Source organism: Marinobacter sp. G11, from assembly GCF_021282325.1.
Lineage (GTDB): Bacteria > Pseudomonadota > Gammaproteobacteria > Pseudomonadales > Oleiphilaceae > Marinobacter > Marinobacter vinifirmus.
This window is the reverse complement of record NZ_JAJSPB010000003.1, coordinates 114195-171179: the sequence shown is the minus strand read 5'-3', so window position 1 is coordinate 171179 and position 56985 is coordinate 114195. Positions and strand designations below refer to the sequence as shown.

Annotated in this window: 54 protein-coding genes (2 of these 54 running past the window's edge); 27 read left to right on the top strand and 27 right to left on the bottom strand. The window is 60.2% G+C overall.

Annotation, left to right across the window (positions count from 1 at the left end):
* Together LWH94_RS03355 and LWH94_RS03350 are read right to left on the bottom strand one after the other, a co-directional pair.
* Positions 1 to 2026: the 5' portion of an efflux RND transporter permease subunit gene (locus LWH94_RS03355; protein WP_232901243.1), read on the bottom strand. It extends 1085 nt beyond the left edge of the window; the window shows 2026 of its 3111 coding nt (coding positions 1-2026); it begins with the start codon at positions 2024 to 2026; its stop codon lies off the left edge, out of view.
* Positions 2026 to 3198, bottom strand: coding sequence for an efflux RND transporter periplasmic adaptor subunit (locus tag LWH94_RS03350; protein WP_232901242.1), 1173 nt, complete (start codon positions 3196 to 3198; stop codon positions 2026 to 2028). Before LWH94_RS03350 ends, LWH94_RS03355 begins: the two co-directional genes overlap by 1 nt.
* Positions 3199 to 3324: 126 nt before the next feature.
* On the opposite strand from LWH94_RS03350, the gene LWH94_RS03345 reads away from it, so the two are divergent.
* Positions 3325 to 3924, top strand: a complete 600-nt coding sequence (locus tag LWH94_RS03345) for a TetR family transcriptional regulator (protein WP_058341886.1) — start codon at positions 3325 to 3327, stop codon at positions 3922 to 3924.
* Here the strand turns inward: LWH94_RS03345 and LWH94_RS03340 are convergent, their stop codons facing one another.
* Positions 3925 to 5763, bottom strand: coding sequence for an SLC13 family permease (locus LWH94_RS03340; protein WP_232901241.1), 1839 nt, complete (start codon positions 5761 to 5763; stop codon positions 3925 to 3927).
* Positions 5764 to 6033: 270 nt separating this feature from the next.
* On the opposite strand from LWH94_RS03340, the gene LWH94_RS03335 reads away from it, so the two are divergent.
* Entirely contained in the window at positions 6034 to 7422 is a 1389-nt protein-coding gene (locus tag LWH94_RS03335; RefSeq protein ID WP_058341888.1) for a sigma-54-dependent transcriptional regulator, read from the top strand.
* Positions 7419 to 8522, top strand: a complete 1104-nt coding sequence (locus LWH94_RS03330) for a transporter (protein ID WP_232901240.1) — start codon at positions 7419 to 7421, stop codon at positions 8520 to 8522. Before LWH94_RS03335 ends, LWH94_RS03330 begins: the two co-directional genes overlap by 4 nt.
* Positions 8523 to 8529: 7 nt before the next feature.
* Here the strand turns inward: LWH94_RS03330 and LWH94_RS03325 are convergent, their stop codons facing one another.
* The 5 genes from LWH94_RS03325 to LWH94_RS03305 form a co-directional block, all read right to left on the bottom strand.
* A complete protein-coding gene (locus tag LWH94_RS03325) occupies positions 8530 to 9003 on the bottom strand; it encodes a hypothetical protein (RefSeq protein ID WP_232901239.1) in 474 nt (157 codons plus the stop codon).
* Positions 9004 to 9007: 4 nt separating this feature from the next.
* Positions 9008 to 9700, bottom strand: coding sequence for a C39 family peptidase (locus LWH94_RS03320; protein ID WP_094625405.1), 693 nt, complete (start codon positions 9698 to 9700; stop codon positions 9008 to 9010).
* A gap of 14 nt (positions 9701 to 9714) precedes the next feature.
* Complete coding sequence (locus LWH94_RS03315) at positions 9715 to 10053, bottom strand: hypothetical protein (protein WP_199458185.1); 339 nt, start codon at positions 10051 to 10053, stop codon at positions 9715 to 9717.
* Between the two features lie 52 nt (positions 10054 to 10105).
* Complete coding sequence (locus LWH94_RS03310) at positions 10106 to 11134, bottom strand: hypothetical protein (protein WP_232901238.1); 1029 nt, start codon at positions 11132 to 11134, stop codon at positions 10106 to 10108.
* A gap of 384 nt (positions 11135 to 11518) precedes the next feature.
* Positions 11519 to 13111, bottom strand: a complete 1593-nt coding sequence (locus tag LWH94_RS03305; RefSeq protein ID WP_232901237.1) for an isocitrate lyase — start codon at positions 13109 to 13111, stop codon at positions 11519 to 11521.
* Positions 13112 to 13454: 343 nt separating this feature from the next.
* Between LWH94_RS03305 and LWH94_RS03300 the strand changes: the two genes are divergently transcribed.
* The 3 genes from LWH94_RS03300 to LWH94_RS03290 are packed head-to-tail and all read left to right on the top strand — an operon-like array spanning position 13455 to position 15677.
* Entirely contained in the window at positions 13455 to 14927 is a 1473-nt protein-coding gene (locus tag LWH94_RS03300; RefSeq protein ID WP_206768901.1) for a DUF1538 domain-containing protein, read from the top strand.
* On the top strand, positions 14924 to 15274 hold the full coding sequence (locus LWH94_RS03295) for a P-II family nitrogen regulator (protein ID WP_022988389.1): 351 nt from the start codon (positions 14924 to 14926) through the stop codon (positions 15272 to 15274). The genes LWH94_RS03300 and LWH94_RS03295 overlap by 4 nt, the downstream gene beginning before the upstream one ends.
* A 13-nt stretch (positions 15275 to 15287) precedes the next feature.
* Positions 15288 to 15677 carry a CBS domain-containing protein gene (locus LWH94_RS03290; RefSeq protein WP_199458188.1) on the top strand — a complete coding sequence of 130 codons (390 nt, stop codon included), beginning with the start codon at positions 15288 to 15290 and terminating at the stop codon, positions 15675 to 15677.
* A 12-nt stretch (positions 15678 to 15689) separates the two neighbouring features.
* On the opposite strand, the gene LWH94_RS03285 is transcribed toward LWH94_RS03290, so the two are convergent.
* A complete protein-coding gene (locus tag LWH94_RS03285) occupies positions 15690 to 17636 on the bottom strand; it encodes a CASTOR/POLLUX-related putative ion channel (RefSeq protein ID WP_199458189.1) in 1947 nt (648 codons plus the stop codon).
* A gap of 44 nt (positions 17637 to 17680) precedes the next feature.
* Entirely contained in the window at positions 17681 to 19411 is a 1731-nt protein-coding gene (dauA, locus tag LWH94_RS03280) for a C4-dicarboxylic acid transporter DauA (RefSeq protein WP_199458190.1), read from the bottom strand.
* A gap of 100 nt (positions 19412 to 19511) precedes the next feature.
* Here dauA and LWH94_RS03275 point away from each other — a divergent pair, with 100 nt between their 5' ends.
* Genes LWH94_RS03275 through LWH94_RS03265 form a run of 3 tightly spaced genes read left to right on the top strand, consistent with a single transcriptional unit; the run spans position 19512 to position 21444 of the window.
* Positions 19512 to 19700, top strand: a complete 189-nt coding sequence (locus LWH94_RS03275) for a hypothetical protein (protein ID WP_022988393.1) — start codon at positions 19512 to 19514, stop codon at positions 19698 to 19700.
* Between the two features lie 22 nt (positions 19701 to 19722).
* Positions 19723 to 20718 carry a ChaN family lipoprotein gene (locus tag LWH94_RS03270; RefSeq protein ID WP_206768902.1) on the top strand — a complete coding sequence of 332 codons (996 nt, stop codon included), beginning with the start codon at positions 19723 to 19725 and terminating at the stop codon, positions 20716 to 20718.
* Between the two features lie 15 nt (positions 20719 to 20733).
* Positions 20734 to 21444, top strand: coding sequence for an SIMPL domain-containing protein (locus LWH94_RS03265; protein ID WP_058341897.1), 711 nt, complete (start codon positions 20734 to 20736; stop codon positions 21442 to 21444).
* A gap of 5 nt (positions 21445 to 21449) precedes the next feature.
* Here the strand turns inward: LWH94_RS03265 and LWH94_RS03260 are convergent, their stop codons facing one another.
* Together LWH94_RS03260 and LWH94_RS03255 are read right to left on the bottom strand one after the other, a co-directional pair.
* The gene (locus LWH94_RS03260) at positions 21450 to 22517 is read right to left on the bottom strand and encodes a beta-N-acetylglucosaminidase domain-containing protein (protein ID WP_232901236.1); all 1068 of its coding nucleotides are present in this window, start codon (positions 22515 to 22517) and stop codon (positions 21450 to 21452) included.
* A 103-nt stretch (positions 22518 to 22620) separates the two neighbouring features.
* Positions 22621 to 23328: an SLC13 family permease gene (locus LWH94_RS03255; RefSeq protein ID WP_232901235.1), complete on the bottom strand. Its 708-nt coding sequence runs from the start codon at positions 23326 to 23328 to the stop codon at positions 22621 to 22623.
* 110 nt (positions 23329 to 23438) lie between these two features.
* Here LWH94_RS03255 and LWH94_RS03250 point away from each other — a divergent pair, with 110 nt between their 5' ends.
* From LWH94_RS03250 to LWH94_RS03225, 6 genes are all read left to right on the top strand, one after another.
* The gene (locus tag LWH94_RS03250) at positions 23439 to 23897 is read left to right on the top strand and encodes a hypothetical protein (protein WP_058341900.1); all 459 of its coding nucleotides are present in this window, start codon (positions 23439 to 23441) and stop codon (positions 23895 to 23897) included.
* A 167-nt stretch (positions 23898 to 24064) separates the two neighbouring features.
* Positions 24065 to 25141: a TRAP transporter substrate-binding protein gene (locus tag LWH94_RS03245; protein WP_022988398.1), complete on the top strand. Its 1077-nt coding sequence runs from the start codon at positions 24065 to 24067 to the stop codon at positions 25139 to 25141.
* Between the two features lie 105 nt (positions 25142 to 25246).
* Positions 25247 to 25792, top strand: coding sequence for a TRAP transporter small permease subunit (locus LWH94_RS03240; RefSeq protein ID WP_022988399.1), 546 nt, complete (start codon positions 25247 to 25249; stop codon positions 25790 to 25792).
* A complete protein-coding gene (locus tag LWH94_RS03235; protein ID WP_199458192.1) occupies positions 25789 to 27084 on the top strand; it encodes a TRAP transporter large permease in 1296 nt (431 codons plus the stop codon). Before LWH94_RS03240 ends, LWH94_RS03235 begins: the two co-directional genes overlap by 4 nt.
* Positions 27085 to 27260: 176 nt before the next feature.
* On the top strand, positions 27261 to 28580 hold the full coding sequence (locus LWH94_RS03230) for an SAM-dependent methyltransferase (RefSeq protein ID WP_232901234.1): 1320 nt from the start codon (positions 27261 to 27263) through the stop codon (positions 28578 to 28580).
* A complete protein-coding gene (locus LWH94_RS03225; protein WP_199458194.1) occupies positions 28580 to 29704 on the top strand; it encodes an NAD(P)/FAD-dependent oxidoreductase in 1125 nt (374 codons plus the stop codon). Before LWH94_RS03230 ends, LWH94_RS03225 begins: the two co-directional genes overlap by 1 nt.
* Here LWH94_RS03225 and LWH94_RS03220 read toward each other — a convergent pair.
* On the bottom strand, positions 29666 to 30235 hold the full coding sequence (locus tag LWH94_RS03220; protein WP_228285793.1) for a choice-of-anchor I domain-containing protein: 570 nt from the start codon (positions 30233 to 30235) through the stop codon (positions 29666 to 29668). The genes LWH94_RS03225 and LWH94_RS03220 overlap by 39 nt on opposite strands.
* Positions 30236 to 30389: 154 nt before the next feature.
* The gene (locus tag LWH94_RS03215; protein ID WP_022988406.1) at positions 30390 to 30863 is read right to left on the bottom strand and encodes a Dps family protein; all 474 of its coding nucleotides are present in this window, start codon (positions 30861 to 30863) and stop codon (positions 30390 to 30392) included.
* Between the two features lie 224 nt (positions 30864 to 31087).
* Here LWH94_RS03215 and LWH94_RS03210 point away from each other — a divergent pair, with 224 nt between their 5' ends.
* The gene (locus tag LWH94_RS03210; protein ID WP_199458195.1) at positions 31088 to 31363 is read left to right on the top strand and encodes a DUF2061 domain-containing protein; all 276 of its coding nucleotides are present in this window, start codon (positions 31088 to 31090) and stop codon (positions 31361 to 31363) included.
* Between the two features lie 36 nt (positions 31364 to 31399).
* Here the strand turns inward: LWH94_RS03210 and LWH94_RS03205 are convergent, their stop codons facing one another.
* Positions 31400 to 32839, bottom strand: coding sequence for a dihydrolipoyl dehydrogenase (locus LWH94_RS03205; protein ID WP_232901233.1), 1440 nt, complete (start codon positions 32837 to 32839; stop codon positions 31400 to 31402).
* Positions 32840 to 33021: 182 nt separating this feature from the next.
* Between LWH94_RS03205 and LWH94_RS03200 the strand changes: the two genes are divergently transcribed.
* Positions 33022 to 33693, top strand: coding sequence for a LysE family translocator (locus LWH94_RS03200; protein WP_232901232.1), 672 nt, complete (start codon positions 33022 to 33024; stop codon positions 33691 to 33693).
* On the opposite strand, the gene LWH94_RS03195 is transcribed toward LWH94_RS03200, so the two are convergent.
* Positions 33638 to 34690, bottom strand: a complete 1053-nt coding sequence (locus LWH94_RS03195; RefSeq protein ID WP_232901231.1) for a 3-deoxy-7-phosphoheptulonate synthase — start codon at positions 34688 to 34690, stop codon at positions 33638 to 33640. The genes LWH94_RS03200 and LWH94_RS03195 overlap by 56 nt on opposite strands.
* Before the next feature lie 367 nt (positions 34691 to 35057).
* Here LWH94_RS03195 and LWH94_RS03190 point away from each other — a divergent pair, with 367 nt between their 5' ends.
* Entirely contained in the window at positions 35058 to 35852 is a 795-nt protein-coding gene (locus tag LWH94_RS03190; protein WP_232901230.1) for a secretin N-terminal domain-containing protein, read from the top strand.
* On the opposite strand, the gene LWH94_RS03185 is transcribed toward LWH94_RS03190, so the two are convergent.
* A complete protein-coding gene (locus tag LWH94_RS03185; protein ID WP_058341927.1) occupies positions 35853 to 36356 on the bottom strand; it encodes a DnaJ domain-containing protein in 504 nt (167 codons plus the stop codon). It abuts the gene before it with no gap.
* A 292-nt stretch (positions 36357 to 36648) separates the two neighbouring features.
* Here LWH94_RS03185 and LWH94_RS03180 point away from each other — a divergent pair, with 292 nt between their 5' ends.
* Entirely contained in the window at positions 36649 to 37746 is a 1098-nt protein-coding gene (locus tag LWH94_RS03180; protein ID WP_199458200.1) for an efflux RND transporter periplasmic adaptor subunit, read from the top strand.
* A complete protein-coding gene (locus tag LWH94_RS03175) occupies positions 37746 to 40826 on the top strand; it encodes an efflux RND transporter permease subunit (protein WP_199458201.1) in 3081 nt (1026 codons plus the stop codon). Before LWH94_RS03180 ends, LWH94_RS03175 begins: the two co-directional genes overlap by 1 nt.
* Here LWH94_RS03175 and LWH94_RS03170 read toward each other — a convergent pair.
* Positions 40796 to 41797, bottom strand: a complete 1002-nt coding sequence (locus LWH94_RS03170; protein WP_228285794.1) for an AraC family transcriptional regulator — start codon at positions 41795 to 41797, stop codon at positions 40796 to 40798. The two genes, LWH94_RS03175 and LWH94_RS03170, sit on opposite strands and share 31 nt — an antisense overlap.
* 110 nt (positions 41798 to 41907) lie before the next feature.
* On the opposite strand from LWH94_RS03170, the gene LWH94_RS03165 reads away from it, so the two are divergent.
* The 4 genes from LWH94_RS03165 (at position 41908) to LWH94_RS03150 (ending at position 45888) form a co-directional block, all read left to right on the top strand.
* Positions 41908 to 42219 (top strand): DUF3301 domain-containing protein, encoded by a 312-nt coding sequence (locus LWH94_RS03165; RefSeq protein ID WP_232901229.1) that lies wholly within the window; start codon positions 41908 to 41910, stop codon positions 42217 to 42219.
* A gap of 135 nt (positions 42220 to 42354) precedes the next feature.
* Entirely contained in the window at positions 42355 to 43674 is a 1320-nt protein-coding gene (locus tag LWH94_RS03160) for a substrate-binding domain-containing protein (protein ID WP_232901228.1), read from the top strand.
* Positions 43675 to 43719: 45 nt separating this feature from the next.
* The gene (locus LWH94_RS03155) at positions 43720 to 45015 is read left to right on the top strand and encodes a pyridoxal phosphate-dependent aminotransferase (RefSeq protein ID WP_232901227.1); all 1296 of its coding nucleotides are present in this window, start codon (positions 43720 to 43722) and stop codon (positions 45013 to 45015) included.
* Positions 45016 to 45063: 48 nt separating this feature from the next.
* Positions 45064 to 45888 carry an inositol monophosphatase family protein gene (locus LWH94_RS03150; protein ID WP_232901226.1) on the top strand — a complete coding sequence of 275 codons (825 nt, stop codon included), beginning with the start codon at positions 45064 to 45066 and terminating at the stop codon, positions 45886 to 45888.
* A 457-nt stretch (positions 45889 to 46345) separates the two neighbouring features.
* Here LWH94_RS03150 and slmA read toward each other — a convergent pair whose 3' ends face one another.
* The 9 genes from slmA to LWH94_RS03105 all read right to left on the bottom strand — a co-directional run bounded on the left by slmA (position 46346) and on the right by LWH94_RS03105 (position 54889).
* Positions 46346 to 46933 (bottom strand): nucleoid occlusion factor SlmA, encoded by a 588-nt coding sequence (slmA, locus tag LWH94_RS03145; protein WP_232901225.1) that lies wholly within the window; start codon positions 46931 to 46933, stop codon positions 46346 to 46348.
* A gap of 120 nt (positions 46934 to 47053) precedes the next feature.
* Complete coding sequence (locus tag LWH94_RS03140) at positions 47054 to 47863, bottom strand: thiazole synthase (RefSeq protein ID WP_022988423.1); 810 nt, start codon at positions 47861 to 47863, stop codon at positions 47054 to 47056.
* Positions 47864 to 47921: 58 nt separating this feature from the next.
* Positions 47922 to 48122, bottom strand: a complete 201-nt coding sequence (gene thiS, locus LWH94_RS03135) for a sulfur carrier protein ThiS (protein WP_232901224.1) — start codon at positions 48120 to 48122, stop codon at positions 47922 to 47924.
* A 17-nt stretch (positions 48123 to 48139) separates the two neighbouring features.
* Complete coding sequence (locus tag LWH94_RS03130) at positions 48140 to 48538, bottom strand: DUF423 domain-containing protein (protein ID WP_094625827.1); 399 nt, start codon at positions 48536 to 48538, stop codon at positions 48140 to 48142.
* A complete protein-coding gene (locus tag LWH94_RS03125) occupies positions 48525 to 49328 on the bottom strand; it encodes a symmetrical bis(5'-nucleosyl)-tetraphosphatase (RefSeq protein WP_232901223.1) in 804 nt (267 codons plus the stop codon). The genes LWH94_RS03130 and LWH94_RS03125 overlap by 14 nt, the downstream gene beginning before the upstream one ends.
* Complete coding sequence (rsmA, locus tag LWH94_RS03120) at positions 49321 to 50151, bottom strand: 16S rRNA (adenine(1518)-N(6)/adenine(1519)-N(6))-dimethyltransferase RsmA (RefSeq protein ID WP_232901222.1); 831 nt, start codon at positions 50149 to 50151, stop codon at positions 49321 to 49323. Before rsmA ends, LWH94_RS03125 begins: the two co-directional genes overlap by 8 nt.
* On the bottom strand, positions 50148 to 51158 hold the full coding sequence (pdxA, locus tag LWH94_RS03115; protein WP_232901221.1) for a 4-hydroxythreonine-4-phosphate dehydrogenase PdxA: 1011 nt from the start codon (positions 51156 to 51158) through the stop codon (positions 50148 to 50150). The genes rsmA and pdxA overlap by 4 nt, the downstream gene beginning before the upstream one ends.
* Positions 51155 to 52498, bottom strand: a complete 1344-nt coding sequence (locus tag LWH94_RS03110) for a peptidylprolyl isomerase (RefSeq protein WP_232901220.1) — start codon at positions 52496 to 52498, stop codon at positions 51155 to 51157. The genes pdxA and LWH94_RS03110 overlap by 4 nt, the downstream gene beginning before the upstream one ends.
* A gap of 69 nt (positions 52499 to 52567) precedes the next feature.
* The gene (locus LWH94_RS03105) at positions 52568 to 54889 is read right to left on the bottom strand and encodes an LPS-assembly protein LptD (protein ID WP_232901264.1); all 2322 of its coding nucleotides are present in this window, start codon (positions 54887 to 54889) and stop codon (positions 52568 to 52570) included.
* 240 nt (positions 54890 to 55129) lie between these two features.
* On the opposite strand from LWH94_RS03105, the gene LWH94_RS03100 reads away from it, so the two are divergent.
* From LWH94_RS03100 to rpe, 3 genes are all read left to right on the top strand, one after another.
* Complete coding sequence (locus LWH94_RS03100) at positions 55130 to 56176, top strand: aminoglycoside phosphotransferase family protein (RefSeq protein WP_232901219.1); 1047 nt, start codon at positions 55130 to 55132, stop codon at positions 56174 to 56176.
* Positions 56173 to 56847, top strand: a complete 675-nt coding sequence (gene murU / locus LWH94_RS03095; protein ID WP_232901218.1) for an N-acetylmuramate alpha-1-phosphate uridylyltransferase MurU — start codon at positions 56173 to 56175, stop codon at positions 56845 to 56847. Before LWH94_RS03100 ends, murU begins: the two co-directional genes overlap by 4 nt.
* Before the next feature lie 94 nt (positions 56848 to 56941).
* A protein-coding gene (rpe, locus tag LWH94_RS03090) for a ribulose-phosphate 3-epimerase (protein ID WP_022988433.1) crosses the window boundary here: on the top strand, positions 56942 to 56985 show its start. Its footprint extends 643 nt past the window's final position; only the first 44 of its 687 coding nucleotides appear in the window; the start codon lies at positions 56942 to 56944; its stop codon lies beyond the right edge, outside the window.

Here is a 56985-nt window from a genome sequence, read left to right as displayed (position 1 = left end):
CCACACCACCGGTGGTAGACAAGCCCTGAATGGGTGGCGGGGTAAAGGCAATCACGAAAGCTTCCGGCATGCCGAAGCCGATGCCCATCACCTTCTTGGCAATGTCCGCCGCCGCCTGGCCTTCGCCTTCCCGTTCAGCCCAGTCTTCCAGGGTCACAAACGCCACACCGCTGTTGGTGCGCAGGGCGCTGGAGATGATGTCAAAACCGGCGAAGGCGACCACGTCTTTCACTTCCGGCATGGCTATCATCTTCTGCACCAGCTCGTCCCGGGTCTGCTCGGTCCGGCTCAGGGAGGACGTGGGCGGCAATGAATAGGCGGTCAGCACAAAGCCCTGGTCTTCCTGGGGCACCAGCCCGGAGGGCATCGCCTTCATCAGGAAGACCGTACCGCCCAGCATGGCGGCAAACAGCAGTACGCCGACAACCGCGTGCCTTAACAGCCAGTCCACCACGGCAGAGAAGCCGGCGGTGAGCTTGTCGAAGCCGGCATCAAACCAGCGGAACACCGTCAGCTGCTTGCCCTCATGGCCCAGTAACAGGGCACACATGGCCGGAGTCAGGGTCAGCGCCACGATACCCGAGATCACCACCGACACCGCAATCGTTATCGCAAACTGCCGGTACAGCTCGCCACTCAGGCCACCCAGGAAGGCCACCGGCGCGAAGACCGCCACCAGCACCAGGGTAGACGACACCACCGCCCCGGAAACCTGGCCGATGGTAGCCACGGCGGCGTTGTAGGCCGACATGCCCTCTTCCTTCATCAGGCGCTCGGCGTTTTCCATGATGATGATGGCGTTATCCACCACCACCCCGATGGCCAGTATCAACCCGAACAGGGTCAGCAGGTTGACCGAGAAGCCCAGCGCCTGCATGCCCGCAAAGGTTCCGACAAGCGAGACCGGAATCGCAATCAGCGGGATCAGGGTCGCGTTGATATGCTGCAGGAACAGGAAGGTGACCAGTACCACCAGCAACACCGCCACAATGAAGGTATTGATCACTTCCTGGATGGAAATGTCGATAAAGCGGGTGGTGTCGTAGGGAACGTTGTATTCCAGCCCCGCCGGGAAACGGTCAGCGATTTCCTTCATCGCTTCGTCGACCGCCTCGGCGGCATCCAGGGCGTTGGCACCGGGCTGCAGGTAAACCCCCATGGGTACGGTAGCGCCACCGTTGTAGACCGCCGCAAAGTCGTAGTTCTGGGCTCCCAGCTCAATGCGGGCAACATCCTTCAGGCGCAGGGAGGCACCCTGCTCGTCACTGCGCAGGATCACTTCACCGAATTCTTCCGGGCTGGCCAGCCGGCCGGGTGCAGACACACTGAAGGTGAAGGCCTGGCCTTCCGGGGCCGGTTCGGCACCGATACGGCCGGCGGCAAACTGGGCGTTCTGGCCCCGCAGGGAGTTGGCCACATCACCGGGGGTCAGTTCGTACTGGGCCAGCTTGTCGGGCCGCAGCCAGATCCGCATGGAATAGTCCTGGGCACCAAACAACGAGGCATCACCAATACCCGGCAGGCGCACCAGCTCGTCCAGCACGTTGAGCAGGGCATAGTTGGAGATTTCCACCACATCCATGGAGTTGTCCGGAGACGACAGGGTAATCACCTGCAGGATGGAGGTAGAGCGGGCTTCCACCTTCAGGCCCTGGTCCCGCACCGACTGGGGCAGCCGTGCCAATGCCTGCTGCACCCGGTTGTTGACGTTGATGGTGGCCTGGTCCGGATCGGTGCCGATTTCAAACGACACGGTTACCCGGAAGCTGCCGGAGTCGGTGGCGCTGGATTCCAGGTAGATCATGTCGTCTACGCCGTTGATCTCCTGTTCCAGTGGGGCCACCACGGAATCGGCGATAACATCGGCACTGGCGCCGGGGAAGCGGCCGTCGACCACCACCTGGGGTGGCACCACGTTGGGGTACTGTTCCACCGGCAGGCCAAGCAGTGCCAGGGCACCACCCAGGGTAATAATAATGGAGACGACCGTCGCGAAAATCGGGCGGTCTATGAAGGTGCGTAGCATCAGTCAGCACCCTCCCCGTCTTCGGCATTGGTCACATTCACCTGTGCGCCGTCGCGGAGGTTGGTCAGGCCACTGACAATAAAGCGGTCACCGGCTTCCAGCCCTTCAAGCAAAATCTGCCGGCCCTGGGATACCGGGCCAAGCTCAACCGCCTTTGCGCGGGCCTTGCCTTCGTCGTCCACCACATACACCACCGGGCCTTGCGGGCCCTGGGCGACCGCTTTTTCCGGCACGGTGATGATGTCGTCAAACGACTGCAACTCCACCCTTACCCGGACAAACTGGCCAGGCACAACCATCTGCTCCGGGTTCGGGAACACGGCCCGGGCCGACACCGAACCGGTGCGCGGGTCGAGGGTCGAGGCGGTGAAGTCGATGCGGCCATCCAGCGGGTATTCGCTGCCGTCCGCCAGCACCAGGCGGGCGTTCACGTTCTGCTCTTCGCCGGCACTGGCCATGCCTTCACGGGCAACCCGGCGAATGGTGGCGTCGTTTTCCGGCAGCGCGAAGCGCACATGAATCGGGTCCAGCTGCACGATGGTGGTCAGCAGGGTGCCGGTATCAATCAAGCTGCCTTCCGGGAAGTCTTCCAGGCTGGTAACCCCGCTGATCGGTGCGGTCACCTCGGTATAGCCCACGTCCAGCTCGGCCTGGGTCATGCCGGCATTCGCCACGGCCATATTGGCCTGGGCCAGCTCCAGGGCAGACTGCGCCGAGTCACGGTCGCGCTCGCTAACCGCATTGCGCTCGTAAAGCGAGGAAATCCGGTTCCACTCCCGCTCGGCCTGGCGCAGGTTGGCTTCCGCTACCTGGCGCTGGGCTCGGGCACGCTGAAGCGCCGCCTCGGCCGGCTTGCGATCAATCCGGAACAGGGCATCGCCCTCACTCACCATCTGCCCTTCGTCGTACAGGCGCTGCTCCAGAATACCGCTGATCCGGGCGCGCACTTCGACTTCCCGGGCACCACGGGCACGGCCAGCGTAGTCCTGGCGCACACTGGCGTCTGTCAGTTCAGCGGTTTCCACCACCACGGCTGCCGGTGGCATGCCGCCCCCACCCTGCTGTGCCGGCTGATCGTCGTTACTGCAGCCCGCCAGCACTAACAGGGCAGACAAACCTGCAAGGATCAGCCGGTTACGGGCCAACGGTCGATGAGAGCTTTCGAAGGGCATGTGCGTTCTCCTGAACACCGGATCGGAAAAATTAAGAGCGCAATAACATACATTCATTCGTGTATGTATGTAAACTGTTCTCGTTTATACTCCTTTGCCAAACACACAGACCACCACACGAGAACCATGGCACGAAAAACAAAAGCAGAAGCGGAAGCCACCCGGGAAGCCATCATGGACTGCGCCGAGCAGGTGTTCATGGACAAGGGCGTAGCCCGCGCCTCACTGGAAGAAATCGCCCGGGCAGCCGGCGTTACCCGGGGCGCCGTTTACTGGCACTTCCGCAACAAGCAGGACATCCTTCATGCCATGCTGGAGCGAGTACGGGCACCACTGGGTGAAATGATAGACGATGCCAGCCGGGGCGGGCACAGCCTGGAGAACCTGAAAGAACTGTGTGTCGTGGCCCTGCGCAAACTGGCGGAAGATGCCCGGTACTTCCGAGTGTATTACATTCTGTTCCACCGGAATGAATCCGACCAGGCCCTGAACAAGCACCGGGAACTGGCGGATGAAGGTCTTGCCTTTGTCAGCAGTATTTTCAGTATCCCGGAAATCCGCAAACAACTGCGCCCGGGCCTCACCCCCGAGCAGGCGGCCTACCTGCTCCACACCCAGATGCTGGGCCTGTTCTTTGACTGGCTGGCGACACCGGAACGCTGGCGCCTGGCCGAAATCGCTCCGGCGCTGGTGGATACCTTCTTCAAAGGCCTGTTACAGGACTGATCAGTTCCACACCCACAGAATCATCGGCACTGCGGTGGCCGTCACCACCGCAGAGAGTGGCAAACCCAGCCGCCAGTAATCCCCGAAACGGTAACCACCCGGCTCCATGACCAGGGCATTGGACTGATGCCCGATAGGCGTCAGGAAGGCACAGGAAGTACCCACCGCAACCGCCATCAGGGCAGCATCCGGCGACAAACCAAGCTGGGCCGAGATACCGAGGGCAATAGGCGCCACCAACACCGCTGCCGCCGCATTGTTAACCACGTTAGACAGCAGCATGGAACCCACCAGGATAATCGTGAGTGCCACCCAGGGTGCCTGCCCGGCGGCCACATCCAGGATCTGGCCGGCAATGAGCGCGGCACCTCCGGTGCTTTCCAGGGCCTGCCCCACCGGGATCATTGCCGCCAGCAACACAATCACCGACCAGTCGATGGCCCGGTAGGCTTCTGAGGTGTCCAGCAAGCGGGTGAGCACCATGGCCACGGCACAGGCCACCAGGGCCACCGGTGGTGTCAGCCAGCCGGACAGGATGACGGCAATCGCTGCCAGGAACAGCCCGCCAGCCAGCCAGAGATTGCTTTGCCGCCCCAGACTCAACTCCCTTTCCGCCAGTGGCAGGCAACCCAGCTGCTGCAGGGTGCCCATCAGGGTGTCTTGGTAGCCCTGAACCAGCAGGATGTCCCCGGAACGAAAACGGATATCGGCCAGGCGCTTTTTCAGGCGATGCCCCTGCCGGGCAACCGCCACCACGTTCAAACCGTACCGCTCCCGCAGGTTCAGCCGGTTGGTGGTGCGGCCCACCAGCTGCGACGAAGGCGTAATAATGGCCTCGGTCAGGCGAACGTCACCGGTAGCAATCTGCGTTTCCGCGGACTCGCCGGCAGGTCTCGCCTTGCCAGGGTCTTCCGCCGCCTGTTCGTCCGAATCTTCGCTTTCCTCTTCCCCGACCACATTGGCGAGGGCGAGCCCGGTGAAATCCACAAACTCCTGCAGGCTTTCCGTATCCGCCTCAACCAGCAGCAGATCCCCTTCCCGCAACACGCTGTAGGTGGACGGTGCCGGAGAGGTTTTGTCACCCCGGATCAGGGCCAGTACCACCACACTCTTGTCGCCCTCTCCGGCTGTCAGCAGGTTGTGCAAGGTACTGCCGGCATAGTCGGAACCCTCAGGCACCCGCAGTTCGGTCACGTAGTCCCCCACACTGAACAGCTTGTCGCCGGCAGCAGGATCGTCCCGCTTCGGCGTCAGGCGCCAGCCAATCAGCCCGATAAACAGGATACCGGCCACAGTGATGGCCAGGCCCACCGGGGCGAAATCCACCAGGCCGAACGAACCTGCCTCCCGGTAGCTGGCAATGATGATGTTCGGCGGTGTACCAATCAGGGTGATGGCGCCACCCAGCAGTGAGCCGAACGCCAGGGGCATAAGCAGCAAGGAGGGCGACCGGCCGGATTTACGGGACATCCAGATAGCCACCGGCATCAACAGCGCAAGGGCCCCTACGTTATTGATAAACGCAGAGCACAGGGCCACCACCAACGTCAGGGTAATCACCTGCAACACGGCGTTACGGCCTACCTTGCCGAGTAGCCGTGCCACGGCATCGACCACCCCGCCGTTGACCAGCCCCTGACTGATGACCAGCACCGCCGCCACGGTAATCACCGCCGGGTGACCGAAGCCCGCAAACAACTGGTCAGACGGCACCAGCCCGGCCATAGCCACTGCCAGCAAGGCCAGCATGGACACCACATCAAAGCGCAGCCGGTTCCAGACAAACAGCCCGAGGGTGATGCCGAGCACCAGAAACACAATCCATTGGTCAGACAACATCAAATCACTGCTCCACTTCGATGTCCGTGTCGACAATATTTACAAACCGGACGGGCAGGTTAAGGGGCCATACCGGCAAGCCTCTGAAACACGGGAAGGTTCCAGAACTGGTTCGAAACCTGCTTGTAACCTGCTCGAGGATTCAGCCGCCCTGAACCCGGGCAGGCCACAGGGCCGTGGACGACTATAGCAGTTCCCGCAGCAGTACCCGAAAGATCCCCTGATCATAAAAGCCGTCGATTGTTCAGCCACTTTGCCGGAGCAAAGACCATGGAACAGAAGCGACCGCTTGTCTGGCTGTCAGCGGATTCCCGTCAGGATACAACCGGCCTGCCTGTCGAAAAACACTGGCAGGTCACTTTTGTGAACGCCGCCAGCCCACCGGTTGCCCTGCACCCCGGGTGGGTTGGCAAGCCTGTCGGCGTATGTAACCTGGCCGGGCTGTCACCGGAACAGGCAGAGGGTGTGCGGCACTGGCTGGAGCTGTTGCCGGTGCGCTGCTGGCTGGCGCTGGTTCAGCCCTCCCAGAAGGAGCAGCCCGAAATACAGCGGCTGATCCGGGATTATTGCCAGGACTACCACACCCTGCCCGCCGACTGGCCGCGCCTGAACAACAGCCTGGGCCATATGTGGGGTATGAGCCGGCTGAACCAGGCCGACAACAGCGCAGGACACCTCGGCTACCAGGACGTTGTGCTGGAAGGCCCGTCTGAAACCATCCGCCGCACCCGGAGCCTGCTGCGCCGGTTTGCCGCCACCGGTGAGCCGGTGCTGATCTACGGTGAAAGCGGAACCGGCAAAGAAGCCGCAGCGGAATTTGTTCACCGGCATTCGGATCGCCAGCACCAGCCGCTGGTCAAGGTTAACTGCGCGGCACTCCCGCCGTCGCTGACCCAGAGTGAACTGTTCGGCCATGAGCGTGGCGCTTTCACCCACGCCCTAAAGGCCCGCAAAGGCCGGATTGAAGCCGCCGATGGTGGCACCCTGGTACTGGCCGGTGCCGACGAACTGACCCCGGAACAGCAGTCCGCCATTCTCCGTTTTCTCCAGGAAGGCCAGATTGAACCCGTAGGTTCTAACCGGGTTATTACCGTTGATACACGGGTTATTGCCATCTGCAATACGCCGCTTGACCAACTGGTCCGGCAACACCAGTTCCGGGAAGACGTGTTCTACCGGCTGGGCAACCTGACCGTCACCCTGCCGCCTTTACGGCAACGGCTGGAAGACCTGCCCTACCTGGTGGACCGAATACTGGAAACCGGAGGCGGGAAAAGCTACCGGATCGGCAATGCCACGCTGATTGCCATGGCGCGGCACAGCTGGCCTGGAAACCTGCGAGAACTTCAGAACCGCCTTAGCCAGGCGATGTTGCTGGCAAGGAGCCTGCGTTTGGAGCCCGAAGACCTGGGCCTGCTGGGCGCACCGCTGGCCAGCCACCCCGACCGGCTCTCGCTGGAGGCCTACCGCGCCAAGGCCGACCAGGAAGCCATCAGCACCAGTCTTTCCCTGACGCACCAGAACATCTCGGCGGCCGCCCGGCTGCTGAAGATTTCACGGGTGTCCCTGTACCGGTTGCTGGAGAAACACCAACTTCAGCATCTGTCCAACCACAGCTCCCACCAAAACCCTGACCGGGGTAACGGAGAAGGATCATGAACACAAAACTGTCCGCTCTGGCACTCGCCGCCGCACTGATACCCCTTGCTCACGCAGAACCACCAACGCCGGAATTCACCTCTGGTGGCATCAGCAGAACCAGCCCGCAGCAACCCGCTGACTCAACAGCTAAAGCAGAGGCAGAAGCCCGGGCCCAGGATGCAGCCACGGATATCGCTTCAATCACCGCAGACCGGGGCATTGTTACCCGGCCGGGGCGGTTTACCATTGAGCCGTCATTCTCCCACGCCCACAGCAACGCGACCCGGGTCGCCATTGAGGGCTATACCGTGATTCCTGCCTTGGTGATCGGGCTGATCAACATCTCGGAAGTGCAGCGGGATATCTTCGTGGGTGCAGTCTCCCTGAAGTACGGTTTTACCAGCCGGTTTGAGGCCGGTTTTCGGGTGCCATACCTGAGCATCAACGAAGACTTGCGGGAGCGGGAGGTTTTCGACGGGACTCCGGTCGATTTTGTCCGGGAATCCTCCGGTGACGGACTCGGAGATGTCGAGCTTTCCCTGCGTTACCAGCTGAACGATGGCCTGGATGGCTGGCCCTACCTGATCGGCACCTTCCGGGCCAAGGCCCCGACCGGGGACGGCCCTTATGATGTCGAGCAGAAAGTCCTCACCGACAACAAAGGCAACCCGATTGGTTTCGAACTGGCTGAGCGCCCAACCGGCTCCGGCTTCTGGTCCGTAGAACCCGGAATATCCTTCATCTACCCGTCAGACCCTGCCGTGCTGTTCGGCAATCTGAGCTACGTGTGGACCATCGAGGAAGACCAGGGCTTCGAGAACGGCGGCACGGTCGACCCCGGCGATGTGGTGCGCTTCGGTTTCGGCATGGGCTTCGCGTTCAACGAACGCACCTCGTTCAGCCTGGGCTATGACCACTCAGTGATCCGCAAGACCACCCTGGAGTTCGGCAACGACCTGTTTGCCGCCAACTTTGACCGCATCCAGGTGGGCTCACTGGCCTTCGGACTGTCCCACCGGGTATCAGACTCCACAACCCTGAGCCTGACCGTGGCGGTGGGGGTAACAGACAGCGCGCCGAACAGTGAAATCACCCTGAAACTGCCGATCAACCTGTAAGGCAGACTCAGGGCAACAGGGGCAAGCCGGAATCCCTCGGGAACCGGTAAGCCCCGCCCAGATTGTTCAGCTCGATATTGAGGGTGCGGATGTGCTGGATGGTGGTGCTGTCCAGGCTGTTCTGCAGCACCGTCATCCAGCCGCCATTACCCACCGGGGCAGAAGTCAGCGACATCCCGGCAGCACCGGCGGCCTGAACGTTCATAACAGTTTCCATCTGTTGCATCTGTTGGGTTAACCGGTCGCTGCTCATGGCCTGGTTCAGGTCCGGAATATTCAGCCGGTTCACCACCAGGGTTTCACCGTTCACAGCCACCAGCTGTTCCAGGCCGATGGCAATCTCCAGGCCATCCAGCACGAAACCGCCACGCAGCATCGCCAGTTCGGCATCCGGCAGGGCTTGTACGGGCAGCTTCAGCTCCGCCCCTGCCGTGCCGGCAAGTATCAAGAAGGCAACCAGAAAGCACGCTTTGCGTTTCATAGCCTCACCAATCCTGTGTGCTGGGCCAGTACGGCAGGGTATGGCCCAAAGCCGGGCTTCCCAGCCCCTTGAACAACGGCGCCCGGGCCAGCCCCGGCCAGTCATTTTTTGCCAGGAAGCCCGCACGTCCCTGATCCAGGTGGCTGCGGATTACAAACGCCGAGCCATCCCAGTGTTGTTCGAACTCCGCCACGCTGTATGCTTTCAGGCCCCGGGCCGGATCGCCCACCAACACCTCTGTATCACTGATGCCCTTGATCACCACAAAGTGCCGGTAACCGCCCAGGGTCACCAACGCAATCACCGGAACCCGTACCTGCTCGCGGATACCCGCCAGCGGCATTCTGAAGCCATCGGCCTGATAGCCCTCAGCCTCCAGGTAACGCTTCATATCCAGCATCGAGAAGCCTTGCTGGCGCACCTTGTCCTGATCCGCCAGGGCCAGCATATCGGCAAACACTTCCTGCTCGGTAACCGGGCGGTCGTAGTGGAACGACAGTAAAGACGCCAGCGCCGCCGAGCCACAACTGAAATCGTATTGCTGCCGCATCACGTCAGTGAAACGCCGGTCCTGAAAACTGCTGACCGATACGGGAATATCACCACCGGTTCCGGGTACCAGAATCGTACCGGCAAAAACGGTGGACCAGAGCGCACAGCCCAAGGCACCAGCCAGCACCTTTGCCTGAATCGCCATAGCCCACCTCCGGATTACTGGTTAAGAAGAATGTTGATCTGGGTGCTGTCCTGGATCACCACCTGGTTACCGGTGTTCTGGATAACCGTGGCCACACCGCTCATGTTCTGGAACGCCTGGTCAGAAATCCGGTTATCACCGGTCAGAATATTTCCCGACAATACGTTGTCGCTGACCATGGCATTCTGCTCAGTCTCGTTCAGCTGCCACTGGATGGGGATGCCCTGCCGGCCGCTGGCCGCTTCGAGCTGTCCCGAATCCATGGGTTCAAAGCCTGCCCAGTCCTGGGCAACGGCCAGTGACGGCAATCCTGCCAGCACAAGCACCAGTACCCTTTTGATCATTCTGGCCATGACACATCTCCTGTCATGTATGGGCTGCCCGCAAGGGGCAGCCCACATGGCCTTAGTTGCCACCTGCGCTCAGGTTAGACATCACGCTCACGTTGGCCTGGGTCACACTGCCAACGCCGGCGTTCTGGGCAATGGCGCCCACACCGGTGAAGTTGGCAGATCCACCGGAGATCTCGTTGGAGGTCCGGGTATCAACGTAGGAGCCTCCACCATTGGCATCGCCATAGGTGACGTTGCTACCGGTGACCGAACCACTCAGCTCGGCGTCGTTCATGAACACTTCCATCGACAGGTTCAGCGTAGTGGTGCTGTTGTCAGAGTTGTCACTGCTGTCGCTGTTGTTGGAGTCAGTGTTGGTGGTGGAGTTGTCCGAACTGTCACTGGCGATCTTGAACGAATCATTCACGCTGGTGCTGTTGTCGGAACTATCGGAGTTGTCTGAGTTATCAGAGTTATCCGAATTGTCTGAGTTATCGGAATTATCCGAATTGTCCGAGTTGCCGCTGTCAGCAACCTTGAACGAGTCGTTCACGCTGGTGCTGTTGTCGGAGTTATCGGAGTTATCGGAGTTATCCGAGTTGTCTGAGTTATCAGAGTTGTCAGAATTATCGGAGTTGTCAGACATGTTGTTGCCGGTGTCCGCGATCTTGAACGAATCTGAGACACTGGAACTGTTGTCGGAGTTATCCGAGTTATCCGAATTATCGGAGTTATCGCTGTTATCGGAATTATCCGACATGTTGTTGCCGGTATCGGCAATCTTGAACGAGTCAGCAACACTGGAGCTGTTGTCGCTATTGTCGCTGTTATCGGAGTTATCCGAGTTGTCCGACATGTTGTTACCCGCGTCGGAAATCTTGAAGGCATCATTCAGACTGCTGCTGTTGTCTGAATTATCGGTGTTGTCAGTGGTTGTGGTTGTATTGGTGGTTGAGTTGTCGTTACCGGAATTGGTGTTTCCGGATCCCTCATCAGCATTCACGTTCGGGCTACCATCACCACCGAGGTCGGCGTATGCGCCTGCGGAAAGACCCAGGCCCAGAGCGATAGCAGCTGCCAGCAGAGTTTTTTTAGTTTTCATGATGTCATGTCCTTTTGATGGGATTGGCTTAACGGGATCCGCCCCAGTCCCTCAGGTAGTCGGGTAAGCCAAGGTCCAGATCCGTACAACGGTAAGAGCGATTACCGTGCCAACTCCAGGTCAAGCCCCATAACATACTGAATAAAAAGCCACTTTCGGCACTCAGTACAATCCCCGGATTTCCAGCCGACCTCCAACCTGTTGCAGTGCTGAAACAGCCTGTCGCCTCTGTATCACTGCAGAAAGTCTCTTGGCACCAGAAATCAGTCACATAGACCGAAACGCCGGTGTCAAAAAACAAAAACCCCGCAGGGCGCAAGCCATGCGGGGTTTTCTGTGGTCGGTGAGGGCTGCGCCCTCACCGGAACATCATGGACCGGTCGATTAACCGAACTGGTTCATGGTGTTGTCTTTACCACCGGCCTTCAGAGCCGCTTCACCAGCGAAGAACTCTTTGTGGTCATCACCGATGTTGGAACCGGCCATGTCCTGGTGCTTCACAGTAGCGATGCCCTGACGGATTTCCTGACGCTGTACACCAGCAACGTAGGCCAGCATGCCTTCGTCACCGAAGTAGCCCTTGGCCAGGTTGTCGGTAGACAGAGCCGCAGTGTGGTACGTCGGCAGAGTGATCAGGTGGTGGAATACACCTGCTTCACGGGACGCATCACGCTGGAAGTTACGGCACCACTCGTCAGCCAGCTGACCCAGCTCGGTGTTGTCGTACTCGGCGCTCATCAGATTGGCGCGGTCGTAGGCAGAAACGTCCTTGCCTTCTTCCTTCCATGCGTCGAATACCTGCTGACGGAAGTTCAGAGTCCAGTTGAAGGACGGGCTGTTGTTGTAAACCAGCTTGGCGTCGGGTACCACTTCCTTGATGCGGTTAACCATGCCAGCGATCTGACCAACGTGCGGCTTCTCGGTTTCGATCCACAGCATGTCTGCGCCGTTCTGCAGGCTGGTGATGCAGTCCAGAACAACACGGTCTTCGCCAGAACCCGGCTTGAAGCAGAACAGGCCAGAGGCCAGACGCTTCGGCTTCAGCAGCTTGCCGTTGGACTTGATCACAACGTCGCCGTTCTCGATCTGGGAAGCGTCGTCGATGTACTCGCCGTCCAGGAAGCTGTTGTACTGGTCGCCCAGGTCACCCGGCTCATTGGTAACAGCGATCTGCTTGGTCAGGCCAGCACCCAGGGAGTCAGTACGGGCAACGATAACACCGTCGTCTACACCCAGCTCCAGGAACGCCAGGCGAACCGCGTTGATCTTGGACAGGAAGTCGGCGTGCGGAACAGTTACTTTACCGTCCTGGTGGCCACACTGCTTCTCGTCAGATACCTGGTTTTCGATCTGGATACAGCAAGCACCGGCTTCGATCATCTGCTTGGCCAGCAGGTAAGTAGCTTCAGCGTTACCGAAACCAGCGTCGATGTCGGCAATGATCGGTACAACGTGAGTTTCGTGGTTGTCGATCTGCTTGATCAGCTCAGCAGCCTTGGCGCTGTCGCCAGCTTCTTCAGCTTCGTCCAGGGCGCGGAACAGGTGGTTCAGTTCCCATGCGTCAGCCTGGCGCAGGAAGGTGTACAGCTCTTCGATCAGGCCGGAAACAGCAGTCTTCTCGTGCATGGACTGGTCAGGCAGCGGACCGAACTCGGAGCGCAGGGCGGCAACCATCCAGCCAGACAGGTACAGGTAACGACGCTTGGTGGTGCCGAAGTGCTTCTTGATGGAGATCATCTTCTGCTGGCCGATGAAACCGTGCCAGCAACCCAGGGACTGGGTGTACTGGGAAGAGTCAGCATCGTACGCAGCCATGTCTTCACGCATGATCTTGGCGGTGTACTTGGCGATGTCCAGACCAGTCTTGAATTTGTTCTGGGCGCGCATGCGGGCAGCGTGCTTCGGGTTGATGGCGTTCCAGGTCGGGTTCTGCTTCAGGATGGAAGCGATTTGGTCGACGTCTTGTGCGTAGGGCATGATCTCTATCCTTTCTACGTTTATGTTCAAAAGGTTCGGAACGCTGCGGCCAGCAGCTTCCGAGGCCAACCACCTGTCTGACAAACCCGGCAGGTGATGACGTTGGGCGTAACTTTAGTGCTTTCGAATTTATAATTGAAATTTATATGGTGTATTTTCGGCATTTTTTCTGTGAATACCCATCAGCAGGTCTAAATGCCTGAAAAATACCCCCTGCACGCGGGCTGAACTCTTTGATTGCCCCCAGCATATCCCATGTTAGGATTAACCGGGCTGACCTGGATCAGCCACAGCGTCCACCTGGCACCTACAAGGGCTCTCCGTGTTTTATATCCGGTCCTTTTTGCATTCGTTGTTACACGCTCTGAAAAATCTGTTACCCATCGTCGTGGTGGTCGGTTTCTTCCAGCTGGTTATTCTGCAGCAGGTGCCGGATGACCTCGGCAGCATGGCCATCGGCCTGTTAATTGTTGCCGTGGGCGTGGCATTGTTCTTACAGGGACTGGAGCTGAGCATTTTCCCGGTGGGCAAAAGCCTGTCGAACCAGTTCGCCCGCAAGGGCTCCCTGGCCATACTGCTATCGTTCGGCTTTGCCATGGGATTTTCAGCGGTTATTGCCGAGCCCGCGCTGATTGCAGTGGCAGAGCAGGCCCAGACCATCAGTGAGGGGCGAATTGACGGCCTCACCCTGAGGATACTGGTGGCTGTCTCTGTGGGGTTCGTCGTTGCCCTGGGGGTTTTCCGCACCATTTTCGGCTACCCGCTGCACTGGTTCATGATCACCGGCTACGTCATCGTGGTGATTGTTACCTGGTTTGCGCCGGAGGAAATTGTCGGGCTGGCCTATGACTCCGGCGGGGTGACAACCAATGTGGTGACGGTGCCCCTGATCGCCGCTCTCGGCATCGGCCTGGCGGCCTCGATCCGGGGCCGGAACCCGTTGATTGATGGCTTTGGCCTGGTGGCACTGTCCGTCATGGTGCCCATGATCACCGTGCAGGTGTACGGCATGGTGGTTTACTCCGGCGGCACCGGGGCCGCAGCCATGGAGGCCATCACAGCGCAGGTTACGGAAGCCCCGGCGAAGTCCGGCATAATTGCGGCCCTGCTCGACCTGGCCGGCATGTTGAGGGATGTGCTGCCGATCATCATCACCGTTCTGTTCTTCCAGTACCTGGTGTTACGCCGGAAGCTGAGCAATCCGAAGAAGATTGCCTTCGGCTTTGCGCTGGTGATCCTCGGCCTGTATGCCTTTGTTGTCGGCCTGAAACTGGGCTTGTTCCCCATCGGCACCAGCATGGCCGAGCAACTGATGGCCATGGACAGCTATGCGCCCGTGTACCTTTTCGCCCTGATGATCGGGTTTGCCACAACCATGGCAGAACCGGCACTGATCGCCATCGGCAAGCAGGCGGAAGAAGCCGCCGCGGGTGCCCTCAACGGCAATGCCATTCGCCTGTTGGTAGCTGTGGGGGTGGCCGTTGGCATCACCATTGGTGTGCACCGGATCATTACCGGAGATTCCATTCACTATTACATTATGGGCGGCTATATTCTGGTGATTCTGCTCACCCTGCTCGCCCCCCGATACATCGTGGCACTGGCCTATGACCTTGGCGGCGTGACCACCTCGGAAGTCACGGTACCGCTGGTAACGGCCCTGGGGATTGGACTGGCCAGCAGCATAGAAGGCCGTAATGTCCTGATCGACGGTTTTGGCCTGATTGCCTTTGCCTCGATCTTCCCGATCGTTACTGTGATGACCTATGCCATCGTGTCCCAATACCGATCTGAACGCAGGAAGGAAACCCAATGAAGTTCTCTGCACTGGTAGCAATTGTCCCTGAAGACCTGGAACAGGACTGCATCGATGCAGCCCGCGAACTCGGCGCCGGCGGCATTACCGTCATGACCGGCCGCGGCATCAGCAACACCGCCAAGAAGACGTTCTTCGGCCTGACCTACGACGGCAGCCAGAGCGTGCTCCTGATGGTGCTGGAAAAAGGCCTGTCGCTGGAGATTCTCAAAGCCCTGCAGAAGGTGATCATGCCGGACCCGGCAGACTCCCAGGGCCTGATCTTTACCGTTCCGCTGGAGCACCTGGGTGGCATCGACATGGCCCAGGTGGAAAAATTCGAACAACACCTGAAAGACTCAATCTGATCGGAGAGCGCTCATGAAACTGGTCAAAGATGTGATGGTCAAAGACATCATCAAGATCTCGCCCTTCGCAACCCTGCGGGAGGCACTGACGCTGATGAAGCACCACAACGTGAAATCCCTCGTGGTCGAGCGCCAGAGCGAACACGATGCCTGGGGGCTGATCACCTATACCAACGTACTCAAATCGGTGATTGCAGAGGATGGCGATATCGATCTGCTGAATGTCTACGATGTCTGCGCCAGACCGGTGATCAGCGTGGGCGAAAACCTCGCCCTCAAGCACGCCGCCACCCTGATGTCCGATTACCGGGTCAAGCGACTGCTGGTACTGAAAGACAACGAAATGTGCGGCTTTGTAGTGATGGACGACATCATGGCTGCCCTTCTCGATACCATCGACTGAACCGGGCCAACCTCAGGTCTTGCACATCACCAGCAACTGGTCGCCCTCCTGCAGGTCCAGGTACTGTTTACGGGGCGGATTCATGACCAGGTGGCGCCCACGCTCATCGGCCCGGGCCCTGAATACACCCAGCGCAATCTCGCCCCGGGCCGCGACTGTTTTCTCCAGTAACTGGAAGGTCGCGCTGGCCGGCAGCGGGTAGTCGTGGGGATCACGGAACTGGATCTCGGCGCCGCCGGCCGTGAACAGCTCGTCGAGCACCACCCGCAATTCCCTTCGTAAAGCCACCTGGGCCAGGACGTGGCTCAGAATCATCGGGCTGATCAGCATTTCACTTTGATGGCCATACAACAGGTGGCGGTTGTCCGGATCACTCAGCTCCATAATAACCTGGGGCCGGCGGGTGGATTCCGACAGAATATCTTCCAGTTGCAGGTAACCCACCATGGCACGGGCATCGGCCTCTTCCCCGGAGCCTATCCGGTCGCTGCTCAGCAACATCACGGTGTCGTAACTGGCCGGCGCCAGCTTGCGCAGGTCTTCTTCCACCATGTAATCGGCTTCCAGTAGGCGGCCATTGATCCGTTCAAGGTCCACGCCATAGCGGGACATCTCACGCTGACGCTCTTCCAGCGGTGTTGCCGATACCATGTCCAGCTGGAACTGTCGCCCGGCGTAGCTGCCAAACTCCGCCGCCAGGCTCGGCACCCGTCGGTTCCAGCCGAGAACCAGCACCCGGTGAGGCCCCTGCTGGCGGCTTGGCTGCACAGAGCCGCTGATGCGTTCCACTGCCGCCAGGGAGTCCACCTTGGCATCCGGCCCCGTGTGTTCATAGTCGCTGGCCATCAGCACTACCCGGTCTTCATTCCGGATCACCGTATCTGACGGCGCCAGCAGATTAACCTGCCAGCCTTTGGCTGCCGGCTGCAGCAAGCCCAGCACGACGGCATGGGGCCGCTGCGTTGCCAGCTCGCTCAGGGTCAGGCCCTCGGCGGTTTCGCCTCCCCGCACAAAGATCTCGTTGCCTTCACCGGCGGTCAGCAATTCGTTGTAGACCTCGGACAGGTTCGGGTGCAGTACGTTCTGTACCATCAGGCGGCTGATGGTGGCATCGCCGGCCACCACCTCGACCGAGCCGGGATAGGCCCGCTCGACCACCGGGAGCTTTCGCATGTCCTGGATTTCTGCCACCACAAACGGCAACGGAGAACTGAAATGGCGGGCCTGGGCGGCGATAGACAACAGGGCTTTGACGGTTTCGATATCGGAGGTCACCAGGCTGCCGGCATCATGGCCCTGGCTGGGCACAATCACTGCCGCAGCGTCCAGGCAGGCGACCCGGTGCAGGGCTTCGGGCTGAATAGCCGAGCCGCTTCGCAGGATCACTTCCCTGGCCCGGCGGCCCACGCCCGGCTCGTTGATCAGTTCATGCAGCTGTTCGGCACTGGCTTCTTCCGCCAGCACCACCAGCCGAAGTTTCTGGGTATCGTGCTTTTCCAGAAAACGTTGCATACGGCCGGATGAACCAAACAACTCAGCCACCAGCGGCGGGGTCTGGGCTGTCCAGCCCAGCACCACCACATGGTTTTTCAGGGTAACCGGGGTCAGGCCCCGCTCCAGGTCTTCCATCTTGGCAATCAGCCAGCGGGTGAGGATGGCCACCAGGGTGCCCATAAACACCACATAGCCGGAGATGGTCAGCAGGGTAGACACAATGCGCTGCCAGGTGCCGACATCGTCCCCCAGGTAGCCGGGGTCGGTCAGGCGAAGGAAGGCCCACCAGACTGCGGAGCCGGTATCCTTGAACTCACCGGCCGGCGGCAACACCACCAGCAGGCCGCCAATCAGCGAAATCAGGCCGATAAAACCGCCCACCACCAGTAACTGGAAGCCGGCACCTTTGACCAGCTGGCGCTCAACAACAAACTTGATTCGATCAACAATCCGGAACGGAAGCATGGCTGCCCCTTGCATCAACTATGCGGGGCAGTTTATCGCAGTTTTCAGGCTTCGCCAGAAACAACGCCATTCAGGGCCACTTCCAGTGTGGGATAAAAGCGGCTGATACCGGGCTCCGGCTTTACGCCAGCCCTCGCCAGCGTGCGCAAAGGCTGGAACTGCAAGTCCGCAATCACTATTTCCGTGCCGGTATTCCGGCAGCTGGAAATCAGCTTGTTCAGGGCCGACAAACCGCCCGCATCCAGTATGGTGACACCGTCCATATACAGCACCAGGCCCCTGGCCTGCCGGGACAGGCCTGCCAGCTCGCCAAACACCCGGTCTGCCGCCGCAAAGAACAGCGGGCCGTTGATCTTGAACACCTGCCAGCCCTCGGGCAGCTCCGCCTGTACGATGCGCTTGTTACCGGTAATATCGGTCACCTTGGTCATCTGCGCCATTTCCCGCATGAACAGCACCGCCGCCAGCAACACCCCGGTGGTGATAGCAATTACCATATCCAGCGCCACGGTCAGGCCGAAGCAGGTCAGGAACACCAGGATATCGCTGCGGGGCGCGGTTTTCAGAAGGTGAACCGCCTTCGGTGCTTCACTCATGTTCCAGGCCACCATCACCAGCAACGCGGCCATGGCGGGCATGGGCAGGTAGGCCAGGATGCCGGCCAGCGACACCAGCGCCAGCAACACCACCACGGCATGGATCATCGCAGACACCGGCGATTCTGCGCCGGCCCGGTAGTTGGCAGCGGAGCGGGCAATGGCGGCAGTGGCGGTAATGCCACCAAAGAACGGCACCAAAATGTTACCGATGCCCTGCCCCATTAATTCGCTGTTGGCGCTGTGGCGCTTGCCCGTCATGCCATCAAGCACCACGGCGCACAGCAGGGATTCGATGGCGCCCAGCATAGCAATGGCAAAGGCCGCCGGGATCAGCTCCCGGAACAGTTCCCAGCTCAGCCCTATCGGCTCACCGGCTGCCCCCGCCTGCTGCCAGGGCCAGGCAAAGTCCGGCAGGAACGGCGGAATACCGGCACCGGTGCTGCCATCCGGCAGCAGATAGCTGAAACGGGAGCCGATGGTTTCAACGGCAGCCCCCTGGCTGTTCATCCATAACGCCAGCAGGCTACCCACCACCACCGCCGGCAGGTGCGGTGGCACAGGGGTTTTCAGACGGGGCCAGAGCAGCATGACCGCCAGCGTAGCCAGCGCCACCAGGGTGCTCATGGCATCCAGCGCCGGTAATTGCTGGCCCAGCACCGCCAGTTTGTCCCAGTAATGTTCCGGCATGGTCTCGACTGGCAAACCGAAAAAGTCCTTCACCTGCAGGGTGGCAATCACCACGGCAATACCCGCGGTAAAGCCCAAAGTGACGGACTCGGGTATATACTCGATAAAGCGCCCGAGACGCATCAGCGCCATAATCACCAGCAACACCCCGGACATCAGGGTGGCCAACAACAAGCCACCCAGGCCGTAGCTCTGGGCAATCGGGTAGAGAATAACCACAAAGGCCGCGGTCGGGCCGGAGATACTGAACCGGCTGCCGCCGAACAGGGCGATCACAAAGCCGGCAATAAAGGCCGTGTACAGCCCGTACTGGGGCGCAACGCCACTGGCAATGGCCAGAGCCATGGCCAGCGGAATGGCGATGATGCCGACCGTGATGCCGGCCATCGCATCTTTCAGGAAACGGCCACCGGTGTAGCGCTCGTCAATACAGGCCTCACGGACAGCGTGGGCGAATCTGAGCGAAAAAAGATGAGCACGGTGAGACATGGCTGGCGGCTCCTGGTTGCTAACGAGACCTTATCATTATATGCTCATTATGATTACATTCAATGTTAACCTGATTAACATAGCATGAGCGTTGATACCTATGCCCAAGGAAAACCGAACCGCACGCCTCACCCTGCTGATTGACCCGGAAAAGAAAAAGGTCTTTGAAGCCCTGTGCAAAGAGGAAGATGTCACGCCGTCCCAGAAGGTCCGGCAGTTTATCCGGGAATATGTAGAAGCCCGGCTGGGCCCGGACTGGCGCGAAGACTCCCGCCAGAAAACCGACTGAGCGGCGAAGCGTATAAGCTCCTATGAAACCTTTATTCGCCAGCCTCCTGTTAACACTCGCCACCGTCACCGGGTGCGCCGCTGTGCCGGCGGACAACATCCCGGCACGGCCCACCAGTCAGTACGATGCGGTGGTTTTGGCAGCGAAGACCGGCACCCCGCTTACCGTCCAGGAACTGGCCCGCCAGCTGGCCGATACCGATATCGTAGTGATCGGCGAGTACCACGGCCACCACGCTTCCCACCTACTCCAGGCCCGGCTGCAACAAGCCCTGTACCGGCAAAACCCCGCCCAGATCCTGAGCATGGAACAGTTCAACCTGGACCACCAGGCTGCCGTGGATGCCTACCTGGCCGGCACAACCGGCGAAACCGAAATGCTGGAAGACGCCAACGCCTGGGACAACTACAAGGCCTCCTACCGGCCGCTGGTGGAATTTGCGCGCCAGCATCAGCTACCGGTGATCGCCGCCAACGCACCGGCGGATACGGTTCGCTGTGTCGGCCGGGAGGGTAAGGCTTACCTGGACAGGTTGCCGGAAGCGCAGCGCTCAGCCCTGCCGCAGCAGGCCTTCCTGGACACCCCGGAATATCGGGACAAGTTCATAGACGCCATCAGCGGCAGCCATGGTACGGAACAGGCTGAACTCTCCGGGCGCATGCTCAACACCTACCAGGCCCAACTGCTCCGGGATAACACCATGGCGCACCGGATGGTGGAAGCGCTCCGCAACCGGCCCGGGCATCAACTGGTGCATACCAGCGGCACCTTCCACAGCGAGCAGCGCCTTGGTACCGTGGCGGTGCTGGAACAACGGGCTCCGGAACTGGATATCACGGTGATCTCACCAGTCGAATGGCCGGCCACTGAAGCAGACATGCCGCTGGCAAAGCACCGCCACAAAGGCGACTATCTGTACTTTATCCAGCCCATGCCCCGGGAATTCCGAGACCCGGAACGGGAGCGAGAGGCCATGCAGGCCCGGTTCGGCCAGCGCACCACGACCAACTGTGATTAATCACAAGGAGTAAGCATGAAAGTTGTCTCTGCCCTGATCATCGGCCTGTGTGCCATTTTTGCCGCGTCTCTGCTCAGCGAAGGACTGATGGGGCTGCGCACGGCCGACCGCTACGTGACGGTCAAGGGCGTGGCGGAACGCGAGGTGCAGGCAGACCTTGCATTGTGGCCAATCCGCTTTGTCGCCACCGGCAGCACGCTGGACGAAGCCCAGAACAAAACCCGCAGCAGTCGCGAAGCCATCATGGCCTTTCTGAAACTGCAGGCGATTGAGGAGTCGTCGGTTGAACTGCAGCGGCTGGATGTTACCGATACCCGCGCCAATCCATACTCCGGCAACAACAACGAGCAGCAGTACATCATCAACCAGACCCTGATGGTGCGCAGCACCGACATAGACCGTATCCGCCAGGCGGCACAGAACGTGAGCGAACTGGTGGATTCCGGTGTGGTGCTGTCGTCGGACTACGGCCCCGGCGGCCCCACCTATTTGTTCAGTGGCCTGAACGATATCAAGCCGCAAATGATCGCCGAAGCCACCGCTGCCGCCCGGGAATCCGCCCAGCAATTTGCCCGGGATGCCGATGCCGAGCTCGGCGGCCTGCGACGGGCCAATCAGGGGATTTTCCAGATCCTCGCCCGGGACCAGGCCCCGGGGGTTTCGGAACAACAGCAGCCGTTAAAAACCGTGCGTGTAGTCTCTACCTTCGACTACTACCTGGAGTAACCGGGTTACTGGGTGGCCACCATTTCGTCGGTAACCTGGTAATCCCCGGCCAGCCAACGCAGAATTTCGTGGGCAGCCGGGTGATCAAAGGCATCGTAGGTGTGCATCAGCGCCTGTTTTTTCTCATCGCTGATACGCCCCAGCCCGGTATCCTGCAGCACCAGCAAGTCTCTGTGCAGCTGTTCCGCCAGCTCCAGCCCCAATACCTCCCTTGCCGCATGCAAAAACGCCTGGCCATACTGGTAATCCGGCCCCTGGCGATAGGATTCCGCCAGGGTAATGGCCGGAATACTGGTGAGCACCGGTTGCAGCGCAGGGTTGATGGCGTGGCCTGAAAGATAGGCTGCGTTGCCCGCAGGGCGGCCGGTAAATCCGCGCAGGTGCAGGTGCCGGGACATGCGGTCACCGTCGTTTACCGGATAGTTATCCCAGAGCAGCGGCTTGCGGCCCAGCAACTTGCTGATACGTTTGAGGTGGCCCGGTGAAATCTCCCGGGAGCAGACTTCCTCCCCGGTCCAGAAAATCCGCACATCGCGGTCCAGCTCCGCACCCAGGGTTTCCAGATAATCCGCCGGCCGCTGGCCAAACACACGGTCCAGCACCGGGTCATCGGAATAGTAGGTTGGGCACACGCTGATTTTTGCAGCCGCGGTATGTTCCTGCACCCATTTGATAATGCCGGCCTGGGTTCGGGCCAGTTCCGGGGTATCCGGGTGCATATCGTCGAACAGGATGGCCAGCTCCTGAATACCCAGGCGATCCAGCATTTTCAGTTTTTTCGCCAGGGCATCCCGGGCGATGTCATCGAAGTTATTGAAAACCTCGAACGGGCTCAGCCCTACGCCGAAACGCACCCCTTCGCGCCGGCAGAATCCGGCAAAATCCGCCAACGCCTCGGCCTGTTCCGGCGGATGCGGCTCCTGCCAGCGCCGGCGCAAGTATGGATCGGCCTTGGGCGCGTACAGGTAGAAACCATAGCCATGGGTGGTCAGGGCATTAACCAGCTGGCGCCGCTCGCCCCAGCTCCAGACCGGGCCATAAAATCCTTCGATAATACCCAGCTCTACCGTCATCTCACTCGCTCCCTGACCAAGGTTTCCTATCATCATATACCCTACCCGGGCACAGGTCAGGCCCGGATGAACACTCCGGCGTTACGATGGTTTCGAAAGCGCATCAAACAACGTAGTGCGCCAGCGCAGCCACAACCACAGCGCCCAGCTCCGCCGCCACAATAAAACCCGGATACAACAGGCAAGACACCCACAACAGTCTGCGGTTGACCGGCCTTTGCGCCGGCCGGACAACAACCGGCCGGGCGGGAAACGCCAGCACCGTGGCCAGGAGCAAGACCAACGTCAACAGCCCCACCAGGGGCAGCATGGCCGCCATAAATTCACCAAACCCGATGCCCCGGGTCTGCCAGATGAAGAGGTTCTGGGGATTACCGATGGGCGTCAGAGCCGACCCGACATTCACAGCCAGGGCCTGGAAAATCACCAGCCGGCCCAGCGGAACCGGCACCACCGCGGCCAGGGCAACAGTCAGGGGCACCACGATAAACAGGGCCACATCGTTGGTCACTACCGCAGCCAACAGCCAGGAAAAAACCACCAGCGCCAGTGCCAATGAACGCTCCGTGCGAAACCGGCCCATCAGCCAAACACCACAACGGGCCAGGGCACCACTGTCTTCAAGCCCACGGCTCAGCACCAGAAAACCGGTGAGCGCCGCCAGGGTTTGCCAGTGCACCAGCCCGGCAAGCTCACTCAAAGAGGGTGACACCGCCCACAGCAAGGGCACCAGCCCAACCACCAGTGCCAGCAGCAGGTAATCCTCGGTCAGCCGGGACAGGAAGAAACAGAAGGGATTGCTACGACTCATCAGGCTTATGATCCCGATCAACAGGCAAAGGGCATGGCAGGCAGAGAATATTGTCTAGACTTACAGACAAACCGACATTTCAACAGCCATTCTGACCGGAGATATGCCGTATGGAAATCAAAACCTTCGCAGACCTGATCGACTGGACCCGGCAACTGCACGCCCACCTGGCCCGCTGCCTGCACGAATCGGCCGGCCAGCATAAAGACGAGCGGGCCAGCGCCCTGCTGGATTACATCAGCAGCCACGAGACCCTGCTGGAAAAGGCGGTGGCCGAGTATGAAAACCAGGCCGATCCGAAAGCCATGCAAACCCGGCTTTACGATTACGGGGTGCACAAGCCCATCGAAAAAAACCGGACCTGCAGTACCGATTACTCCGCGCTGGACTTCGCCGGTATTGCCCGTGAGATCTTTGATTTTCATGATCAGGTCATGGCGCTCTACGACAGCCTGATCGGCAAGGCAGAGATTCCCGAAGCCAAGTCTCTGCTGGAAGACCTGAAATCGCTGGAAGAACATGAAGCCATGCGCCTGGCCAGCCAGATCGGCCGGATGAACGATTTGTGAAAACCGTTCGTATAGCTCCGAGGCCTTAGACATATGTCTTAATTCGAGCAGCTGCATAGCACAACCATTGTGTTTGTGAACTAGACTGCAAGAACAAGCCGGTCACCCAAAAAGCGGCTGGCTCTGAGCCAAAGACAATTACAACAACATCAGAGGTTAGAAGAGCAATGAAGATCCGTTCTGTTCTATCTGCGGCTGTACTGGCTGTGGCAACGACATTTGCCGCCACACAGGCGCTGGCACAAGACAAATTCACCCTGAAACTGGCCGAAACCTGGGGCCCCAACTTTCCCATTTTCGGTGACACAACCAAGCGTTTTGCCGAAACCGTCGAGAAAATGTCTGACGGCCGGCTGACCATCCGCATCGACTCCGCCAACAAGCACAAAGCGCCGCTGGGCGTGTTCGATATGGTCAAGGCAGGCCAGTACGACATGGGCCACTCTGCCTCCTACTACTGGAAAGGCAAGGTTCCGGAAACCCTGTTCTTCACCAGCATGCCGTTCGGCATGAACGCCATGGAACAGTACGCCTGGTTCTACCACGGCGGCGGCATGGAGCTGATGCAGGAAGTGTATGAGCCCCACAACATGCTGTCGTTCCCCGGCGGCAACACCGGTGTGCAGATGGGCGGCTGGTTCCGCAAGGAAATCAAGTCGCTGGAAGACCTGCAAGGTCTGAAAATGCGCATCCCGGGCTTTGCTGGCGAAGTCTTCGCCGAGGTGGGTGTTAACCCCACCAACATCGCCCCGGGCGAGCTGTATACAGCCCTTGAGCGCAACACCATTGATGCCGTTGAGTGGGTAGGTCCGGCCCTGGATCTGCGTCTTGGCTTCCAGCAGATCGCCGATTACTACTACACCGGTTGGCACGAGCCGGCCACCGAGCTGCAGTTCCTGGTCAACAAGCGTGTATGGGAACGCCTGCCGGCAGACCTGCAGGAAATCATGCGGGTAGCCATGCGCACCGCCTCCTACGACATGCTGGTACATTCCCAGCATGAAAACGCCAAGGCCTGGGCCAACATCAAGCAAGACTACCCGAACGTACAGATCAAACAGTTCCCGGAAGACATCTTCCAGGCCATGTACGATGCCAACAAAAAACTGCTGACAGAAGCGGCGGAAGACAGTGCAATCGCCAAGAAGATCATTGATTCCCAGCTGAGCTACCAGGAGCAGAGCCGGGCTTACACGGATATTTCCGAAAGGGCCTATCTCAACACCATGGCGGAAGTCGAGTAAACTGGGCGCCATGCAGCAACAGAGCCGGGATCGCTCTTGGAGAGGTCCCGGCTTTTTGCTTTCTAATCAGAACAGAAAATCCGCTCTGCGGAGGACGATGTACAGATGCGCTGGATAATAAAACTGGACGAGGGCCTGGCCTGGGTCTCGAAAGTGTGTGGCTGGGTGGCGTGCATTGCCATGATCCTGATGGCCGCCAACGTGTTCTACGACGTGCTCACAAGGTATGTGTTTAACGACGTCTCCATCGCCATGCAGGAAATGGAATGGCACCTGTATTCGGTGGTGTTCCTGCTGGGCATTCCCTATGCCCTGCGCACAGACAGCCACGTTCGGGTAGACGTGTTCTACACCAACTGGAGCCAGAAGCGCAAAGCCTGGGTTAACCTGGTTGGCGCCCTGATTTTTGTAATCCCCTTCGCCTACCTGATCGGCTTCTACGGTTATAGCTTTGCCCAGGACGCCTACCAGATGGGTGAAGGCAGCGGCGACCCGGGCGGCTTGCCACACCGCTGGATTATCAAGGCCGTGATTCCTTTCTCTGCCGTGTTTATGGCGACCGCCGGCCTGAACATGGCCACCTACGCCCTGAGGGTGATGGCAGGTGATAAAGAATACGAAGGCGAGCACAGTGCGGGAGGTCTGGCATGATCGGCATGATTATGTTCGGCGTGGCACTGGTCATGCTGATGCTGGGTTTCCCGGTGGCTTTCACCTTCGGTGGCGTGGCGCTGTTCTTTGGCATCTTCGCTGAAGGCATGGATCTGTTCGCGTTCATGCCCTACCGCATCATGAGTGTGATGCAGAACACCGTCTTGATGGCCGTGCCGCTGTTTATCTTCATGGGCGTGGTGCTGCAGCGCACCAGGCTGGCCGAGCAGCTGCTCACGTCCATGGGCCGGCTGTTTGGCGGCCTGCCGGGCGGCCTGGCTATCTCCACCATCCTGGTGGGCGCATTGCTGGCTGCGTCCACCGGTGTGGTCGGCGCCAGTGTGGTGGCCATGGGCCTGATCTCCCTGCCGGTGATGCTGGCCCATAACTACGACAAGCGCCTGGCCACCGGTACTATCTGTGCGTCCGGCACCCTGGGCCAGATTGTGCCGCCGTCCATTATCCTGATCATTCTGGGGGATGTGCTGGGCCTGCCGGTGGGCGACCTGTTCAAGGCCGCAGTGATGCCCGGCATCGTTCTGATCGGCCTGTACATTATCTACATCCTGGTGATCACCCGCCTCAAGCCCCAGACAGCGCCGGCCATGCCGCCGGATGACAGCATCAGCCGTGGCAAGGAAATACGCGATGCGTTGCTCGCGATTATCCCGCCGCTGGCACTGATTGTGGTGGTGCTTGGCTCGATCTTTACCGGCATTGCCACCCCCACCGAATCGTCCGCACTGGGTGGTGTGGGTGCGGTGGTCCTGGCCATCATCTATCGCCAGTTCTCGTTCAAGATGGTGTGGGATGCGGCCAAGGATACCGTCAGCGTAACCGCCATGGTGTTCGCCATCCTGATCGGTGCCACCGCCTTCTCCATGGTGTTCAGCTACACCGGCGGCGACTACCTTCTGGAAGAATGGCTGCTGATGCTGCCGGGCGAACAGTGGGGCTTCATCATCCTGGCCATGCTGGTGATCCTGGTTCTGGGCTTCTTTATCGACTTCGTGGAGATTTCGTTCATCATCGTGCCGATCCTGGCGCCGGTGGCGGAAGCGCTGGGCATCAACATGCTGTGGTTTGCCATTCTGGTGGCCATGAACCTGCAAACCAGTTTCCTGACACCACCCTTCGGGTTCTCACTGTTCTACCTGAAAGGGGTGGCACCACCGAATGTCCGAACGATCGATATCTACAAAGGCATTGTGCCATTCATACTGATCCAGATTCTGGTGCTGGCGCTGATCGTCATCTTCCCGGAATGGTTTGGCATGAGCGCTACTTACTAAGACTTGTACCTTCCGGGATCGGGCACCCGCCCGATCCCGCTTTTCTCCCTGCTTTGCCCTCCGTTTTCGCCAATACCTGACAAATCCTGATCATTTTCTATACTGAATCAGAAACGCGACTCTCAGCCTGATTTCGGGACCGCACAGGAGTACAGAGAACAAAGGGAGAGCCTGCCGTGACACAGAACACCGCCCGCAAACCGGAATATAGCGGAAGCGACCCAAGAGCCCAGGGCCATGTGCTGACCCTGCCCCTGGAGAACAGCCAGACCGACCGGGAACCCCACAGCTACGAGCGCTGGCTGGTGGCCAAGCTGATGCGTATGGCCGGTTCGCCACCGGTGCGCTTCCGCCTGTGGAACGGCGAGACCACCGAACCGGAGCAGCAACCCGCCCGGTTCACCCTGAGCCTGGCCGACCCCAAAGCCCTGTATTCACTGGTGGCCAATCCCAACCTGGCGTTCGGAGACCTGTACAGCGCCGGCCGGCTGGAAGTAGACGGCGACCTGCCGGATCTTATGGAGGCCATGTACCGGGCGGTTCATGCGGCCCGGCAGAAGTGGCCGAAATGGCTGGATGCACTTTGGCGCAACCACAACCCCCGGCCTACCGGGATTTCCGAAGCCAGGGAAAACATCCACCACCACTACGACCTGGGCAACGAGTTCTACCAGCTGTGGCTGGATAGTGCGGAAATGCAGTACACCTGCGCCTATTACGAGCAGGCAGACAAGACCCTGGAACAGGCCCAACTGGCCAAGCTGGAACATGTGTGCCGCAAACTGCGCCTGAAACCGGGCATGACCGTGGTGGAAGCCGGTTGCGGCTGGGGCGGCCTGGCCCGTTATATGGCTCGCAACTACGGGGTAACCGTGCATGCCTACAACATTTCCCGGGAGCAGCTGGCCTATGCCCGGGCCGAAGCAGAGCGGCAGGGCCTGGATAACCTGGTCACCTATGTGGAAGACGACTACCGCAACATTGAAGGCCAGTACGATGCGTTCGTCTCCATCGGCATGCTGGAGCATGTGGGCAAGGACAACTACCCCGCCCTGTCGGAACTGATCAAACACTCCCTCAAACCCGATGGCATCGCCCTGCTGCACAGTATCGGGCGCAACCGGCCGATGCTGATGAACGCCTGGATCGAGAAACGGATTTTCCCCGGCGCCTACCCGCCCAGCATTGGCGAGTTCATGGAGCTCTGCGAACACAGCGATTTCTCGGTACTGGATGTGGAGAACCTGCGCCTGCACTACGCCCAGACCCTGAGCCACTGGATGGACAATTTCACCGCCAACCAGGACAAGGTAACGGAGATGTACGACGAGCACTTCACCCGGGCATGGCGGCTGTACCTGGCCGGCTCCATTGCAGCCTTCCGGGCCGGCTCATTGCAGCTGTTCCAGGTGGTATTCACCCACGGCGATAACAATCAGCTGCCCCGGAGCCGGCAGGATCTTTATACCTTCCCAGCCACACCGGAGGGCATTTGATGGATTACTACGATGTGATCATTGTCGGCGCCGGACCCGCCGGCTCTACCCTGGCCCGGGCGCTGGAGGGCGCGGGCAAGCAGGTGCTGATTATCGACAAGGCCGAATTCCCCCGGGATAAAACCTGCGCAGGCTGGGTAACCCCCGCGGTACTGGCAAGCCTGGATATTGATGCCAACGAGTATGGCAATGGCCGCACCCTGCAACCCATTCGCCGCTTCCGCATCGGCATGATGGGCCAGGACGCGGTGGAGAACAACCACGGTGAAGTGGTCAGTTACGGCATCCGCCGCTGCGAGTTTGATGACTACCTGCTTGGCCGGGTGTCCTGCACCAAACAGCTGGGTACGCCGGTAAAATCCATTACCCGTGACAACGGCAACTGGGTAATCAACGAACAATGGCAGGCGCCGTTACTGGTGGGCGCCGGCGGTCACTTCTGCCCGGTAGCCCGGCAGCTGGGCAACGGCCCCGGCAAGCATGAAACCGTGGTTGCGGCCAAGGAAGTAGAGTTCGAGATGACTCCGGAACAGGCCCGCTCTTGCGAAGCCCGGGGCGATACCCCCGAACTCTGGTTCTGCCGCGATCTCAAGGGCTATGCCTGGGTGTTCCGAAAAGGCAGCTACCTGAACATTGGCCTGGGCCGGGAAGACAACCACCGGCTGACGGATCACCTGGAAGCCTTTGTAGAAGATATGAAACAGGCCGGCCGCATTCCCGCCGACCTGCCCGGCCGGTTCAAGGGTCACGCCTATCTGCTGTATGCCCACGCCGACCGGCCATTGGTGGACAACGGTGTGTTGCTGATCGGTGATGCTGCAGGACTGGCCTACACCCAGAGCGGCGAAGGCATCCGCCCGGCCATCGAATCGGCCCTGATGGCTGCGAAAGTGATACAGGAAGCCCCGGACTATTCTGCGATTTCCCTGCAGTCCTACGGCGAACAAATTGCCACCCGCTTTGGCAATCGCGCCTCCGAACAGGAGCATGGCTTTGACCTGCCTGAATGGCTCAAGCAACCCATTGCCAGCACCCTGATGCGCTCGCACTGGTTTACCCGGAAGGTAGTGACAGAGAAGTGGTTTTTACACCAGCAGGTGCCGCCGCTGGATGTGGCGGTGTGAGTAGTCGTCATTCGGTTCACCTTCGTTGGCAACTAGCACTTTTTGACCATCGCGGGTGAAAGTCACCATGTCTGGCAAGGCGCCCACGGTCACTTCACCGGCCTTGGACAGATCAGATGCGTTGTAGAACACAACCTTGCCGTTGTCCTGCTTCACCTCGGCTTCGATGGCGACGGCGACCAGGTCACCATACACCGCCACACTGTTAGCGGAGGCGCCTTCGCGGCTGGCGTCGATGGTGTTAACCAGCACCGGTGCAGACGGGTTACGAATATCCAGTACGTCCACGGTGGCCGCATTGGCATTCACCACAAACAGACGCTGGTTGGCAGCATCATGGGCGACGATTTCGGCGGCGCTTTCGTCGAACACATTGCCCGGGGCCTTGGAGCTTCCCAGTACATTGAGTTCGATCAGGCCCGGCAAGGAAGCCCTGGGCTGGGTTTCAGAACCGCTGCCGGTAGCGCAGGCAGCAAGGCCAACGGTGGTGGCCAGAATGGCGGAGGTCAGAAGGGTTCGCTGGAAAATCATGTTTACCTCGGGTTGTGTCGTCGGTGTGTAAATGACGACCCAAGCTATGGCAAACAGATGACAAAACCGCGTCAGAAAAAAGACAAGTCGATGACGCACATACGAAAATGGCGGCTCCGGGGAGCCGCCATTTCAGGTTACCGTTCTGCCTGGCTTACTGGCCCAGGTAGCTCCGGTACATCCACACGTCTTTCTCCTGCCCGGAGATGTAATCACTCATCAGGGCGGAGGTGCCTTCGTCACCGGCTTCACCGGCCAGCTCCAGCAGTTCACGCTGCTTGGCGATCAGCTTGCCGAAGCTTTCAACAATGTTCTCAACCGCTTCTTTGCCGTTGGATACGTCTTTGCGCTCCGGCACTTCGGCGGTTTCGATGTAGGTGCTGAACGCGTGAGCCGGGCGGTGGCCCAGGGTCAGTACACGCTCGGCAATTTCATCCACTTTCAGCAGAAGGTCGTTGTACAGCTCTTCGAATTTCTCGTGCAGCAGGAAGAAGTTCTCACCCTTGATGTTCCAGTGGTAACCACGCACGTTCATGTAAAAGATCTGGTAGTTGGCCAGCAGATCATTCAGTGAGCTAGCCAGTGCGGCGGTTTTTTCGGTATCCAGACCAATAAAGTTCTTACCCATTTGAACCTCCTGATTCGTCGTCGGGTTGTCTCTGATTACTACTCTAAGTCAGTTCCGGGCCCTGGGCCCAGTTCCATTCCTTAATGTCATTGATAGTAAAAACTTATTCGATAGCCTGAAATCTTATAGCTCGAACCTATTGCAGGATATCGCACAATCTATTTGGAAATAATTCTCGTTTGGTCTTAAATTGAATCATAGACCTGATAAATGCGGAGTTGATCATGAGTACGCTGAAACTGTTTGTCCACGAGCACAGCACGAAAGGTGATCAGTCGGTTTTGAAAACGATTACCTTCGCCATCACCCACTTTACCGTGGCCTTCACCGTAGCCTACCTGCTGACCGGTGACATCCTGATCGGCAGCCTGATTGCCATGGTGGAACCGGCCATCAACACCGTGGCCTACTTCTTCCATGAGAAGATATGGGCGCGGCACCAGCAAAATGCAAGGGACGCTGCCGCCACACCGGTAAGCTTGCAACATCACACGTCATAGTGAACTGACACAGATCAGCTCCGCCAGCGGCCTGGGTTAAACACCCGGGCCGCAGTCCATGCAGCCTTCCGCGGGCTCCGGGCCCAGTTTCAGGTTTCTGTTCAGGTCTTTCAGGGCTGATCGCAAGCCCTCTTCAATCACCGGATGGTAGAACGGCATTTCCAGCATGTCGCTCACGGTCATACGCTTCTGGGCGCACCACGCCAGCAGGTGGGCAATATGCTCGGCCGCAGGGCCGAACATTTCCGCGCCCATGAACAATCCGCTGCCATGTTCGCCATACACCCGCAGCAGGCCCCGGTTCTTGCCGATCACCTTGCTGCGTCCCTGGTTCTCGAAACTTACTTCTCCGACGGCAAAGCAGCCCCGGCACTTTTCATCCACCTGGTGAATGGTCAGGCCCACCGAGGCAATCTGCGGATCGCTGAACACCACGGCCAGCGGGGTTTTGCGCAATCCGGTCTGTACCTCCGGATATGCCGCTGCGTTGTCTCCGGCGATGCGGCCTTCATCTGCGGCCTCATGCAGCAACGGCCGGTGGTTATTCACATCCCCGACGATAAAAATATGGCTGTCGCCGCAGCGCAGGGTGTAAGGGTCAAACTCCGGCATGCCCCGGTCGTCCAGCTCGATGCCGGCGTTCTGGATGTCCAGGTTATCGATATTCGGCCGGCGCCCGGTGGCCGCCAGAAGATAGTCGAAGGTTTCCTGGTGCTCTTTGCCGTCTTCCAGCCAGGTAATCTGCACACCACCGTCTGTACGCTCTACCCGGCGGGTTTCGGTTTTCGGGCTGAAGGCAAACTCTTCGCTGAAGGTTTTCAGCGCGTAGTCACGGATTTTCTCATCCCGCAGGCCGCCGATGCCGCCGCTGACGCCGAACAGGTGCACCTTAACCCCCAGCCGGCTTAATGCCTGCCCCAGCTCCAGGCCGATGACCCCGGGGCCGAAGACCGCGACAGAGTCTGGAAGGTCCTGCCAGTCGAAGATATCGTCGTTCACAATCAGCCGGTCCCGGGCTTCTTTGAAGATACCCGGTATGTTGGGGCGGGAGCCGGTGGCGATGATGATGCGATCGGCACGGACTTCGGTATGGTCGCCGACTTCCAGGCGGTGGGCATCCAGAAAGCGGGCATGGCCCATCAGGCGATGTTCTTCCGGCAGTTTCTCCATGGAGCGGACCACCGGCACCACAAACTTGTCCCGCTCGGCACGTACCCGCTGCATTACCAGCCGGCCATCAATTCGGACATCGCCAGCCAGCACACCGAAGTCGCCGGCGGATTTCAGGTCGTGGGCCCGCTCGGCGGCGGCAATCAGCAGTTTGCTGGGCATGCAGCCCACCCGGGCACAGGTTGTGCCGTACTGTTCGCCCTCGATCAACACCACACGGTCGGTTTTCTTTGCCACCCGCTGATAAGCCACCATGCCGGCCGTGCCGGCGCCGATGATCGCTACATCCACGTCACGCTTGTTCATCTGGCCTCCTATGAAAACCGGAAATTCCCGTCTTTTCTGCAGGTTAAGTTATAAGTATAGAAAGCTTACGGAATCCTGACAGGTGAAACCGGAAAAAAATCCTTCTATGCTTGCCGGCAATCACCTTCATCGGTTTACAACCATAAAGCTCAACAGGTCACTACGTTAACAGGAGCAAACAGGTGCAGAATTACTGGCTGGAATTTCTTACGGTGGCTCTGGTGCACCTGTTGGCGGTAGCGAGCCCCGGGCCGGACTTTGCGGTGATGCTGCGCCAGGCCCTCACTCAGTCACGGCGCAACGCCTTGCTGACCGCCATCGGTATTGGCCTGGGGATTCTGCTGCATGTGGGCTATTCGCTGCTGGGTATCGGACTGATCATCCTGCAATCGGTGATGCTGTTCACCGTGTTGAAAGTGGTTGGCGCGGTTTATCTGCTGTACATCGCCTGGCACTGCCTGCGGGCCAGGCCGGGTGGAGTGCATGTGGATGCGGCTAAAAAGACCGAACAGACAGGAATGGCAGCCTTCCGGCTCGGGTTTCTGACCAACGCCCTGAACCCCAAGGCGACGCTGTTTTTTGTGTCCCTGTTCTCGGTGGTGATCAACCCGGGCACACCCATTGTGCTGCAGGCAGGCTATGGCCTGTACATGGCACTGGCCACGGGCCTGTGGTTTGCCATGGTGGCGGTGTTCTTTACCCACCCCCGTGTCCGCCGGGGTTTCAACCGGTTCGGACACTGGCTTGATCGGGCCATGGGGGGCATTCTGGTGCTGCTGGCCGGGCAGCTGTTGTTGTCTACAGTGAGCGGATCAGAGCCTCCGTCTGTTCCCAGCCCAGGCACGGATCGGTAATCGAGCAGCCGTAGACCAGCTCTTTACCGTCGTCCTGGCGACCGAATTCCAGGAAGCTTTCCAGCATCAGGCCCTTGATGTGCCGGTTGCCATTGCGCTTCTGGGCCATCACATCCCGGGCAATATCCACTTGCCGCTCGGCCTGTTTGCAGGCGTTGTCGTGGCTGCAGTCCACCATCACGGCCGTTGATACGCCGGCTTTTTCCAGCTCTGCCACGGCCTTGGCGATGCTCAGCTCATCGTAGTTGGTCACGCCCCGGCCGCCGCGCAGCACCAGGTGGGTGTCCGGATTGCCAGCGGTGGAAATCATCACCGGTGAGCCACTGTGGGAAATGCCCATGTGGTGGTGAGGGTGCGAGGCAGACTTCATGGCATGGCTGGCTACGGTAATACCGCCGTCGGTGCCATTTTTGAACCCGGTGGGCATAGGCAGGCCGCTGACCATTTCCCGGTGAATCTGGGATTCGGTGGTGCGGGCGCCGATGGCAGTCCAGCTCACCAGGTCCCCCAGATAATCCATCATGAACGGGCTCAGGGCTTCGGTGGCCAACGGCAGGCCAAGCTCGGATAACGCCAGCAACAACTTGCGGGAACGCTCCAGGCCCTGCTTCAGGTCGCCCTGGCCGGTACGCTCCGGATCGTACAACAGACCTTTCCAGCCCACGGTGGTGCGGGGTTTTTCCAGGTAGGCGCGCATGACAATCAGGAACCGGTCACTGACGTCGTCTGACAGCGCTTTCAGGCGGGTGGCGTAGTCCAGGGCGGCCTGTTCGTCGTGAATGGAGCAGGGCCCCATCACAATCAGGGTGCGGTCGTCCTGACCGTGCAGTACAGCGCGGATCTGTTCACGGTAACCGGCAATGGCCCGAACCAGTTGCTCATCGGCAGGAAACTGCTGGCGCAACTCGGCGGCGGTAGGCAACCTGGCTTCCTGCCGGTGCTGGCAGGCGCTGGAGGATTGCGCATCCAGTGTTTCAGATTTCAGCGGCATGTTCATGTCTGTGTTCCCGTTTCCCTGTGTCAGAATCAAAAAAAGCCCCGGCTGGGCTACCAGTCGGGGCTTTTTCGAGTCCGGTGGCAGCCTGGGTTGCTTGCCGGGCTGCCTTCCTCGTTGTGTTCGGTCGATGAAGATCTTACGGGCGGCCCGGGCTCTGGCTAAAATAAAAGCCATAACCAAACCACCAAAAATACACAGCAGAACCTGCGGCCTTCAGTTTTTCACCGAAAGCTTTCAGAACGTTCAATTGACAGGCTGTGTGTAGAGTCTTCATGCTTTTCACTATATACCCGCGGTTTTCAGATTGGCAACCCGCAATCCGGATTATTTTCCGGTGGGTGTCGTTAACGTGGCTTCGGAGGCCCAGATGCACAATCCTTTCGCCCGGTTTTCCACTCTTGCCCTGCTGGCCGTTCTGATACTTGGCCTGGCGGCTCCGGCGGCGGCCCGGGCAGAACAGGAAACCCGCATTTACCAGCTGCAGAACCGCACTGCCGAAGACATGGCGCAGCAGGTACGCACCCTGTACCAGCAAGCTCCGGTGTCGGTAACGGCCCGTGGAACACAACTGGTTGTAAGGGGAGAGCCGGTGTTGCTGGATGAAATCAGCACCCTGGTCGGCTCGCTGGATGTGCCACCGGTACAGATGCGCATTACCGTGCGCTACCAGCAGAGTTCAGACAGCTCGGGTTCCGGTGCTGGTGTCAGCGTAAACCGCAACCGGGTATCCGCCGGGGTCGAGCAAAGCAGCCGTTCCAGCAACTCAAGCTCCCAACGCCATCTGGTAGTTCAGGACGGGCAATCGGCCCACATTACCTCCGGCAGCGTGCGCACCCTGCCCTTCGCCGTTCAGGGTGGCCGCAACCCGGCGGTGATCCTGGAACAGGTGGAAACCCGCAGCGGGTTTGTGGTCAGCCCCCAGTCGATTTCCGACCAGGCAGTGGAGCTGAACATTGTATCGTTCGAGGAAGACCCGGCAGCACTGCCCGGCTATGAAACCGAGGCGCTGGTGACCATCCGCCGGGTGGAGCCGGGGCAATGGGTGTCTCTGGGCGGGGTCAGCACATCAGAAAGCCGCCAGCAGGGCGGCCTGGTCTATCAGCGCAACAGCAGCCTGGCGGAACAGCTGGCCATTGATGTGAAAGTGGATATCCTGCCCTGATCAGGCGCCGCGTTTGCCGATCAGCAGGTCCCGGGCTTCGTTGAGCTTGGCGGCCAGGTAATCGTTACCACCGCGATCCGGATGCACCTTCTGCATCAGCTTGCGGTGGGCAGCCACCACCTCTTCACGGGTGCAACCCGGCGTCACTCCCAGAATATCGCAGGCTTCCCGCTCGGTCATGGCGCCGGCAACCGGTGCCCGCTGGCCACCCGTACCGGCCTGTCCGGCCGATTCCGGCCCGGATGAATCCCCCATGGCCTTACGGAACATCGGCGCGTAACGCATCAGCGCCGGCAGTTTTCTCAGCAGTGGAATCAGGGCCGCAATACCGGCAGTGATCACGTGCACCCGGCCGGTCAGCACCATAAACAGCAACAGGGCACCGCCAGCCACCAGCACCACTTTCCAGATGGCCGCTTTCTGGCCTTCCGGCGACAGCGCACCCCATTTTTTCAGGATGACAAACACGGCGGCCGCCAGGGCCAGGCCGAGAATCAACTGCATTCCAAATCCTCACCCGCTTGTATCGTCACCGGAGCATAACAGATTACCGCGGAGATCAGATCCACCCCCGTCATTTAGACGTAAGACGCAGCAGTACATATACTGCGTTTTTTCTGCAAACGGATGACAAACTCAAGTGCTTTTTGTAGCATCCTATTGGTTAACGCTGAGCTGACGCCCGAGTGAGCAGCAAGCGTCTGGTCGCTGTCATCTGATGCGCAAGGAAAGCTGTCAGCCTTCCCATCCCAGCGACGTTATCAGTCTCAAGAACTCTATTCCCAGGAACAGACCTATGCGCACCGCATCCCGTTTTGTCATCGTCATCATTTTCCTTGGTGTCGTCCTTGGCGGCATTTTTGGCTACAAGTTCATGCAATTTGGCCAGATGAAGGAAATGCTGTCACAGCCTCAGCCGCCGGCGATCATTTCCGTGACCAAGGCAACCACCGAAAACTGGCAGCCGGCCATCAAGGCGGTGGGCAGCGTAGAAGCCATTAACGGTATTGAGGTGGCCAACGAGGTGCCGGGAGTGATTCAAAGCATCAGCTTTGAATCCGGCGATGCGGTTAAACAGGGAGACGTCCTGGTTCGTCTGGATGCCGCTATCGACGAAGCCGCCCTGCGCACCCGTCGGGCCGAGGCTCAACTGGCGCAGCAGGAGTTCAAGCGGATTTCCGACCTACTGCCGCGGCGCGCCGTGTCCCAGTCCCAGTACGACGAAGCCAAGGCCAACTACGATGCCGCCCGGGCACGGGTGAACGAGGCCGAGGCCCAGCTGAACAAGAAGGTGATCAAGGCCCCGTTTGACGGCAAGCTGGGCATCCGGATGGTGGACCAGGGCCAGTACATTGGCACCGGCACCCCGATCGTCGAGATCAACATGCTGCACCCAATCTACGTGGACTACACACTGTCCGAGAAATACCTGCCGGATGTCGACCAGGGCTATCCGGTGTCTGTCACTGTAGCCGCAGTGCCTGACCGCACCTTTGAGGGTGACGTCAGCGCCATTAACACCTCGGTGAACCCGGAAACCCGCACCGTGCGCATACGCGCCATCCTGAACAACGAAGATAACCTGCTGCGCCCGGGTATGTTTGCCACTGTCCAGACCGGCCAGCCCCGGGATAACGAAGTGGTCACCCTGCCCCGCGAGGCTATTTCCTATAACACTTACGGCAACTTCGTGTTCGTAGTGGAAGAAAACGATGAAGGCCAGCTGGTGGTCAGCCGCCGCAGCGTCACCACCGGCGAAGTCCGTGAGGGCAGGGCCTCCGTAACGTCCGGCCTCGAATCCGGTGAAACCGTGGTTGCCAAGGGCCTGCTCAGGCTCCGGGCCGGCCAGCGGGTTGAGATTCAGGACGAATCCGGCCAGGAGGCGTCTGAGTAATGAAATTCACCGATATATTTGTCCACCGGCCAGTCCTGGCCACGGTGGTCAGCCTGCTGATCCTGCTGCTCGGTGCCCGGGCCGCCATGGAAATGGAAATCCGCCAGTACCCGAAGCTGGAAAGCACCACGGTGACGGTAACCACCGCCTACCCCGGTGCCAGTTCGGACCTGATCAAGGGCTTTATCACCACGCCGCTACAACAGGCCATTGCCGAAGCCAGCGGCATTGATTACCTGACCTCCACCAGCTCCCAGAGCGTGTCCACCATCCAGGCCAAGATGGTGCTGAACTACGACGCCAACGATGCCTTGGCGGAAATCCAGGCCAAGGTGGCCAGCCAGCGCAACGTGCTGCCGGCAGAAGCCGAAGACCCGGTGATCACCTCCACCACCGGTGACGACACCGCACTGATGTACATCGCCTTCTACAGCACCGAGCTGGATGTACCCCAGATTACCGATTACCTGACCCGTGTTGTTCAGCCCAAGCTGCAGGCACTGTCTGGCGTGGGTAAGGCCCAGCTGCTGGGCCGAACCTTCGCCCTGCGGGTATGGCTGGATCCGGAACGACTGGCTGCGGTAGACCTGACGCCGGTAGAAGTGGCCGCCAAGCTGCGGGCCAACAACTACCAGGCCGCCGTGGGCCAGACCCGGGGCAAGTACACCGAAGTGAGCCTGACCAGCGACACCGACATCGCAGACCCGGAAGCCTTCCGCAACCTGGTAGTGAAGCAATCCGGCGGCACGCTGATCCGCCTTCAGGACATTGCCAGGGTGGAACTGGGCTCCCAGAACTACGACCAGCTGGCCCTGTACAAAGGCCAGCCGGCCACCTACGTGGCCATCGAAATGGCGCCCGGAGCCAACCCGCTGACGGTAGCCGGACTGGTGAAAGACGAACTGCCCGACATCGAAAGCCAGCTGCCCAGCGGCCTGAATGTACGCCTGGCCTACGATGCCTCGGACTTTATCGACGACTCCATCAACGAAGTTATCCGTACCCTGATCGAAGCCATGATCATCGTGCTGGTGGTGGTGTTCCTGTGCCTGGGCTCAGTACGTGCCTCCGTGGTGCCGTCGGTTGCCGTGCCGCTGTCGCTGATTGGCGGCGCCTTCATCATGCTGATGTTCGGCTTTTCCCTGAACCTGCTGACCCTGCTGTCTATGGTGCTGGCCATCGGCCTGGTCGTGGATGACGCCATCATCATGGTGGAGAACGTGCACCGGCATATCGAGCAGGGCGAGTCCAGGTTCGAGGCCGCCATTAACGGTGCCCGGGAGATGGCCACCCCAATCATCGCCATGACCACCACCCTGGTGGCGGTGTACGCCCCCATCGGCTTTATGGGTGGCCTGGTGGGCTCACTGTTTACCGAGTTTGCCTTCACCCTGGCCGGCACCGTGGTCATCTCCGGCATCGTGGCCTTGACCCTATCGCCCATGTTGTCCGGCAAGGTGCTCAAGCCACACGGCAACCCGGGCAAGTTCGAGCAACTGGTGGAGAAAACCTTCAACGGCCTGGCCAATGCCTATAAAGCAGCACTGACCTCTCTGATGCAGACCAAGTCGGTGGTGGTGTTCTTCGCCGTGGTGGTGCTGGGCTCCATTTACTTCATGGTGATGATGAGCCAGAACGAACTGGCCCCCACCGAAGACCAGGGCATCCTGTTCTATCAGGGCCTGGGGCCGGAAACGTCCACCCTGGACTACCTCTATGAGCACGGCCAGGAAGTGCAGGACCGCATGGCCACCGTGCCCGGCTACAACGAAGACTTCATGATCCTGGGTGTGACCAGCCCGAACGCCGTGTTTGGCGGCTTCAAGATGTCGCCCTGGAGCGAGCGGGAAATCAGCCAGTTCGAGGCCCAGCCGCTGCTGGATGCCGAGCTGAAGAATGTCACCGGGCTGCAGACTGCAGTGTTCCCGCTGCCGGCCCTGCCGGGCTCCGGCGGTGGCCTGCCGTTCCAGTTTGTGATCACCACCGGCGGCAGCTACGAGCAGCTCGACCAGGTGGCCGATGAACTGCTGGGCAAGGCCATGCAGAGCGGCAACTTCATGTTCCTTAAGAAATCCATCAACTTCGACAAGCCGAGCACCCGCATTAACGTGGACCGTGACCGGGTGGCAGACCTGGGCCTGTCGATGCAGGATGTTGGCCAGTCGCTGGCCAGCATGCTCAGTGGTGGTTACATCAACCGCTTCAACATGGAAGGCCGCTCCTACCAGGTGATTCCACAGGTGGACGACCAGTTCCGCGCCAGCCGTGAAGCACTGGATGACTACTACATCCGCGCCGGCAACGGCGAGCTGGTACCGCTCTCCAGTGTGGTCAGCTTTACCGAGGAAGTGGAACCATCCAACCGCACCCAGTTCAACCAGCTGAACTCGCTCACGCTCGAAGGGGTGGTCATGCCCGGCGTGGCAGCCGGTACCGCCATGGAGTTCATGGAGCAGACTGCTGGAGAAGTGTTCCCGCAGGGCTTCAGCTTCGACTACACCGGCGAATCACGGCAGCTGGCGACCCAGGGCAGCGCCCTGGTGGTGACCTTCTTCCTGTCCTTGCTGGTGATCTACCTGGTACTGGCGGCGCAGTTCGAAAGCTGGCGCGACCCGATCATCATCCTGGTGTCGGTGCCCATGTCCGTTGCCGGCGCCATGGCGTTCATCGTACTGGGCTTCGCCAGTATGAACATCTACACCCAGGTGGGCCTGATCACCCTGATTGGTGTGGTGTCGAAGAACGGCATCTTGATTGTGGAATTCGCCAACCAGCTACAGAAAGAGCAAGGCCTGAACAAGGTAGAGGCGGTGATTGAGGCTGCAGCTATTCGCCTGCGGCCGATCATCATGACCTCACTGGCACTGATCTTCGCCATGGTGCCGCTACTGATAGCCGTGGGCCCTGGCGCCGAAAGCCGGTTTGCCATCGGCCTGACCATCAGTGCCGGCCTGGGCATTGGCACCCTGTTCACCGTGTTCGTATTGCCGGCGTTCTACATCCTGCTGGCCCGTGACCACCACGGCTCCGCCGCTGATGAGTACGAAGATCAGGAAAGTGCCGGCGCCAGCAGCTCCTGAGCCTGCAAACGCCGGCGCCACTGAACCGTTTCGCTGGGCAGCTCTCCGAAGTGTTCCCGGTAGAGCGCCGCGAAACGGCCAAAGTGGCTGAAACCTTCATCGCCGGCATAGCGGGAAATGTGAGGCACTGCGCACTGGCAGTCCACCAGCCGCCGGCGCACGCGAATCAGCCGGCAGCGCTGGTAATAGCGATAGGGTGTCATGCCGGTCTGCCGTTTCATCAGGTAGTAGAGGTTGCGCTCGCTCACCCCGGCGTGGCTGGATAACTCCTGCAGGTCAAACTGCCAGTCCGGCTCTGTCCGTATCTTGATGATGGCCTTGAGTAGCCGCCGGTCGGGCTCCGGAATGGCTGTCGTTGCCGAGGCAGCAGCGGTGTTTCCGCGAAGTATCCCGTTGATCTCCTGCAACAGGGTTTCCGCCGCCCGGCATCCGTGATCGTGGTCTTGCAGAAATCCGACCTGGAACAGGAACCCGTGGATACAACGGGTGATCGCATCACCAATGGCCGGGCCTGTATGCGGCGCATCGGGCTGGTCTGCCAGCCGGAGCAGGAGCACACGGCTGTCTGCCGCCACCCTCAGGCTGAAGGTTTGAGCAGGCGGAATTACCTGAAACGGAAAGACCGTGGTCGCTGCCTTACCGGCAGACACAACCTCACACCGCCCCTGAACCCGGAACACCAGCAAGGGCGAATCCAGGCAGCAGTGTTTCAGGATGAGATTCTGGCTGACTGATAAAGCGGCAACCATGCCTGCTCCGACTTCCAGCGCCGACAACGAGCCGGCTTCGGCTTTCGGCCGGGACCAATCACAAACCAGCCCGGTGCAGCCCAGCAAATCCTGCAGGGCCAGCGTCCACTCCCCGCAGGCGGCGCGGTTCAGGCGAAGGTAAGATTCCAGCTCGGAATTGACGATAAAGTTCTGCATACTACTCAGACAGGTAAAAGGTGAGACTGCTGTTGTAAGCAACATTCCCACAAATCCCTAGCCAGATCTTGCAAAACCCCTGCATTCTTTGTGGTTAATAGGGATTTATTGATGCTTATCAAACTCTCACACAGGCAACATAACAGGACACACCCTTGACCCTCGGAACCCTCTTCTGGCTTTTCGTTGCCGGCTTTCTGGTCTGGTACTGGTGGCAGGCCAAGGCCATCAAAGACTCGGTACTGCAAGCCGCTCACCGTTATTGCAAAAGCATGGACGTGCTTCTGCTCGACGATGCCGTGTACCTGCGGGGCCTGTGGTTCAAGCGGGACCAACAAGGCAGCCTGAGGGTGTGGCGCCGGTTCCTGTTCGACTTCGCCACCACCGGCGAGGAACGCTATACCGGCCGGGTGATCATGCTAGGCCGCAAGATCGTGCACATGGAGCTGGATCCACACCGGTTCTGACCGAAGACTGCTTACAATTCGCTACCTGAAAATTCCGAATCCAGGCCTTGCCCGGCCGACCTGAAACATAACTGTCATATTTATGTAGCATCCTTGCGCCAGCACAACTTCTTGTCCTGAATAGGTTTTCTGGCGATGTCTTATTCCGTTTCTGCAGCTTTCAAGGCCGGCGCACTGGCGCTGTTGACTGCCCTGCCCCTGTCTTCCACCCTGGCCCATAACCTGGAAATTCACGGCTCCAACACCGTAGGTGCCACCCTGGCCCCCATGCTGGTGACCGGCCACCTGGAACACATCGGTAGCGGCGCGGTTAAGGCCGACTCCACCGGCGTGGAAAACGAAAAGATTCTGAGCATTGCCAGCGAAGGCGGCACCGTGAGCGTGCTGGTGGCTGCCCACGGTTCCAGCACCGGTTTTCGTACCCTGGCCAGCGGCCAGGCCGGCATCTGGGCGTCTTCGCGGCCGGTGAAACCGGGGGAAGCGCAGCAGGTCAGTGCACAGGCCGACCTGACCGCACTGGAAAGCGAGCACGTAATTGCCATCGATGGCCTGGCCATCCTGGTGCACCCGTCCAACCCCGTCAGCAAGATGAGCATTCAAACGCTGGGGCAGATCTTTGCCGGCGAAATCCGCAACTGGTCAGAACTTGGCGGCCCGGACCGCGCCATCAGCCTGTACGCCCGGGACGACCGTTCCGGCACCTGGGATACCTTTAAATCCCTGGTCCTCGGCAAAACCTACACGCTGGACAGCAGCGCCCTGCGCTATGAATCCAACGACCAGCTTTCCGACGATGTGTCCCGGGACCCGGGCGGCATCGGCTTCTCGGGCCTGGCCTCGGTGCGCAACAGCAAGCTGCTGGCCATTTCCGACGGCAATGCCCCGGCCCTGAAACCGAACCAGCTCACCGTGGCCAGCGAAGACTACCCGCTGTCACGCCGGCTGTTCATGTACACCATGGGCAACCAGACCCCGGAATTCGCCCGCGGACTGATTGAATTCGCCCTCGGCAATGAAGGGCAGGCGCTGGTGGCCGAATCCGGCTTTATTTCCCAGAATCCGATTGCGGTAAAGCCGGAGCTTGATAGCTCGGTGCCGGACACCTTCAAACGCCTGACCGCCGAGTATCAGCGCCTGACTGTGAACTTCCGGTTCTCGGAAGGCCGCACCAAGCTGGATAACAAAGCCCAGCGTGACCTGCTCCGGGTGATCGATTACCTGGAACAGCGAGGCCGCTCGGCGGACGATCTGTTGCTGATCGGCTTTGCCGACGCCCAGAGCCACGAACTGCGGGCCCAGATGATTTCCGAGCTGCGGGCGCTGTCGGTTCGCAAGGCCCTGCACCAGGCAGGACTGCCCCGGGTGGCCTACACTGGTTACGGACAATACATGCCTGTAGGTGGCAGCGGTAACCAGAGAAACGGCCGGGTGGAAGTCTGGATCAGGGCCCGATAATTTTCCTATACTGCCATTGTCACCACCAACCAACAGACCGGGACAATGGACATCAAAAACGACCACCGCTTCGCCATCAACCTGAACGTTCGGGGCATCCAGCCCTCCTCTACCCTGCGCATCAACGAGCTGAGCAACCAGCTGCGATCGGAAGGTAAGGACATTATCAAGCTGGGACTGGGCCAGTCTCCGTTCCCGGTGCCGGAACGTGTGGTTAACGCCCTCAAAGAACACGCCCATGAGAAAGACTACCTGCCGGTAAAAGGTCTGAAAGGCCTGCGCCAGGCCATTGCCGGTTACATCAACCGGGCCGAGCGTATGCGGTGCACCTGGGAAGACGTACTGATCGGCCCGGGCTCCAAGGAACTGCTGTTCATCCTGCAGCTGGCCTACTACGGCGACCTGCTGATTCCGCGACCGAGCTGGGTGTCCTATGCACCCCAGGCCCGCATCATCGGTCGTTCGGTGCACTGGCTGCCAACCCACGCGGAGAACAACTGGCAGCTGACGGCGGAAGAGCTGGACATCATCTGCCGGGACGATCCTTCACGCCCGCGCATCCTGATTCTGAACTACCCGTCGAACCCCACCGGTTGTACCTACACCGACGATCAGCTGCTGGCCATCGCCAACGTGGCGCGCAAGTACAACCTGATCCTGTTGTCGGATGAAATCTACGGCGAAGTGCACTTCGAGGGCCGGCACAAGTCCATCGCCCGCTACTACCCGGAAGGCACCATCATCAGCACCGGCATGAGTAAATGGCTCGGCGCCGGCGGCTGGCGTCTCGGCACCTTCATCTTCCCGCCGGAACTGCGCCCGCTTCAGGACGCCATGGCAATCATCGCCAGCGAGACCTTCACCTCCACCAGTGCGCCCATCCAGCATGCGGCAATCACGGCATTCGAAGGCGGTGAGGACATCGACGAGTACCTGAAACAGTCCCGCCGGGTGCTGAAAGTGGTGGGCGAATACATGTATTCCCGCCTGAGCGCCATGGGCGCCGTGGTTCGTAAGCCGGAGGGAGCGTTCTACCTGTTCCCGGACTTCTCCGCCTTCAGTGAAAAGCTGGCCCGCAAGGACATCAAAACCTCCCAGGCCTTCTGCACCGCCCTGCTGGAAGACACCGGCGTGGCCATCCTGCCCTCCAGTGATTTCGGCTTTGTGCCAGACCACATGGGCGCGCGTTTGGCGTTCGTGGATTTCGACGGCACCCAGGCACTGGAACTGGCCGGCGGTGACTATGCCGACCAGGAACTGGGCGACGACTTCGTCAAGGAAGCCGGCCCGCGCCTGGTACTGGCCATGGACAAGATGGAGAAGTGGCTGAACAGCCTCTGATTCTGTCGTGGTAGACTGGCACCCTCATGTTTTCTGACCGGGGGTGCCATGTCTGACTCTGTTTCTCTGCGCGAAATCACCGATTTTGCCGAAGCGCTGGCTGTTGAAGCCGGCGAACTGATCTGCCACGAGCGTGACCAGAACACCCTTCGCACCGACTACAAACACCAGACCGAACTGGTCACCCATGCCGATGTGATGGCCGATGAGTTCATCACCAACGCCATCCGCGAGCGCTTCCCGGATCATCGCATCCTGTCTGAAGAAACCATGCCGGACCTGTCCCAGGCCGAGTCCCTGGATACCCCGCTGTGGATCATCGACCCCATCGACGGCACGGTAAACTACGCTTACGGCCACCCCCAGGTGGCGGTGTCCATTGCCTATGCGGAGCGCGGGCAGGTACAGGCAGGTGTGGTACACGCGCCCTTCCCCGGCGAAACCTTCCGGGCCACCAAGGGCGAAGGCGCCACCCTGAACGGCCAGCCCATCCGCCACAGTGGCGCCACGGAACCGCGGCAATCCCTGTTCGCCACCGGTTTCCCCTACACCAAGGACAACCTGGAACCGCTGGTTCGCCGGCTGGATGCGATGATCCACCAATGCCGCGACCTGCGCCGCATCGGTTCGGCGGCACTGGATATCTGCTGGGTGGCCTGTGGCCGCCTGGACATTTACTACGAAAACGTCAGCCCCTGGGACTTCGCCGCCGCCCGCCTGATCGCCTGGGAAGCCGGCGCCACGGTGGGCCACTTCGGCGATGTACCGGATGACTACCCGGCCGACCTCTGGGGGCGCGACATCCTCATCTCCGCCCCGGCTGTGTGGGAGCCAGTTCGCTCCATACTCCGTTCGGCGTCTGGTTACGACTGAGCTTCGGGGCTTGGGAGTTGGGGGCGCCTAGCCTTCGAGTTCGGGGGCGTGTTGTGGGTGGGGGTTGCCCTTCGCAGAAGCGCTCCTTCGGCACATCCATGTGGCGCTTGTCTTCGGCCATCCATGGCCTACGAAATTCTGCGAAGGGCAACCCCCACCCACAACGGTCAAACTCCGGGAGAGTACCGGGCCCAACTACGCGAAGTCTGCGCTACGTCAGAAGTTCGCGCTCTCATGAAGCGAAGATGGTGTTTTCGGCGCGATTCCCGTGAAGTCAGAAAGGCGCTGGCTGGATACCCTTTCCCGAAATTTCGGAGGCCATGGATGGCCGGAGAGAAGCGCACATGGATGTGCTCGTAGCGGTTTCGGGAAAGGGTATCCAGCCAGTGCCCTGCCCCCCAACCTGAAGGCTTAGGAGACTATGCCCCCGAAACCTGCAGGCTAGGCGTACCAGAACTCAGCCCCAGACGGCCTCGGCAACCAGGCGCCACGCCTCGTCGAAGTCGGTGGAGGGCAAGCGGGAGAATGAGGAGCGTACGAAGCGCTGGATGCGCCCTTCGAGGAACACCATTACGAAATCGGCACCACGGGCTGCGCTGGTGCGCGGCCGCAGGCCCTGGCGGATTTCGCCTTCTTTCAGGGCCTGGCGGAATTGGGTTTCCAGGCGTTCGAAAAACTGGGACGCGCGCTTGCGCAGCGACTCGTCTTCGCCCATCAGGGCATCGCCCGTCAGCACGCAGCACAGGCCCGGGTTGCGCTCGGCGAACACCAGTACCAGGTGCACCAACTGCTGCAAACGCACACGAACGTCTTCCTGCTCCTGCAACACCACCTGGCAACGAGAGAACACGGCGTCCTCGGCAAATTCAATGAGGGCTTCGAACATTTTGCGTTTGCTGGGGAAGTGCCGGTACAGGGCCGCCTCGGTGACACCCACGGTTTTGGCCAGGCCAGCAGTTGTGATCCGGGCCCCGGGGTCTTTTTGCAGCAATTCAACAAGGGCCTGCAGGATTGTGTCCCGCCGGCTGGGTTTTTGAGTGGTCATATCAGGACTACAGCGCTCTGTTTTTTTTGCCACGGACACTCACGGAATCTCACGGACATTACAGATCTGTTTTTGGTCCGTGAGCGTCAGTGAGTGTCCGTGGCTAATATTTTCTGTTTATTAAAAGAAAGTGCCGTCGATCGGCGACGACGCGCTGGCGTACAGCTTCTTCGGCATACGTCCAGCAAGGTAGGCCTCGCGGCCGGCTTCGATGGCCAGGCGCATGGCGTTGGCCATTTTGATCGGGTCTTTGGCCTGGGCGATGGCGGTGTTCATCAGCACGCCGTCGCAGCCCAGTTCCATGGCGATGGTGGCGTCTGAGGCGGTGCCTACGCCCGCATCCACCAGCACCGGCACCTTGGCATTCTCGACAATCAGCCGGATGTTGTAGCGGTTCTGGATGCCCAGGCCGGAGCCGATGGGGGCACCCAGAGGCATGATGGCAACACAGCCCATTTCTTCCAGGCGCATGGCCAGCAGCGGGTCGTCGGAGCAATACACCATTACCTTGAAGCCGTCTTTGATCAGCTCTTCGGCCGCCGCCAGGGTTTCCGGCATGTTGGGGTACAGGGTTTTGTGTTCGCCCAGCACTTCCAGTTTCACCAGGTCGTGGCCATCGAGCAGTTCGCGGGCCAGTTTGCAGGTGCGTACCGCGTCTTTGGCGGTGTAGCAGCCGGCGGTGTTTGGCAGGATGGTGTAGGCATCCGGGGAAACCACGTCCAGCAGGTTGGGCTCGTCCGGGTTCTGGCCGATGTTGGTTCGGCGTACCGCTACGGTCACAATCTCGGCACCGCTGGCTTCAATGGCGTGGCCGGTTTCCATCAGGTCGTGGTACTTGCCGGTGCCTACCAGCAAGCGGGACTGGTACACCTTGCCGGCAATTTCCAGGGGTTTGTCTTCGGGGAGCTGAATCTCTGGTGTGTCTGTCATAGCCTGCCTGATTTCTGTCGGAATGAGAGTCGGGAGTGGTCGTTCGCAGCAAGGAGGATTAACCGCCTCCGATGGCGTGTACCACCTCCACACGATCACCTTCGCTGAGGGAAAAGTCCGGGTGCTGGCTGCGGGGTACGATGTCTTCGTTCACTTCCACCGCCACGCGTTTGCCGGCCAGTGCGAGTTGCTCAATCAAGGCGGCAATGGTGGCTCCGTTCGGGAGTTCCATGGCTTCGCCATTAACCTTTACCTGCATGGTTGTGATCACCTTTGTTATTTCTTCAGGGCTGCGATGGCCAACAGGGCCCAGCCCACCATGAAACACAGCCCGCCTACCGGAGTAACCGGCCCAAGCCAGTGGGTTCCTGTCAGCACCAGCAGGTACAGGCTGCCGCTGAACAGCAGGATGCCCACCAGCCAGAAGCCGCAGGCCACGGCCAGGAGTTTCCGGGGCAGGCCGAGTACCGGCATCAGGCTGGCCACGACGAGGATCAGGGCGTGGTACATCTGGTAGCTGACTGCGGTCTGGAACACTTCAAGGCCACGTTCGCTCACCAGGTTACGCAAGCCGTGGGCACCGAAAGCGCCGGCCATGACCGCCAGCAAACCGGCAACGGCGCCGGCTACCAGTGCCCAGCGTACAATCCGGGTGTTGCTGTCAGCTGCAGTCACAGTGAATTTTCTCTCCGGTATCCAGGTTCATCATGGTCAGGGCACCGCCCCATACGCAGCCGGTGTCCAGGCCGATAAACCGTTCGCTGCCGGTTTTACCTTCCAGCGCCGCCCAGTGGCCGAACACCACGGTTACGTCGTCTTTGCGCGGGTAGGTAAACCAGGGTGCGAAACCTTCCGGGGCGCTGGCAGCCGCTTCCTTGGTGGCCAGCTCCAGGCTGCCATCCTGTGCAATAAAGCGCATACGGGTGAAGTAATTGGTGATCACCCGCCAGCGATCCATGCCGGTGAGGGTATCACACCAGCGTTCGGGCTGATTGCCATACATTTGGCTGAAGTATTCGCCGGCATTGTCGCCGCGGATCACCGCTTCCACTTCCCGGGCACAGGCCACGGCCTGTTCCACACTCCAGATGTGGGGCAGGCCGGCGTGGGCCATCAGCAGGTTACGACCGGCATCGTGCACACACAGATGCTGCTGGCGCAGCCAGTGGATCAGCTGCTCATGGTCCGGGGCTTCGAGAATGTCGTGCAGGGTGTCTTTCTTCTTCGGGCTATGGCCACCGAGCGCTACCGCCAGCAGGTGTAGGTCATGGTTACCCAGCACCACCACCGCGGAACTGCCCAGGCTTTTGATGTAGCGCAGGGTTTCCAGCGAGGACGGCCCCCGATTGATCAGGTCACCGGCCACCCAGAGCCGGTCCCGGGACGGTGAAAAATCCACCTTGGCCAACACATCCCGCAGGCGATCATAGCAACCCTGAATATCGCCGATGGCGTAGTCAGTCATTACTTACCTCCTTGTTCCCGGCCGGCCCAGCTCCGCTATCCACCAGCAAATCCGCAATCTTTACATAGTCGGCCAGGCTCAGGTTTTCCGGGCGTAGTCCGTCGTTGATGCCGAGGGATTGCAACTGCTCCACCGTTACCATCGAACCCAGCGCCTTGCGCAGGGTTTTGCGGCGGGCATTGAAGGCGGTACGTACTACGGCCTGCAGGGTTTTCAGGTCTTTCGCCGGGTGTGGCAGTTCTTTGTGGGGCACCAGGCGGACAATGGCGGAATCCACCTTCGGAGCCGGGCGGAAGGCGCCGGGGCCCACTTCAAACAGCGGCTGCACCTTGCAGAAATACTGGGCCATGATGCCCAGGCGGCCATAGTTGTTGTCGCCGGGTACCGCCGCCAGCCGCTGGACCACTTCTTTCTGCAGCATGAAGTGCATGTCTTGCACCACGCCACTCTGTTCCAGCAGGTGGAAAATCAGCGGGGTGGAAATGTTGTACGGCAGGTTACCGACAATACGCAGGGGGCGGTCGGTCATCAGCTCACGAAAATCGAAGTTCAGGGCGTCGGCCTCGTGAATCTGAAACTCCGGGTAGTTGAAAAACTTGGTTCGCAGCACCGGGATCAGGTCCCGGTCCAGCTCCACTACCTGCAGGCGCGGATTGATCGCCAGGATCTCTTCGGTGATGGCGCCCAGGCCGGGGCCGATCTCGACAATGGCATCGTCCGGCTTGGGGTTGATGGAACGGACAATGCGTTCGATCACGCCCGGATCGTGCAGGAAGTTCTGGCCGAAGCGCTTGCGGGCCTGGTGGCCGTGTTTGTTACTCATGATGATTCTCCGGCCTGTGCGGCCTTGCGGCAGCGGGCCATATGCTCGCCCACCCGAATGGCGGTGTGCAGGCTGCCTGCGTCAGCCTTGCCGGTGCCAGCCAGGTCAAGCGCGGTGCCGTGGTCGACCGAGGTGCGGACAATGGGCAACCCGAGGGTGATGTTTACGGCACGGCCAAAGCCCTGGAATTTCAGCACCGGCAGGCCCTGGTCGTGGTACATGGCCAATACCGCATCGGCATTGTCCAGCCAGTGCGGAGTAAACAGGGTATCCGCCGGCAGCGGCCCGGTCAGCTGTATGCCTTCGGCGCGCAACTGTTCCAGGGTTGGCTCGATCACCTCGATTTCTTCCCGGCCCAGGTGGCCGCCTTCCCCTGCGTGGGGGTTCAGGCCCGCCACCAGGATGCGCGGCTGCTCAATGCCGAAGAAGGTTTGCAGGTCGGCATTGAGAATACGGGTTACCTGGGCCAGACGCTGCGGCGTGATGGCCGCCGATACGTTTTTCAGGGGTAAGTGGGTGGTTACCAGCGCCACCCGGAGTTCTTCCGTGGCCAGCATCATCACCACCCGTTCAACGCCACACAACTCCTGCAGGAATTCGGTGTGGCCGCTGAAGGCAATGCCGGCTTCGTTGATCACGCCCTTGTGCACCGGCGCGGTGACCATGCCGTCAAAGGAGCCGTTCAGGCAGCCACTTGCCGCAACTGTCAAGGTATCCAGCACATACTGGCTGTTGGCGGCATCCAGCTGCCCGGCTAGCGTTGACTGGCAACCATCCACATGCCGAACTGACAGGTGTCCGGCCCGGGTTTCCGGCACCATGCCCGGTTGCCAGTCATGAAGCTGGACCTCCAGGCCAAGCGCGCTGGCCCGGGCCTGTAACAACTCGCGGCTGGCAATTACCACCAGCCCGGCGTCCCGGGCTTCGGTGGCCAGCTGCAGGCACAGTTCCGGGCCGATACCGGCCGGCTCGCCTGCGGTCAGCGCCAGGATGACCGGTGTGCTCATGACGGGTCTGTTTCCTCGCTTTGCGGGTTCATATCGGCGAACTCGCCCTTGAACTCCACGAAAGCTTCATCACGGACTTCCCGCAGCCAGTTCTGCAGTTCCTGCTCGAACTTGCGCTGATAGATGGCCTGGCGGGCCTGGGATTCGCGGGCCTCGGCGGTGACGTCCTGCTTGCGACGCTCCTGAACCTGCAGAATATGCCACCCAAACTGGGAGCGCACGGGGCCGTATATTTCACCCACATCGGCGTCCAGCATGGCCTGCTCAAACTCGGGGACCATCTGGCCCGGGCTCACCCAGTCCAGGTTGCCGCCATCAGAGCCGGATACCGGGTCGTCTGACAGCTCACGGGCCAGTTCCGCAAAGTCGGCACCGTCCTGCAACTGGCGGTAGATATCGCGGATCCGCTGCTCGGCCTGGGCCTCGGTCACCGCTGCGGACGGGCGAACCAGTATGTGGCGAACCTTGTGCTGTTCGATAATCTGCTGCTGCTCACCACCACGCTTGTCCATTACCATCACCAGGTGGAAGCCGCTGTTGTTCTCCAGCACGGCAGACGGCACACCCGGCTCCAGGTCCGGCACCACCGGCGCCACCAGCGACGGCAGCTGGCTTTCAGAGCGCCAGCCCATATCACCACCCTCAAGGGCGTTGCTGGCGTCGGATTCGGCAACAGCCACTTCCCGGAAATCCCGGCCATCCAGGATCTGCTGGCGCAGGTTATCCGCCAGGTTACGGGCCTGGCGCACAGACGCCTCGTTACCCGGCTCGTCTACCTGGATAAAGATATAGGCCAGGCGGTATTCAGCACCATCGCTGCCGGCACCGGCCTGGGCTTGCAGGTAGTTTTCCACTTCGTTATCGGTAATGCGCACCCGGTTGCCCACCTGGCGCTGCTGCACCCGACTGGTAAGCATCTCGTTGCGGATCTGCTCCCGCGCCTGCTGGTAGGTCACACCTTCTTCCGCCAGCTGGCTTTCGAACTGGGCCATGGTCATGCCATTGCTGCGGGCGATATTGGCCAGGGTTTCGTTCAGCTCGTTATCGCTGATGCGCATGCCCATTTTGTCCGCCATCTGCAGCTGGACGGATTCAGCAATCAGCTGCTCCAGTACCCGCTGCTCCAGCATCTGGCGTGGTGGCAGGCCGGTACCCTGGGCACTCAGCCGGCCCACAATGGTGTTCACCCGGGCTTCCAGCTGGGTCTGCAGGATGACATCGTCGTCGACAATGGCGACCACCCTGTCCAGCAGCTTGCGTTCAGCCTGTACCGCCAACGACATGGTCATCATGGCCATGGTCAGCAGCAGGGTCAGTCCGTGGCGTACAGTCGCCTTCATAGTCACCTCTTGGTTTGTGCATTCCGGGTCGTCAGCCAGGCAAGGCCCGGCTAACGGTATTGGTTCGTTTTAGCGGCGCTGAGTTCCGAAACGGCGGCGCTCGCGCTCGTCATAGCCGTAGATGGCATCGGCAATGTTGTCAGATGCTCCGCCACTGCCGCCCAGGCCTTTCAGCTCGATCCGGAACAGCAGTCGGGTATCCAGTTCTTCATCGTCGGTCAGGTAATTCTGGTGCACTAGCTGCACACTCCAGCAGCAGTTGTTGTATTCCAGGCCGGCCAGGGTACCCACGGTACGGTCCAGTTTCGAATCCCACACCCAGCGGCCGATAGCACTGACCCGGTTGGTGACCGGCAACACGGCACCTACATCGGTCTGTTCAATGTCATCGGGCCGGCTGTAGGTATGGCCCAGCGTTGCCAGGTACCGATAATCCTCGGAATGGAAAATCAGCTGGCTGCGGCCTTCCTCGGTTCTCTGGGTGTCATGGTCCCACAGGCCGGAGCTGCGGATTTCCAGGTTATCAACCGGGTTCAGCACCAGCTCACCGGCCAGCGGCGAGTTACTTCGGTCGGAGGCACCCTGTCCGAACAGGCTCACTTCCCGGTCATCAAAATAGCGCACCTGGCCAATACTGACCCGGGCCCGCTCGGCGCCGGTCAGCAGGTCGTTGAAGCGACTGGTCAGGGCCACGGTCAGCTGGTTGGCATCCCCCACCCGGTCACCGCCGGTGAAGCGATCACGCTGGAACAACTCGTCGAATCGGAAGCTTTTCAGGCCGGTGTCAAAATCCGGGATGTCGTTCTGGTCGGCCTCGGCATCGGCCCAGGCGTAATAAAGCCGGGGCTCCAGGGTCTGGTTATAGGGAATATCGAACAGGCTGGAGCGGCGGTCAAAGTACAGGCCGTTGTCCCACTCGAACACCGGCACCGTGCGATCAAAACTGCTGTTGCCGAGTGTGTAGTCTTCCAGGTCGTAGCGGGTGTAATCCAGGCTCACCGACGGCCGGCTGAAACCCCAGAGCGCGCGCATGGGCAGCGCCAGTTCAGGAATCGCACGCACCCGCTGGCCATTGGCCCGGTTCAGACCGGTCAGGTTTTCGTTATCCCGATAGAACCAGGAGTACTGGCTTTCGATGCCCGCCTCGAAGGCCCCCACCTCGGTGGTTCCGGCATACAGCACTTCCGGCAACAGATTATAGGGTTTGTTGACGTCGGCAATACGTTCGGCAATGGTCTGGTAGCCATTCAGGTAGGCATCAAAATACTGGTTCTGGTCGGAATAACGTACACCGCCGCGACGCTGCAGGTGAGTCGCCTGGTCAATTTCCAGGGAGCGGTTCAGGTCGCTCAGGTAGTCTTCGTCAGACACCACCGAGAAATCACCGTAACCACTCCAGCCACCACCGAAGGCTGCCCGGGTCGACAGATCCAGGGCCCAGCGCTGGCCGTCTGCGCCCGGATTCTCGTCTTTGTAGTAGGAATCGTCATCGATGTAACCCAGCTGCAGCACTGACTCCCCGAACCGGCTCAGATACCGGCCTTCCAGTTCGGTAAACAGGCCCCGGCCATGAATGTACTGAGGCGTGAGCGTGGCGTCGTAGTGGGGCGCCAGGTTCAGGTAATAGGGCAAAGCCAGGAAGGCGCCGCTACCGGCACTGGACGAGCCGAACTGGGGATACAGAAAACCGGTCTTGCGACGGTCATCAATGGGGAAACTGATGTAAGGCCAGTAGAACACCGGGGCATCCAGCACCTCAAGGCGCACATGCCTGGCGGTACCGAAGCCTTCAGCCTGGTCCAGCTCGATATCCGAGGCAACGATGGCCCAGTCGTTCTGGCCCGGGCCGCAGGTGGTCAGCAGGCCATCGGTAATCAGCACCTGGCTTTCACCAACGCGCGACAGGGACGATGCCTCGCCGCGCATCTCGGATTCGTGCAGCAGGAAGGTGGCGGTGTTGATATCCAGTTGACCGCTTTCGGTGGAGTAGCGGGCGTCTTTACCGGTCAGCAGGAAGCCTTCGCCCCGGCTTACCAGAGGCCCCTGCAGGTTCAGGCTTCCGGAGCGGGTGTCGTATCGTGCCTCGGAGCCGGAGGCCTGGAAGCTGCCCTGGCGCAGCCGCACATCCCCCTGCAGGTACAGCTCCGCATCCAGCTCGTAGCGGGCACTGAGCGCACTGGCCTCCAACGGTGCCTCGGTCTCTCCGGCCGGCAGTACCGGCATGGCTCCGCCGGCTGTGCCGGAAGGCAGGTAGCCGCCATCGCAGAAGACTGGCAAGCCAGCCTGTACTTCAGCCGGTAACTGGCTGCGGGGCCGCCAGTCGATCTCGGCCGCACTCGGTGCCTGCTTGCCGGCATCCTGGGCCAGGCCAGCTGCCGGTGCCAGGGCCATCGCCAGCAAAAGCCCGCCGCAACGGAGCTTGAACCATAACAGGTGACGGTAACGGCTGGGCACGACGGCAATATTCCTGTTCCGGATAAATGGCGACTGACACTAAAAACAGCTGCCTAGTTTACACGCGCCCCCCGGGGTTGTTAACGGAAACCCCGCTGCAAATCCGTTTTACCCTCTTTATACTCCTCTGCTAACGTTCCCGGACACCAAAGACAACTCAGGACGCACCCGACAACCATGGATACCCGCCTGCAACTGCTGACCGACTGGGTCAGGCAAATTCCCGGTTTCAACAGCGCCAGCCCGGAACCGGTTTCCGGTGACGCCAGTTTCCGCCGTTACTTCCGGGTTTGGCGGGAAACGCCGGGCCAGCCCCGAACAGCGTTTATTGTCATGGATGCCCCGCCGGCACACGAAGACTGCCGGCCCTTCGTCGCCATTGCCGAACACTGGCACCGCCACGGCGTGCATGTACCGGCCATCGAGGCCCAGGACCTGCAACAGGGGCTGTTGCTGCTGGAAGATTTCGGTGATCGGCTGATGCTGGCAGAACTGGACGGCGACAGCGCCGACACCCTGTACCGCCAGGCGCTGGACGAGCTGGTGCGAATCGGGCAAATGCCACCGCCCGCGAATTATCCGTTGCCGGCCTATGATGACGCCCTGCTGGACCGGGAGATGGCCCTGTTTCCGGACTGGCTGCTGGAACAGCACCTGGAGCTGACGCTGGACAACCAGGACCGGGCTTTGCTGGAAACCGCCTTCGGCCTGCTGAAAGAAAGCGCCCTGGCCCAGCCGGAAGTGACCGTGCACCGCGACTACCACTCCCGCAACCTGCTGATTCGCCCGGGCCAGATCGCCCCCGGGGTGATCGACTTCCAGGATGCCGTGACCGGCCCGGTAACCTACGATGCGGTCTCCTTGCTGAAAGACTGCTACGTGCGTTGGCCGGAAGCCGATATCGCTAACTGGCTGGAACATTATCGCCAGGTTAGCCTGGACGCCGGGCTGCACCGGGCCGACGCCGACACCTTCCGGCAGTGGTTTGAGCTGATGGGCATGCAACGGCACCTGAAAGCCGCCGGCATCTTTGCCCGGCTGGCCATCCGGGACGGAAAGGCCGGCTACCTGGCCGACATTCCCAGAACCGTCCGCTACATCCGCGACGCCAGCGCCCGCCAGCCAGCCTTCCGGCACTTCCACGAATGGCTGTGCGAGGTGGTGATTCCCGCCATCGAAGAACGCATTGGTCCGTTGCCGGCTGCGGAGGCCCGCCAGCCGTGAAAGCGATGATTCTGGCGGCAGGCAAAGGCGAGCGCATGCGCCCGCTGACCCTCACCACTCCGAAACCCCTGCTCGAAGCCGGCGGCAAACCGCTGATTGCCTACCACCTGGAAAACCTGCACCGGGCCGGCTTTCGCGACTTGGTCATCAACCACGCCTGGCTCGGGCAACAGATCGAACAGGCCCTGGACACCGGCGAGGCATTCGGCCTCACGATCCGTTATTCACCGGAAGGCGAACCACTGGAAACCGCCGGCGGCATCGTCCGCGCCCTGCCCCTGCTGACCGGCGGCGGGGAAGACTGGTTCCTGGTGATCAACGGCGACATCTGGACAGACTTCCCACTGGCCGAACTGCAACCGCCCGCCACTCCGGATTGCGATGCGCTGCTGGTCGTCACCGACAACCCGGCTCACCATCCTGACGGCGACTTCGCCCTGCAACAGGACGGCACCCTGGCCAGCGAAGGCACGGACAAACTTACCTTCACCGGCATCAGCCTGCTCCACCGGCGGCTGTTTACCGGACTGGACGACAACGCCGGCAAACTGGGGCCTGTGCTTCGCCGCGCCATGGTGGCCGGGCGGGTGCGGGGCCTGCACCATCGCGGCCAGTGGATGGACATAGGTACTCCGGAGCGATTAGCAGAACTGGATCGCAAATTGCGCTGATATCCGTAGCACCCGCGCTGCGAAAAGCCGCGCCAAGCTGGTAGACTTGCCCCATTCCATTCAGCCGACGAATCACCTGATCGAGAGAGCCACGATGAACCCCTATCTGATTGCGCCGTCCATCCTCTCCGCCAACTT

Coding starts and splice junctions, on each gene's coding strand:
- LWH94_RS03330 (WP_232901240.1), top strand. CDS start 7,419: ATGAACACAAAACTGTCCGCTCTGGCACTCGCCGCCGCACTGATACCC.
- LWH94_RS03100 (WP_232901219.1), top strand. CDS start 55,130: ATGGATACCCGCCTGCAACTGCTGACCGACTGGGTCAGGCAAATTCCC.
- LWH94_RS03250 (WP_058341900.1), top strand. CDS start 23,439: ATGGAAATCAAAACCTTCGCAGACCTGATCGACTGGACCCGGCAACTG.
- LWH94_RS03290 (WP_199458188.1), top strand. CDS start 15,288: ATGAAACTGGTCAAAGATGTGATGGTCAAAGACATCATCAAGATCTCG.
- LWH94_RS03140 (WP_022988423.1), bottom strand. CDS start 47,863: ATGACAGACACACCAGAGATTCAGCTCCCCGAAGACAAACCCCTGGAA.
- LWH94_RS03275 (WP_022988393.1), top strand. CDS start 19,512: ATGCCCAAGGAAAACCGAACCGCACGCCTCACCCTGCTGATTGACCCG.
- LWH94_RS03180 (WP_199458200.1), top strand. CDS start 36,649: ATGCGCACCGCATCCCGTTTTGTCATCGTCATCATTTTCCTTGGTGTC.
- LWH94_RS03335 (WP_058341888.1), top strand. CDS start 6,034: ATGGAACAGAAGCGACCGCTTGTCTGGCTGTCAGCGGATTCCCGTCAG.
- LWH94_RS03110 (WP_232901220.1), bottom strand. CDS start 52,498: ATGAAGGCGACTGTACGCCACGGACTGACCCTGCTGCTGACCATGGCC.
- LWH94_RS03285 (WP_199458189.1), bottom strand. CDS start 17,636: ATGCTTCCGTTCCGGATTGTTGATCGAATCAAGTTTGTTGTTGAGCGC.
- LWH94_RS03315 (WP_199458185.1), bottom strand. CDS start 10,053: ATGGCCAGAATGATCAAAAGGGTACTGGTGCTTGTGCTGGCAGGATTG.
- rsmA (WP_232901222.1), bottom strand. CDS start 50,151: ATGAGTAACAAACACGGCCACCAGGCCCGCAAGCGCTTCGGCCAGAAC.
- LWH94_RS03240 (WP_022988399.1), top strand. CDS start 25,247: ATGCGCTGGATAATAAAACTGGACGAGGGCCTGGCCTGGGTCTCGAAA.
- LWH94_RS03125 (WP_232901223.1), bottom strand. CDS start 49,328: ATGACTGACTACGCCATCGGCGATATTCAGGGTTGCTATGATCGCCTG.
- LWH94_RS03310 (WP_232901238.1), bottom strand. CDS start 11,134: ATGAAAACTAAAAAAACTCTGCTGGCAGCTGCTATCGCTCTGGGCCTG.
- pdxA (WP_232901221.1), bottom strand. CDS start 51,158: ATGAGCACACCGGTCATCCTGGCGCTGACCGCAGGCGAGCCGGCCGGT.
- LWH94_RS03255 (WP_232901235.1), bottom strand. CDS start 23,328: ATGAGTCGTAGCAATCCCTTCTGTTTCTTCCTGTCCCGGCTGACCGAG.
- LWH94_RS03235 (WP_199458192.1), top strand. CDS start 25,789: ATGATCGGCATGATTATGTTCGGCGTGGCACTGGTCATGCTGATGCTG.
- LWH94_RS03160 (WP_232901228.1), top strand. CDS start 42,355: ATGTCTTATTCCGTTTCTGCAGCTTTCAAGGCCGGCGCACTGGCGCTG.
- LWH94_RS03305 (WP_232901237.1), bottom strand. CDS start 13,111: ATGCCCTACGCACAAGACGTCGACCAAATCGCTTCCATCCTGAAGCAG.
- LWH94_RS03265 (WP_058341897.1), top strand. CDS start 20,734: ATGAAAGTTGTCTCTGCCCTGATCATCGGCCTGTGTGCCATTTTTGCC.
- LWH94_RS03190 (WP_232901230.1), top strand. CDS start 35,058: ATGCACAATCCTTTCGCCCGGTTTTCCACTCTTGCCCTGCTGGCCGTT.
- LWH94_RS03340 (WP_232901241.1), bottom strand. CDS start 5,763: ATGTTGTCTGACCAATGGATTGTGTTTCTGGTGCTCGGCATCACCCTC.
- LWH94_RS03210 (WP_199458195.1), top strand. CDS start 31,088: ATGAGTACGCTGAAACTGTTTGTCCACGAGCACAGCACGAAAGGTGAT.
- LWH94_RS03225 (WP_199458194.1), top strand. CDS start 28,580: ATGGATTACTACGATGTGATCATTGTCGGCGCCGGACCCGCCGGCTCT.
- LWH94_RS03350 (WP_232901242.1), bottom strand. CDS start 3,198: ATGCCCTTCGAAAGCTCTCATCGACCGTTGGCCCGTAACCGGCTGATC.
- LWH94_RS03150 (WP_232901226.1), top strand. CDS start 45,064: ATGTCTGACTCTGTTTCTCTGCGCGAAATCACCGATTTTGCCGAAGCG.
- slmA (WP_232901225.1), bottom strand. CDS start 46,933: ATGACCACTCAAAAACCCAGCCGGCGGGACACAATCCTGCAGGCCCTT.
- LWH94_RS03170 (WP_228285794.1), bottom strand. CDS start 41,797: ATGTTGCTTACAACAGCAGTCTCACCTTTTACCTGTCTGAGTAGTATG.
- LWH94_RS03155 (WP_232901227.1), top strand. CDS start 43,720: ATGGACATCAAAAACGACCACCGCTTCGCCATCAACCTGAACGTTCGG.
- LWH94_RS03105 (WP_232901264.1), bottom strand. CDS start 54,889: ATGGCCCTGGCACCGGCAGCTGGCCTGGCCCAGGATGCCGGCAAGCAG.
- LWH94_RS03245 (WP_022988398.1), top strand. CDS start 24,065: ATGAAGATCCGTTCTGTTCTATCTGCGGCTGTACTGGCTGTGGCAACG.
- LWH94_RS03215 (WP_022988406.1), bottom strand. CDS start 30,863: ATGGGTAAGAACTTTATTGGTCTGGATACCGAAAAAACCGCCGCACTG.
- LWH94_RS03260 (WP_232901236.1), bottom strand. CDS start 22,517: ATGACGGTAGAGCTGGGTATTATCGAAGGATTTTATGGCCCGGTCTGG.
- dauA (WP_199458190.1), bottom strand. CDS start 19,411: ATGTCTCACCGTGCTCATCTTTTTTCGCTCAGATTCGCCCACGCTGTC.
- LWH94_RS03205 (WP_232901233.1), bottom strand. CDS start 32,839: ATGAACAAGCGTGACGTGGATGTAGCGATCATCGGCGCCGGCACGGCC.
- LWH94_RS03220 (WP_228285793.1), bottom strand. CDS start 30,235: ATGATTTTCCAGCGAACCCTTCTGACCTCCGCCATTCTGGCCACCACC.
- LWH94_RS03185 (WP_058341927.1), bottom strand. CDS start 36,356: ATGCAGTTGATTCTCGGCCTGGCCCTGGCGGCCGCCGTGTTTGTCATC.
- LWH94_RS03345 (WP_058341886.1), top strand. CDS start 3,325: ATGGCACGAAAAACAAAAGCAGAAGCGGAAGCCACCCGGGAAGCCATC.
- LWH94_RS03295 (WP_022988389.1), top strand. CDS start 14,924: ATGAAGTTCTCTGCACTGGTAGCAATTGTCCCTGAAGACCTGGAACAG.
- LWH94_RS03195 (WP_232901231.1), bottom strand. CDS start 34,690: ATGAACATGCCGCTGAAATCTGAAACACTGGATGCGCAATCCTCCAGC.
- thiS (WP_232901224.1), bottom strand. CDS start 48,122: ATGCAGGTAAAGGTTAATGGCGAAGCCATGGAACTCCCGAACGGAGCC.
- LWH94_RS03175 (WP_199458201.1), top strand. CDS start 37,746: ATGAAATTCACCGATATATTTGTCCACCGGCCAGTCCTGGCCACGGTG.
- LWH94_RS03320 (WP_094625405.1), bottom strand. CDS start 9,700: ATGGCGATTCAGGCAAAGGTGCTGGCTGGTGCCTTGGGCTGTGCGCTC.
- LWH94_RS03325 (WP_232901239.1), bottom strand. CDS start 9,003: ATGAAACGCAAAGCGTGCTTTCTGGTTGCCTTCTTGATACTTGCCGGC.
- LWH94_RS03270 (WP_206768902.1), top strand. CDS start 19,723: ATGAAACCTTTATTCGCCAGCCTCCTGTTAACACTCGCCACCGTCACC.